Here is a 57065-nt window from a genome sequence, read left to right on the forward strand (position 1 = left end):
AGCGACCCCTCATCGAACTCATAGTCTTCGGGGTAGACGATGATGTCGACATCCTTGACATGCCCCAGCTCACGCAGCTCCAACGGGGTGAACTTCGCCTGCGCAGGACCACGCCGACCAAACACATGCACATCGGTGACCTTCGAGGACTTCAGACCCTCGTAGACATGATCAGGAATCTCCGTCGTGTGCATATCATCAGCCTGCTTCGCCAGCACGCGTGCAACATCCAAAGCAACATTGCCATTGCCGATGACCGCGACCTTTTCGGCATCCAAAGGCCAGGTCTGGGCCACGTCCGGATGCGAGTCGTACCAGTTGACGAAGTCAGCGGCGCCATAGGAACCGGGCAGATCGACTCCGGGCAGGTTCAACGAGGCATCGATGAAGCAGCCGGTGGAGAAGATCACCGCATCATAGCGATCCGTCAGCTCACCCAAGGCGATGTCGGCACCGTATTCGACGTTCGAGAACAAACGGATATCACCGCGGTCGAGGACCTTGATCAGGGCATTGATGATGCCCTTGATCCGTGGGTGGTCAGGAGCGACTCCGTAGCGGACCAGACCGAACGGAGTCGGCAGACGCTCGAAGAGGTCGATGCTGACCTCGAAGTCACGCTCGGCCTTTGTCAGCAGATCAGCAGCATAGATCCCGGCAGGACCGGCACCCACAATAGCCACACGGAAGGGACGCGTCATTCTCACACCTCTCTAGTAAGTCATCTCCGATTGTATCGGCAAAGAAGGTCCTCCTAACAAACACGTGACGAAGCTCGCATCTCGACCTTCGGCTTCATCTCAGGCATCAGTCGGAATCGCCAGCTTCCTGTGCGCTGCCTAGACTCGGCCTGTGAACGCCTCTGCACCCGAAGAATCTGCCCTCCGACGCGTCGGACTGGGATATGGAACCGCTGCCTACATCATCTGGGGTCTCATTCCCCTGCTCTTCGCCGCTGCGGCTCCGACGGGCGCGTTCGAGATCGTCGCCCATCGGATCATCTGGTCGCTGATCTTCTGCGCCATCCTCCTCTTCTTCGCCAAGGGCTTTGTCCGCACCTGGTTGGTGATGCGCTCGGGAAAGATCTTCTGGCTGCTTGCTCTGGCATCCGTGCTCATCGCTGTGAACTGGACAACCTACGTCTACGGCATCGAAACCGGCCGCCTCGTCGAAATCTCGCTTGGCTATTACCTCAACCCGCTCATCTCGATCGGCCTGGGCGTCATCCTCCTCAAGGAGAAGCTGCGCCCGCTGCAGTGGGCCGCGGTGGGTTTCGGAGCGGCAGCAGTAATCGTGGTCGGCATCGGGATCGGCCGCTTTCCCTATCTGGCGCTCACGGTGGCGCTCTCCTTCGGCCTCTACGGACTGGTGAAGAACAAGGTCGGGGGGAAGGTCGGTGCGCTCGAAAGCATGACCGTCGAGACCGCGGTACTCACCATTCCCAGCCTCGCCTTCCTCGCCTATCTCGCTGTACAGGGCAATGGAACATTCATCGGATTCGGGCCTTGGCACGTTGTCCTGCTCCTGGCCACAGGACCGCTGACGGCGATCCCGCTCATCCTCTTCGGCGCAGCCGCCCGGCGAATTCCACTCTCCTGGGTGGGAATGCTGCAGTACATTGCACCGACGATGCAGTTCGTCCTCGGCGTCGTACTCTTCGGTGAGGCGATGTCGACGACGAGGTGGATCGGGTTCCTCATCATCTGGATCGCCGTCATCCTACTGTGCACGGACATGGTCCAGCAGAACCGACGACGACCGCATTTGGGGTAGTCCCTGTCACCGGCGGTCCGACAGGCTGCTGCGACTCACTAGACTCTGTGTGTGATCGCAGATTCAGCCCCCGATGAGAACGCCTTCCGCCGTGCCGGGCTGATCAACGGACTCTCCGCCTACCTGCTGTGGGGGCTCATCCCCCTGCTCTTCGCCGCAGCAGCCCCGACCGGGGCCCTTGAGCTCGTTTCGCACCGGGTCGTCTGGTCGCTGCTCTTCTGCGCAATCCTGCTGACGTTCACCGGCGGCTTCAGACGCACCTGGGATGTGGTGCGCTCAGGTTCGACCTTCTGGCTGCTCACCCTGGCCTCGGTACTCATCGCGGTCAACTGGACGACGTTCATCTATGGCGTCGAAACGGGCCGCCTCGTCGAGGTGTCACTTGGCTACTACCTCAATCCGCTCATCTCGATCGGCCTGGGCGTGATCTTCCTCGGTGAGAAGCTGCGTCCGCTGCAGTGGACTGCTGTGGGCTTCGGCCTCATCGCCGTCGTCATCGTCGGCATCGGCCTCGGTCGGATGCCCTACCTCTCGTTCACTGTAGCCATCTCGTTCGGTCTCTACGGACTCGTGAAGAACAAGGTCGGCAATCGGGTCGGAGCCCTCGAAGGCATGACTATCGAGAGTGCAGTGCTGTCCGTGCCCAGCCTGATCTTCCTTATCGTCCTCGGTGCACAGGGTCTCTCCACGTTCACCGGGTTCGGTGCCAGCCACGTCATCATCATCCTCATCACCGGCCCGGCCACGGCGATTCCACTCATTCTCTTCAGTGCTGCGGCAAGAAGAATTCCGCTGTCGTGGGTCGGGATGCTGCAGTACATCACCCCGACGATGCAGTTCATCACCGGAGTCTTCATCCTCGGTGAGATGATGTCGACGACCCGTTGGATCGGATTCTTCGTCATCTGGATCGCCGTCGTCCTGCTCAGCGTCGACATGATCCGCCAAAGCCGCCGCAGGCTCTAGCCACTTCCCCACTCCCAGCTTCGCTCATCGCTGCAGACCGGCTTTCAATCGTCCCCGAAATCGGCGCACTCTTGACAAGTCAATCACCTACATGGTTCATTAGTTATGTAACTAACCAATACACATGGAGCTGATGTGATCGACGAAGCCAAACCACTGTTCGCACAGATCGCCGAACAGGTCGAGGATTCGATCATCAACGGCACTCTGCCGGAGATGTCTCGGGCACCGTCGACGAACGAACTCTCAAGCTTCTATTCGATCAATCCCGCGACCGCCGCCAAGGGCGTGAACCAGCTCGTTGCCAAAGGAGTTCTCGAGAAACGGCGCGGAATCGGAATGTTCGTGAAGGAAGGAGCCCGAACCTTGCTCATCAATGAATACAAGTCCACCTTCTCCGACAAATTCATCGCCCCGCTGCTCTCAGAAGCCAGCAGGCTAGGACTCAACCGCGATGAAGTCATCGCCCTCATCGCCGACCACTCAAGAGAACTCGGCACTTCACGCCGCCTGGGCCCCACTACCGCGAAGGGATGAAAATGACCTCCGTCATCGACGCACGCGACCTCACCAAGAAGTACAAGCACGCCACCGCCCTCGATAACGTCTGTCTGTCTATCGAAAAGGACTCGATCTACGGCCTCCTCGGCCGCAACGGTGCCGGCAAGACCACTCTGATGTCCATTCTCACCGCGCAGAACTTCGCCACAAGCGGCGATGTCGAGATCTTCGGTGAGCATCCCTACGAGAACGCTCGCGTCCTCAATCGGATGTGTTTCGTACGGGAGAGTCAGAAATATCCCGAGGACGCCACAGCGAAACACGCAATCGCCACCGCTCGCCTGTTCTTCCCCTGCTGGGACCAGTCCTTGGCAGAGGAGCTCATCGACGACTTCCGTCTTCCCCTGAAGACACCGATCAAGAAGCTCTCCCGGGGTCAGCAGTCGGCAGTAGGAGTGATCATCGGCTTGGCGTCTCGGGCCGAGATCACCTTCTTCGACGAGCCCTATCTCGGCTTCGACGCAGTAGCTCGACAGATGTTCTACGACCGCCTCATCGCCGATTACGCGGAGTGCCCACGAACGATTGTGCTGTCGAGTCATCTGATCGACGAGGTGGCCAACCTGATTGAGAATGTCATCGTCATCGATCGCGGCCGGATCATCATGGATGAGTCCACGGAAGAGGCACGCACACGCGCAGTCAACATCGTCGGAGATGCTGACTCGGTTCAGCGTCTGGTCGCCGGTCGAGAGGTCATCCACCGGGAAGCGCTGGGGCGTGTGTCGTCGGTGACGATCCTCGGTCAGCTCTCCGACGTCGATCGTGAGTTCATTGCCGACGCGAATCTGGATCTCACTCCGGTATCGCTTCAGCAGCTCATCGTGCGCACCACACAGGCAGACACCACTTCCTCGAACGAGGATGAGAACACCGGTCCCCTCACCGACACTGATGTCAGGAGTCTTCAGTCATGACCGCAACCACACAAGCACTCGGCAATCAGCACTCGACTCGTTCGAAGAGTCGGATACTCGGTATCGTCCGGCTCCATTTCATGAACACTCAGACCTTCGTCTGGGTACCAGTCATCGTGCTCAGCGGAGTCTGGCTGATCACGCTGCTGATCTATTGGATCATCTCCGCCTCCGGAGTCGAAGGGCCGATGTACAGTGGTGGATCCCAGGCACCTCTGTGGTACTTCGCCGTGGTCGGAGCGCAGGCGATGAATCTGACCTTCTACTTCTCGCAGGCCATGAGCCTCACACGTCGCGAGTTCTATCTCGGATCACTGACCGCAGCCGGCATCAGCGCCGCTGCGATATCCACCGTCTTCGTCCTCCTCGGTCTCATCGAACAGGCCACTGAAGGCTACGGCATCAACGGGTTCTTCGCCTACCTCCCCTGGGTGTGGGAGGGTGGGCCGTTCGCAGCGGGGCTGACCTACTTCGCCCTCACCATGCTCGTGTTCATCCTCGGCTTCTGGTTCGCCATCGTGCACAAGCGCTTCGGAGCTCTCATCCTCACCACCGCGCTGCTCGTCATCGCACTCGTCCTGTTGAGCGGCGCCGCACTCATCAGCCTCAACGGAGCCTGGCTCGAGGTATGGATGTGGGTCCTCGAGACTCAGAGCATGGGACTGACGCTCTGGGCCCTGGGATTGGGCGTGGTCTTCGCCGCGGGTTCGTACCTCACTCTGCGTCGGTTGACTGCCTGAAAACAGCTGACCGTCTCTGATCGAATCAGCTCGCGAGCATTCGAATCAGCTTGCGAACATGAGCACGACCCCGGAGAGCACCCCTCCGAGGGCGACAGCACTGCCCATAGCGGTGGTGGTGCGCCAGCCGAGGGACTTTCCGACCATCACCATCGACGGGATGCTCAGTGCCGGGAGTGCAATCAGCAGGGCTCCGGTAGTGCCCGCTCCCACCCCTGCGGCGAGCAGCGCAATGATGATGGGAATCTCTCCCCCTGTCGGGATCACCAGGAGTGTGCCCACAACAGCAGCGATGAGCACTGCGAGAGCACCGGCCTGAGGCTCGAGCCCGTACACTCCCGACAGCCATGGACTGATGAGTCCGATGACGAAGACCAGAGCAAGATGCTCGGGCACGAGGATGAGCGTGAATTTCGACAGCGATCGCAGGTAGCGCTGGGGAAGAGACGACATCCTCAGCGGCTCCGGACTCTGTTCGGGAACCGCCTCGACGCGCCCCTTGATCCACCGGCCGATGAGCGCGCTGGCACCGACTGCGATGAGGATTCCGAACACAAATCGGGTGAGAGCGTACTGCCAGGGCAGGACGAGCGTAAGGAAGATCAGAACTGCAGGGTTGAGAAGCGGATTGCCCACCCAGTAGGCCAAGGCGGCGCTTCGCATAACGCCCGAACTCCGCAGTCCTGCGGTCACCGGGGCCGCGCAGCAGGTGCACATCATCGACGGCAGCGACATCACCGCGCCGACGAGTGACTGGCTGGTGTGGGTGCGACGATTCATCACCCGCAGCAGCCAATCACGCGGCACCAGGGCATCGATGGCCGCAGCCACTACGAGCGCCACGAGCAGGGCCTTCCACACCGAGATGAAGTACACCAAGGTGAAGTCCCAGGCTCCAGCCAAGGAGAACGTGTCCCCAGCAGCTTCGAACAGTGGACTGCCATCCCAAACGGACGTCTGGCTCATCGTCCAGGCCTTGTCCCAATAGGGCATCCACTTCGACCAGCTCAGGCCGATGATGAGGAAGATCACGAGCACGCCGAGTCCGACCCAGTCGACAGTGGTCAGTCGCCGACGACCTCCTGCTTCAGCAACGGCCTGGCTCGTCAAGGATCAGATCCTCACGCTGTGCGTGAGACCACCGAATCGGCGAACGCGAACAGCGACTCCTTGACCAGTCCTTCGGGGACGGGGGCCAGCGCTGCCTTCGCGTCCTCGGCCCAGCGAGTCGCCTCGTCGCGTGCTCGGACCGTCACCGGGTGAGCGGCCAAGGCAGCACGGGCAGACTCGAGCGCTTCGTCGGTGGTCAGATCCGCGTCGAGGAGTTCGACCACCTCGGCGGCCGCCTTGTCGCCGTCGGCCGCAGCGGCCCGGACATAGAGCACCGGCAAGGTCGGAACGCCTTCGCGCAGATCAGTGCCGGGGGTCTTGCCCGACACCGAGGAAGCCGCCGTCAGGTCGATGATGTCATCGGCTAGTTGGAAGGCGATGCCGACACGTTCACCGAAGACCCGCACAGGCTCGGCCAGCGCCTGATCCGCGAGTGAGAACATGACCCCGAACTGCGCCGAGGTGGCGATGAGAGATCCTGTCTTGTCCGCGAGCACCTGGATGTAGTGATCGATCGCGTCCGTGTCCTCGGGTGGGCCCGCGAATTCGTTGAGCTGGCCCAGGACGAGTCTTTCGAAGGTCTCGGCTTGAACCGTAACGGCCTCGGGGCCGAGCTTCGCCGTCACTCCCGAAGCCTTCGAGAACAGGAGATCACCGGTGAGGATGGCAACGGAATTGCCCCACACCTCGTGAGCGGCCGGGGCACCTCGGCGAACCGGGGCATCGTCCATCACATCATCGTGATACAGGGAGGCTAAGTGGATGAGTTCCACGGCGACGGCAGCGTCGATGATCTCCTCACGATCAGCCTCACCGAGGCGTGCCGTGAGCAGCAGGAGATTGGGACGGGCACGCTTGCCACCAGCTGCGAGGAGATGTTTGGATGTGGTGTCCGGCAGCTTCCGCGTCTGCGCGGTCACTTCGTAGAGCCTGCGCTCGACGGCTTCCAACTGAGTGGAGATATCCGCCGCAAGCTGGGCATCGGCACCGATAAAAGTCGCCGGAGAGGCTAGGTGGCTCATGTCCTCGTCATTCATCGTAGTCAGTGTCGTAGTCGCTGGTGAGCTCAGGCATTGCTGGTAGCCGGCACGATTCGGGTGAGAGCTGCAATCACCCGGTCGATGAGATCGGCCTCAGAGACCTTCGGGTCGCGGTAGAGGTTCGCCAATAATTTCACGACGAATTCCATCACAACCTCAACACCCATACCGTACTTGATTCCGAACTGCATGAGTGCAGGGTGGCCGATAATGGCGGAGAAAACGCGCCCCAGGGTGAAGTAGCCGCCCAGGGAATCACCCACCAGCGCCGGGTATTCCTGCAGTTTCTCCCGCATCACGCGCTGCGGGTAGCGGGAATAGGTGGAGATCACCTCGGCGGCCAGTCGAGCGGATTCAAGGGCATAGTCGATGCCCTCCCCGTTGAAGGGGTTGACCATCCCACCCGAATCGCCGACGAGCAGGAGCCCCTTGTGGAAGTGCGGGGTGCGGTTGAAGGCCATCGGCAGCGCTGCGGATTTGATCGGGCCCAACGAGGTGGATTCGTCGATGCCCCATTCGTGTCCCATATCCGCGATCCACTGCCCCATCACCGCCCGGAAGTCCACGGAGCCGAACTGGGGTGAGGAATCCAGCAGACCGGCACCGATGTTGATCGTGCCGTCACCCAGCGGGAAGAGCCAGCCGTACCCGGGCAGAACCTCGGATTCGCCCGCCGAATTGCTCGAGCGCATCTCGACCCAGCTCTCGATGTAGTCGTCGGCATGCCTCGGCGAGGAATGATAGGCGCGCACGGCCACACCCATCGGGCGGTCGTCTCGCTTTTCCAGGCCCATGGCCACTGCCAGACGTGAGGAGACGCCGTCCGCAGCGATCACGATCGGGGCGCTGAAGTGAGCCTCAGGTCCGACCCGACGGCCGCGGTGGTCGGTTCCGGAGGCATGAATTCCTTTGATCCAGCCATCAACGCCGATGTCCGGGGACATGGCTTTGACCTGCTCGAACAGGCGGGCACCGCTGCGTTGGGCGTGGCGGGCAAAGGCCTCATCCATGCCCATCCGCGGCTTCGTCAGACCATAGTTCGGGGTGCCGTCGATCTCGGGCCAATCGATCTCCAAACGGTGCCCGCCACCGATGAGACGCAGGCCTCTGTTCTTGTGCCATCCCTCGGATTCGGGGGTCTCCATCCCGAGGAACCCGACCTCCTTGACCGCACGCGGGGTCAGAGCATCGCCGCAGATCTTGTCCCGTGGGAACTCGGACTTCTCCAGGATGATGACCTCATGGCCGGCCTGCGCCAGGTAAGTGCCGATGGCGGATCCGGCAGGGCCCGCCCCGACGACGATGACCTCGGCCTCGAAGTTGTTCATGGTCAGCGTTCGGCGCCCGGCTTGAGTGCGTGGTGAATGGCGACGATTCCGCCCGTGAGGTTGCGGTGCTTGACCTGGTCGAAGCCGGCACCGAGGATCTGCTGCGCAAATTCGTCCTGGTCAGGCCAGGCACGGATCGACTCGGCAAGGTAGACGTAGGCCTCGGGGTTCGAGGACACGGCCTTCGCCACGGCGGGCAGCGCGCGCATCAGGTATTCCTTGTAGACGAGGCTGAAGGGGTCGAACGTCGGTGTCGAGAACTCGCAGATGATGAGTCGGCCACCAGGTTTGAGCACTCGCAGCATCTCTGCCAACGCGGTGTCGACGTCGTTGACGTTGCGGATGCCGAAGGAGATGGTGACGACATCGAAGCTGGCGTCGGAGAACGGCAGATCCATCGCATCGGCGTAGATGAAGTCGATCTTCGGGTGGCGACGTCGACCCTCGGTGAGCATGCCCTGTGAGATGTCACCGGCGACCACCTCGGCGCCATGATGGGTGAATGTCATCGACGACGTTCCCGTGCCGGCCGCGAGATCGAGGACGCGTTCTCCGGGTCCGGCAGCCACCGAGTGCGCAACCGTCCGACGCCAGGTGCGCGCCAGACCGAAGGTGAGCACATCGTTGGTGAGGTCGTAACGGGAGGCGACGTCATCGAACATCGACGCGACGTCGGCGGGCTGCTTGTCCAGCTGAGCACGGTTCATGGCACTATTCTCTCAACACCTGATGCCGGGGGCGAATTCGCGGACCCGTTTCCATGCTCTTCGCGGTGTGGAACTGGCCACAGTCATCATCGTCGTGCCGAAATCCTCGACTAGAGTGGGCCTGAAATGACTACGACCTTCGATACCTCTGACATCCGCACCGCGCCCCCGCGCCTGCACGTGCGATCTCGCTTCGTCGACGACGTCGAACCTGGACCTGGATTCCCTTTCGAATCCGGACTGCCCACGACCGTCGAACAGACGCTGGAGCTCCTGCCCACCTCGGCGTTCTCCTGCTGGGTCCGCGACACATCTGGCCTCATCGGCTTCGGCCGCACGCTGCGCATCCGTGCCCGCGGCCGCGATCGTTTCACCGAGCTCTCCGAGGCGTGGAAGGCCATCACGGACGCCGCGACCATCGAGGACGAGGTCGACCTGCTCGGCTCTGGACTGATGTGCTTCGCCACCGTCGCCTACTCGGGCGAATCGGAGGTCGATTCCCTCATCCACGTCCCCGAATTCGTGCTCGGACGCCGAGGTGGTCGCGTGTGGATGACGTCGATCATCGGTGAGGGCAGCACCCCCACCCCGCCGGTACTGAAGTCCGAACCGCTGCGCCTAGTCACCTCGGCGACGGCCTCCCCCGGCGACCTCGACAGCGCTTCCTGGGCGGACCTGGTCGCGAAGGTCTCGCACATGCTCACGCCAGTCGGAGACTCCGCTGAGGTGGACGCCTTCGCCGACGATTCCACGCTGCGCAAGATCGTGCTGGCCCGTGATGAGCTTGTCACCACCGACGATGACATCGACGTCCGGTCCGTGCTTGGTGCACTCAACCGCAGCTACCCCAGCTGCTGGACCTTCGATGTCGCCGGCCTGATCGGTTCCACGCCGGAGCTGCTCATCGGCGTCGAGAACAACCGGGTGACCTCGCGCGTGCTCGCGGGCACATATCGGGTGGAGAACGACCCGACGGCCGAGATGCCCGCTGCCAGGAAGCTGTTGAGCGCTCACAAGGACAGCACCGAACATGCCTTCGCGATCGCCTCGCTCCAGCGCAGCCTCGGACTCGTCGCTGATGATGTCACCGTCGACGAGCGGCCGCACCTTCTGCCATTGGCCAACGTCATCCACTCGGCATCGGATGCTTCGGCCCACCTGCCGGAGAACTCGTGCCTCAATGCCCTCGACATCGCGGCCGCTGTGCATCCGACCGCGGCCGTCGGCGGGTATCCGCAGGCCAGCGCAGTTGCCCACGTGGACGAGTTGGAACCACTCGATCGCGGCCGGTATTCGGGCCCCGTGGGGTGGATGGACGACCAGGGCAACGGTCAGTTCGGAATCGCCCTGCGCTGCGGACAGCTCGAGGACCGCAATCGGATCCGTCTGTTCGCCGGTGCCGGCATCATGCCCGATTCGGATCCCCTCGCCGAGGTGGCCGAGACCGAAGCGAAATTCGCTCCGATGCGCCGTGCGCTGGGTTTGGAATAGGAAGCTGACCGTGTCGCAGTCTGGCCGCCTCGTAGCTTCGACACAGTTTCACCGCCTTGGCCGGACCTCACCTGCCTTGACATCGTGTCAAGGTTTTGACTTTTCGTGTCAGTGGCTGTGTCAGTGGCTCGGCATAGTCTCTTCACATGTTCACGCATCCTGCGGATGACCCGGACCACCCCGATTATCGGGGCCCTGGTTCGTGGGCCCGGCTTCCGGGCATCACCACCGATATCGATCGGTGGTGCACGACTCTGCGTGACCTCGAGCCAGCAGACGGTGCGTGGGAGGCCCAGACCCGCATCCGCGCGCTCGAGGAGCTCACGTCCGCGGCCGCCGCCGCTCAAGCCCGTGAAGCCGTCGCCTTCCGTAGGCACCGCCAGCGCGAAGATGCTGCCAACGACGTGCCCAAACGCGAACAGGGGAAGTACGCAGGCAACGAGATCGCACTGGCCAAACGGGTCTCACCCGCGACGGGGCGCAAGTTTCTCTCAACGTCCAAAGCTGTCGTCAACGACCTGCCTCGCACCTACGAGGCGCTGGCCGACGGCTCCATCTCCGAAGCCAAAGCTCGCATCATCGCCGATGAGACGGCTTGGCTCACTCCCGGCGAGCGTCTCTTCGTCGACGAAGAGCTCAAAGACCGTGCCTCCGTTGCCGGCAGTCGCCGGCTACGCACCGAAGCCCGCTCCCTGGCGGCCAACGTGTCCTCCGACAATGCGCACGAAAGGGCCGAAGCTTCGAGCGCGAATCGCCATGTGTCCTTGAGCGCACTGAACAACGGCATGGCGATGCTCAGCGCTACTCTGCCTCTGCAGCAGGCCGTTGCTGCGTTTGAAAGTCTGGACGCCGCTGCCGCCGAGCACAAGCTCAACGGCCAGGACTTCGACCGCGGCCGCAATCAGCTGATGGCCGATATCTTCGTCGAACGGCTCACGGGACAGGACTCTGCCGGTGATGTGCGCACTGAGGTCCATATCGTGATGGAGGCCGAAAGTCTGTTCTCTGACGGACAGGTTCCTGCGTGGATTCCGAGCTATAGGCCTTTGCCGGCAAAGACAGCACGGAACTTCCTGGCGGCAAATCGGGCCCGGTCCTTCATCCGCCGAATGTTCACTTCACCAGACACAGGGCAGCTGGTCGGCATGGACTCACGCCGGCGCACATTCGGCGGCCTGCTGCGACGCATGGTGGTCTTCCGCGACGACGTGTGTCGGACCCTATGGTGTGACGCCCCGATCAAGCACGCCGATCATGCGAATCCTGTAGCCGAAGGCGGAGAGACCCAGTGGTCCAACGCCTCCGGACTGTGTGCGGCCTGCAACTATGCCAAGGAGCACCCCGGGTGGAAGCACGAGGCGACTGCCGACGACCTCACCGTCTCGACCCCCACCGGTGAAGAGTACGAGTCGGCCACTCCCCCGTTCGTCACCAAGTTCAGTCACCCACCGCCGAGAAAGTACACCACTTCGGGAGACACTGACCAGCCCGCAGACCCTGATGATTCCGCAGCACCTGACTACGTCAAAGACACTGACGCGCCAGGCGGCTGCGGCGGTTCCGGCGCAGCCGGTAGTCACCCCAGCGGCAAATCCGCGCCGGAAGCGAACGAAGACGTCGTCGACTTCCCTCGACTGAGCCCGGTCGAAGAACTCTTCAAGGAGCTGATGCTGAGGGACACCGGCTGACTTACCGCCGCGGCACCAGAGCCGTCAGCGGTCGCGATTGCTGAAGCTCTTTCCACTGAACGGTCCTCGGGTCAGTCCCTCTGTCCTGTCCCTCTGTCCTGTCCTTCTGCTCACGTCCGATTGCTCTGGTGGAGTGCTCCAGTCAGATTGATCAGGTCAGATCCACTTCGATGATTCGACGGCCGTGCGTCCGCGTTTGTGGGGACCTCGTTTGTGGGCTGTCCGCTGCTTTGCCGTCCTCTACACCGCAGACTGCTTGCTCAAACTCTGCGATGAAGTCGCTGAGCAGGCTCGACTCGTCCTGAGGTCCCACCCACGAATACTCCCACCCATAGGCAGTCGCGAGATCGCTGAAGTCCCGGCCGTGAGGAACCGTGAAATATCTTTCGAGATACGGTGCCACATGCTCCTGCGAGTGTTCGAGCCCGGAGAAGATCGCACCCCCATCGTCGTTGAGGACGACGATGAGCACGTTCCCGGCCACTTCAGCGCTCGGCGTGAGCAGGCCGCCCACGTCGTGGAGCATTGCAACGTCACCGATGACCAGCACGACCTGTTCTTCGAGCGCAAGGGAGAGCCCCGTGGCGGTCGAAATCAGGCCGTCGATGCCGGCCAACCCGCGTGACGCGTGGATTCGCGCTCGCACATCAGTGGCCTCACTGAGATAGCGGATCGTATTCGAACTCGCCGCAAAGAGGTTGATGGTGCGGCCGGCCAGATGCTCGGTGATCGCCCGAGCGGTCGTCGGCTTCGACGCGGCCGCACGCTCGCGCTCATGCCGAGAAGCGGCAATGATCGCCTCGCCGGCTCTCACCCACTCGTCGCGCCACGTCGTGTCTTCGCTGACGCACGAAAATGTATCGCTTGTGCGGTCCTCGGCGCCGACGCGATCTCCGTGACGGGTGCTGTCGCTGGCTTCCTTGACTTCCGGCTCCGAGAACGACACGGTCAGCGACACCGCGTCGACATCATCGGGCAACCGCTGAACCACCACCTCGGAATCGGCAAGGAGCGCGGCGACAGGTCTGGTCAGAGTCGGCTTCCCGTGCACGATCGCGGTGCGGATCGCTGATCGCAGGTCCTCACGTTCGCTGAGCACACGGGCATGCGCCGGCACTGCAGCAGGTGAGTTCCGCAGAGCAGGGGTGAGAGGGCTCGAGGGCTCGGCCAGGACTGGGATTGCATAAGTCTCAGCCAAGGATTTCAGAGCCTGGGCAGAGTGGCCGCCGGCATCACCGGCCACGATGACCGTGCCAGGAAGAATTCGGACCGAGGTGCTCCTCAAAGTATTCGCGGCGCTGCGCGCAGCATCCCCCGCTGACTCCGCTGACTCCGCTGATTCCACTGTCCCGTCTGAGTCCGCTGCCCCGTCTGATTCCGCTGCCCCCGCTGCTGCCAGCGTCTGCACCGTGGCATTCCAATCGGCGAGCTCCGCCACAGTCGGCACCAGCGGCACATCGAATTGCACGTTGAATTGGATGGGGCCAGCTTTACCAGTGTCCGTGCCCAGCGAGATCGCAACCGCCTCGGCTAGCAGATGTTGTGCATCAGCACTTCCGGCAGGCACATCGACTCGAGCGCGCACATCGCTGAGCACCTGCGACTGGTCGTCGATCGTCTGGTTTGCACCAGTCCCCCGCATCCGAGCAGGACGATCCGCCGTGATCGCCACGAGCGGAAGGTGACCGTAGGAGGCCTCGAGCACCGCAGGATGCAGGTTGGCCACAGCCGAACCCGACGTTGTCACCAGCGCCACGGCGCCAGCGCCAGCAGCAGCGCCCCTGGTGACAGCCGCACCGCCAACAGCGCCAGCAGCACCGCCAACAGCGCCAGCAGCACCGACACCGGTCTGCTTACTGCGCAGTCCCCGTGCCAGGCCAAGCGCCAGGAACCCGGCATCACGCTCATCGATACGCACGTGCGTACGGATCACCCCCGCCTCGGCGAGAGGGGCGAGCGCATAGATCAATGGTGCGGAACGGGACCCGGGCGCGATGACGACCTCGGTGACTCCCGACGAAACCAACCCACGGGCAATCTGCTGCGCCACTGCGCTCGAATTCAACATCACCTGATATTCAACCACTAACCCACCTGCGGTTCACATTGACTCCCTACGGTTGACCCATGCGCCGATCGATTCTCTTCGCGGTTGGAGCGCGTGCAATCCGTTCGCTGACAGCCGCGCGCTCCCACAGAGGACGCTTCCCCACCCTCGACCAGAACAGTGCATTCCTCGGCCCTGAACCTCGCGGCAAGGACGCGAGGAAATGGCATATCCGAGACAAACGCAAACTCTCGAGCCGACTGCGGGAGTTCTTCATCTACTCCCCCGCGCTCGGTCGAACCCTCGGAGTACGCGTGCTGCTGCCTGGAATTCCGCAGGAGATCAGCCCGGTCATCCACCTCTATCACGGGGGTGGGGACGACTTCCGATCATGGACGGACTTCGGGTCCGCCGAGGAGCTCACACTCGACTCGCCCTTCCTGGTCGTCATGCCCGATGCGGGAGCCGGCACCTACTCTCGTGTGGCAGTCGGCAGCGAGGTCCACGACTGGCCGACCTTCCACACCAAGGAGATCCCTGACTTCCTGCGCAAGACCTTCTCCGTGGACTTCGCACCGGAGAACCAGCTCCTGGCGGGACTGTCGATGGGCGGATACGGGGCGATGAAATACGCAGCCTGGCACCCAGACCGCTACAGCTGGGCAGCAGCCTTCTCCTCCCCACTCGACCCTTTGTCTGCGGTCCCTGCCTTCGACATCATCGCCATGCGGGAGGGCGCGAAGTCGATGACGCTGTTCGGCGATCCCGTCACCGACCGCAGTGAATGGATCGCCAACTCCCCCTACGGCCTCGCGGAGAACCTGAATGGCCTGAACCTGTGGCTCAGTGCAGGGTCCGGAAGTCTCGAAGAGTCAAAAGATCGTGACCTCCTCGAATCGATGGTCAATCAGCAGGGCGAGCGCTTCTCTGCGCGATTGAACTCGCTGGGCATCCGCCATTCGTGGTTTCCCCGCACGACTGGCCTGCACAACTGGAACAGTTGGGAACGAGAGCTCGGCGCTTGGCTGAAGACCCTGCGACGTCAGCGTGACTATGCCAGCTCCGATCACCGCAGCATCGAGCGCCGAAGTGGCGGCGTCGATGACCGCCGAGGTGGCCCCCGCGTCGCAGACGGTGGCGAATTCTCCTATCTCACCGGGCATGCCCTCTTCGATATCCACGGATGGCGGGTCGAGATCTCGCGACGCCGAGCTCAGATCGTGTGCTTCGGCTCCGTCAGCACGGCTGGATTCTCCCTGACTGGGACCGGAAGCTTCCGGGTACGCACGCCGGGCCTGTACGAACCCGGTCGCCGATACGACATCTCCGTCACCGGGCCGACAGGCTCGAACGACTATCCGCAGCGCGCCGACAAGAAGGGGCGCCTGACGTTCACCGGGCGCTTGGCTGCAGCCATGCACGACCCGATCATTCCGGGCAAGCGCACTCAGCACTTCACGACGGTGGGGCAGTCCGAGGTCACGACGGTGCGCATCGCGTCGACGCCGGATGAATCGTCGGCACCGGCACGAGCCATCGAATCAGACACCTCGCCACGACCTGCCCCAGCAGACGCCTCGCTGCGAGCCGCAAGGTCAGCCGAAGACGCAGAGGAAACAACAGATGTGTCGGAATCGGCACATGTCGATGACGGATCTCAGACACCTACTGTCTATGGTTATAACGGTCACAACATCGTGACCGTCTTTCCTCCATCTGATTGAACCTTGACTTCGAGAGGTCACCCATGAAACGCGTACTCCCAGCCATCGCTCTCATCGCCGGACTGGCACTGACAGGCTGTTCGGGAGCTGACTCCCAGGACAGTCAGGCCGAAGAAGCAGGCGGCGCCGCACAGCCCGCCGCAGAAGAGACCCCCGAAGTACAGCAGCTCGACGAGAATCAGCTCAAGAAGATCATCGAATCCACAGATGTCGATGGTCAGTCGTTCAAGTCCGTCGATATCGGGGCGGCTTCCGGCAGCGAAGCGATCAAGGCCCTCGAAAGCGCCGAGTACGAACCTGCTGAGTGCAAGGACCTCGCAATGTCTGCTCTCAACGCCGCTGAGGCGAGCAACGGCACCACCCTCGCTGGAACCTCAGCGGACAACACAATGAGCGTCGCGCTCATGAGCCTGGCCGACGAGGATGCCGCCGGTTCACAGCTGAAGAACTCGACCAAGGTCGCCGAGAAGTGCAGCGACGTGACCATCAAGTCACAGGGCATCGAGATGACGATGTCCTACGAGTCCTTCGATGCCACTGTCGAAGGCGCTGACGAGAGCGTCGGCGTCCGTGCCAAGATCGGTGCCGGCGGTCAGACCGTCCTCGACACCGACACCGTCACCAGCCGCGTCGGCAACAACATCGTCACCGCCGCCAACATCGCCGATACCGGGGATGAGGAAGCGGTTCCCAAGACCGCGAAGACGTTCGTCGACGCCGTCAAGAACGCGAACTGAGCAGTCTCAAGAACGCGAATTGAGCGTCGGTCGCAGAGCGCTCCAGCACTCCTGCAGCCGCGTCGCCCACCAGTCGAATCGTCCCGGATCCACCGCCAGCCTCTCCAGGCGCTGTGGGTCCGGGACGATTCGCGTCACCGGGATCTGACCGTCGACAGGACTCAGGCTGAGATCCGCGCTCACCACATCCTCGGCGAAGAGCCTTCCAGTACCCAGGCCGCAGGCCGGGTGCTCACCGAGGATTTCGCGGCTCGCAGGTGTGCGCGGCAGCGTGGCCGCCAACTGGGCCCCGGCGGCCAATCCGACAGATGACTCCAATGCCGATGACACAACAGCCGGCAGACCGCAGGCTTCGATGATCGAACGTGCGGCAGCGATCCCACCCAGCGGCTGGACCTTGACGATGACAACCTCGGCGGCTCCCAGCTCTGCCACTCGCAGGGGGTCCTCGGCCTTGCGAATCGACTCATCAGCGGCCAGGACCACAGGCAGTCCATCGAGTTTCTCCCGCAGCCGCGCCATGTCTTCGACTGCCGCGACGGGCTGTTCGAAGTACTGCAGGTCGAATTCCGCGAACTCGGCGCAGGCCCTGAGCGCCTCGGGCAGCGTATAGCCGGCATTCGCATCGAGTCTCAGCGTCGTTGAGGGAAACAGACGTCGAAACTCTCGCAGCCGCTCCAAGTCACCGGGCAGGGAGTCGATCCCATGTTCGGCCACCTTCGCCTTGACCGTGCCGACGGGTCCGTAGCGGGCCAGGATCGACTCGACTTCGGAGGTTGCACACGCGGGCAGGGTCGCGTTGACGGCCACTGATCGGACGGCGGCGGCTGACCGACCTGAGGTGTCAGCCAAGTGACCGACGGCACTGGATCCAGCCTCGGCGACTCCCGGCAGCAGTCCTGCGAATTCGAGAGCGGCTCTCAGCCAGCGTGAGGATTCGGCTGCATCGTATTCGGTGAAAGGGGAGAACTCCGCCCACCCATCGGGGCCTTCGACGAGCATGATCTCGCGCTCGGTGATCCCTCGGAACCGGGTGATCATGGGGAGTTTGAGAACCTGGAAATTCGGCACGAGTTCAGCGATCGACTCGGGGATCTGCTCCGTATCAGCCATGGAGCAACCATATCGGTCCGGTGACAGGCGATAGGGTTGGGGCCATGACGGTTTCTGAAATCTTTGACCCCTCCCAGTGGCGTGAAGTATCCGGATTCGACTTCACCGACATCACCTATCACCGCGCGGTCAAACCCGACGGCACTGACCTGGGGTGCGTGCGCATCGCCTTCGACCGTCCCGATATCCGCAACGCCTTCCGCCCCCACACCGTCGACGAGCTCTATCGAGCCCTCGACCACGCCCGCCAGACCTCGGACGTCGGCGCGGTCCTGCTCACTGGCAATGGCCCCAGCTCACGCGACGGCGGCTGGGCCTTCTGCTCCGGCGGCGATCAGCGCATCCGCGGCCGTTCGGGCTACCAGTATGCCTCCGGGGAGACTCGCGAGTCCGTGGATCCGGCTCGTGCCGGCCGCCTCCATATCCTCGAGGTCCAACGACTCATCCGCACCATGCCCAAGGTCGTCATCGCCGTCGTCCCGGGTTGGGCTGCCGGCGGTGGCCACAGCCTCCATGTCGTCTGTGACATGACGATTGCCTCGCGCCAGCATGCGAAGTTCAAACAGACCGATGCCGATGTCGGCTCCTATGACGCCGGCTACGGCTCTGCCTACCTTGCGAAGATGGTCGGACAGAAGAAGGCACGGGAGATCTTCTTCCTCGGCCGCACCTACTCTGCCCAGGACATGGCTGACATGGGCGCCGTCAATGAGGTCGTCGACCACGAAGATCTTGAGACCGCAGCCCTGACCATGGCCAAGGAGATCCTCGGCAAGTCCCCCAATGCCCAGCGGATGCTGAAATTCGCATTCAACCTCGTTGATGACGGTCTCATGGGCCAGCAGGTCTTCGCAGGTGAGGCTACCCGTCTGGGCTACATGACCGACGAGGCGGTCGAAGGTCGTGACTCCTTCCTTGAGAAGCGTGACCCCGACTGGTCCCCCTACCCCTGGTACTACTGAGCGCCCCCCGCCACATGAACACACAGCCCGTTGCGGATCTGCCCAGTGCGATCGATCGAGCCTTGGACGGCTGCTCGATCCTCGTCCTGCCCCGAACTCGTGAAGCTGCCATCACCGAGGTGGCTCCCAGTCAGTGGACGGGTGATGGCCGGGCGCCGGCGCTGATGCTCTTCACCTCTGGTTCAACGGGCACCGCCAAGGCCGTCGCTCTGTCCGCCGAGGCGCTGACCACCTCGGCGCGGGCCACCGAACGAGCCCTGTCCGGACCCGGCGACTGGCACCTGAGTCTGCCCATCAACCACATTGCCGGGTTCCAGGTGGAGCTGCGAGCCCGGCTCGCGGGACGGGAACCGATCAGGTCTGCCTCGGCGACCTTCACCGCAGGTTCCTTCGCCGACGAGGCGCAGCAGCTGTTCGCACAGTCCGGCGAGCGACCGACCTACACCTCACTGGTGCCCACTCAACTGCACCGGATCCTTGCCGATGAGCGGGCCACTTTCGCTTCGGCGAAGTTCGACGCCATCCTCCTCGGCGGTTCCGCGATATCGCCGGCCCTGCTCGAACGCGCCGATGCACGAGGCCTGCACATCGTGCGCACGTACGGGATGAGCGAGACCGCAGGTGGGTGCGTGTACAACGGGGTTCCCTTCGATGGTGTCGAGATCACGATCACCGAGTCCTCGACGATCGACCTGCGCGGTCGCGTCGTGGCCGATTCCTACGTCGAGATCACGGCTGAGGGCCGCATCGGCCCCATCGACAACCCGGGCCTGACCACCAACGATGACGGCACACGGACCATTCACACGAGCGATCTGGGTCGGCTCGACGAAGGGGTGCTCACGGTGCTCGGCCGATCCGATGACATCATCGTCTCCGGGGGCACGAATGTCTCTCCTCATGCCCTTGAGACGGGACTGCTGCCCACCTGGCAGCACCATGGGATCGCCGAGGTGCTCGTGACCTGGGTGCCCGATGAGGAGTGGGGCAAACTGCTCGTCGCCCTCGTCCGCATCGATGCTCAGGCGCCCGACACCGTGGTTGGGTCCATAGGCTCACCGCGTGAGTTCGCGCGGAGTCTGGGCGGACTCGACCACGGTATGCACGGGCACCTGCTGCCTCGACTGGTCTTTCCCGTCACTGAGATCCCCAATCGGTCGATCGGCAAACCCGACCGACAGGCTGCGGCCCGGCTTGCCGCCGAGCTGGCTGAGACAGAGAACCACAGAGTTCCGTCGCCCGAATACCCTAACAAGTGAACTACCGGTAATATGAGACGGTTCGAATTCTTATGAGGAAGGTATCCCGCCCAATGGCAACTGCCGCGCAGTGGATCTCCGGAGCCCGACTACGAACATTGCCTTTGGCTTTTGCCCCTGTTCTCATCGGCACCGGCGCCGCAATCGGCTCCGTGGGCGGCTTCACCTCCTTCATCATCGGCGACTACACCCGCAACGGCCACGACCATTCGCTGCCGCAGATCTTTCTCCGAGCGGTGCTCGCCCTCCTCGTCTCCCTCTGCCTGCAGATCGGGTCGAATTTCGCCAACGACTATTCCGACGGCGTCCGCGGCACCGACGATGTCCGCGTCGGTCCCGTGCGTCTCACGGCGACGGGCCTCGCCGAGCCGAACGCCGTCAAGCGTGCCGCTTTCCTGTTCTTCGGCATCGCCGGGGTCGCCGGAATCGTGCTCGTCCTCATCTCACAGGCGTGGTGGTTCCTCATCGTCGGCGCCGCCGCCGTGGCTGCCGCCTGGTTCTATACTGGCGGCAAGAAGCCCTACGGATACATGGGGCTGGGCGAGGTGTTCGTCTTCGTATTCTTCGGCCTGGTGGCCACGCTGGGCACGATGTGGATGCAGGTCGGCGGACTCAGCCTCAGCGGCTGGGCCGGTGCGATTGCCATCGGTTCGCTCGCCTCGGCAGTGCTCATGGTCAACAACCTGCGCGACATCCCCACCGACATCGAAGCCGACAAGATCACCCTGGCTGTTCGCCTCGGCGACAACCGCTCACGGATCGCATTTGCGAGCCTCGTGCTCGTGCCCTTCGCACTGCTGGTCCTGGCGATCCTCGACGGTCATCCGGCCGTAGCACTTGCCATCCTCGCGCTGGTGCCCGCCCTCAACCCGTTGAAGACGGTGCTGCGTGGAACCACAGGCACCGGGCTCATCCCACCGATCAGATCGACGGGCCTCACCGCTCTGGCCTTCGCCGCCCTGATGGGCCTGGGCCTGGCGCTGTAGCCTAGGCCCGGCGCTGTAGCCTAGCCTGGCTCAGTTCCCTTCGTCGACGATACGGTCTTCCGCATCTTCGTCGACGCTCGTGCGCTTAGGAGCCGTTTCCCGCTTCGCAACGCGCTTCTCGATATCCGCGGCCACCTTGGCGCGCATGCCGCCCAAGAAAAGGTAGCTGAGGATGGCTCCGATGACGATTGCCGCCATCGCCATCACGAGGTTGAACCCGAGGAATGGCTGCAGAATCAGCCCAACGGCGACGATGATGCCCAGACGAGCCAATGTATAGATCCAGAAGTTGCGCATTGCACCTATTTTAGTCCGTCCACATCAGTGATTCATCACTGCCTGTGTGGGCGGGTGTTCAGGTTCGTGGACTATCCTGGGTGCATGGCTCGAATACTCATTGCCGCGATCGTCCTGGCGGCAGCGGTCACACTGTACGGACTCTTCGATTGCCTTCTGCGCGACCGTGGTCTGATCCGAGTCCTGCCCAAACCCGTGTGGGCGATCATCATTGTGCTGATCCCCGTGATCGGCTTCGCCCTCTGGTTCTTCTTCGGCCGTGGGACTGAGGACAAGCCCTCAGCAGCACCTCGTCAGCGGGGCCCCAGCGCCCCAGACGATGACGATGACTATCTGCGCAAAGTCGATCGCGACGTCAAGTTGGGAAAGCACGCTCCCGAGGCGCAGAAGCCCGAGGACAAGACCCCCGGCGCAGCAGATGACATCGGCGACGATGCCTCTGCCGATTCCGACACTCATTCCGCCGACACTGACGAACACGGTTCGGGCGGTTCCACCGGCGACGGACGCGGCCACTCGAACTGAGCGCTGGCCCGCACTTTCTCTCGTCTGACCGGCGCTGAGCGGGCCGCGGACTGAAGTTCAGCGGGCCAGGACTGAGGTCAGCGGGCCGCGGGTTTGAGGCTGAGCGGGCCGCGTTGCCTCACGCTGAGAGCTTTACCTCACGCTGAGCGGGCTCTGCAGAGTCTCCGAATGCTCCTGCTCTGAGGCTCACGCAGTGTGTTGGACACTTACCGACCGTGCACAGACATCGGACTGCATGAGGGGCCTCTCTGCAGCCGATTGGAACCTCTGCGGCATGCAAGAACATCGCGCAGGCAGCAGCTGGTGCGTAGTCCAAAGACTGTGCTTGGACTGCAGAGAGTCGTAATCAGGCGCATCGTCCGGAGACCAACCCTGGAACGGCGTGACTCAGGTGAGATCAGCCTCGGCGCTGGCTGCAGCTCGGCTCAGGCTGCTGTGCGGCCCTGACCGCAGATCAGCCGAGTCCAGAGTACGAGTGCAGGCCGTTGAAGTACATGTTGACGACGGTGAAGTTGAAGATCACCGTGGCGATGCCGATGAGGTTGAGCACTGCGACCTTTGTCGGTCCCCAACCGCGTGTGGCGCGGGCATGCAGGTACGCGGCGTAGATGACCCAGACGACGAACGTCCAGATCTCCTTCGAGTCCCAGCCCCAATAGCGGCTCCAAGCCACCTCGGCCCAGATGGCACCGGCGATGAGGGTGAACGTCCACGTGATGAATCCGACTGCGGCAATCGTGTAGGAGAACCGTTCCAGGTCGATGCTCGCGGGCATCCGACGCATGAACCGCAGCCACTTCGGGTCCTTGGTCTCCTGTGCGTTCTTCAGCATCTGGAACACTGCGAGGATCGCGGAGATGTAGAGCAGCGAAGTCGACAGGATTGCGATGGGTACGTGTATGGCGATCCAGTACGAGTCAAGCGCCGGGATGAGCTTCGCGGCTGGTGTGTAGAAGACCGTGATGGCCAGGCCCAAGCACAGCAGCACTCCTCCGGCCACGATCGTTCCCAGGTAGCGGATGTCCTTCTTCACATTGACGATGAGGAAGACGATGACGGTGATCACGGTGGCAGTGAGGACGTATTCCATCATGTTGCCCCACGGCACACGCATCACCGACAGCGCGCGAGTGAGCACAGCGGCCACGTGAAGAAGGGCGGCAAGGACAAGGAGCGAGGTGCCGATCCTCGCCCCGCGCCGAGGCTTCTCCTTACCTGTTCCGGCCGAGATCTCAGCCGAAACGTCGGTCTGCGGCGGGTCGAGGAGTGCCGTGGTGGCCTTCCTGTTCGTGCGTCGCACATGAGAGGGCTTGGCGGCACTCGTCGCACCGGCTTCGGACTGCTTGAGTTTGCGCCCGCCGAACAGGTCGAAGGCGTAGAAGATCATAGCGACGGCGTAGACGACCATCGCCGAGATGATGAGCTGGTTCGACCACATTGCGAGGTCAGTGTTGACGTCCATACATCCTCCGCACCAGTGGTGCTCTTCCATTGCGTCGTGGGTGTTGCTGTGATGTGGCTGTGCCAGGCCGGCCCTCGTCGGGGACGACCCGCGACAATTCTACTCCGCGTAGTACCTAAAGCGAATCATTCGTCTCCACTGGCATTCCGATCTCGGGCTTTCCGACCCCGAACGCTCCGATCCGGGGCCTTCCGTGCGACAAGTTCGTCAGTTCAGCTGGTCGGAACCATCGTCAGTTCCTCTGGTCGGAATCATCGTCAGGATCATCGTCTGAATCGTCGGCGAGGTCCTTCGCGAGGTCCTTCGCAGCCCGTTCGACCAGCTGGTCCTCGCCGCGGGCCAGAGCCGCAACTTCGGCCTGGCCGTCCTTGATGCGCACCCACATGCGTCGGCGTGGGATGAACAGGGACAGACCAAGACCCAGCAGCACGGCGATCGCGCTGACGAGCATCAGGCCCTGTGTCGGGTCTTGGGAGATGTCGACGGCGATGTAGCGTTTGACCCCGTCGAAGGTCACCGATCCGCCGTCGGGCAGCTTCTGGGTCTCTCCCTCGGCGAGTTGGATGAGCAGAGGGTTGCCAGCGGCGTCGGTCATCTCCGTCATGTTCTCGGCATCGATCGTGTACACCGACTGCGGGGTTCCGTCGTCAAGGCCGAGGTCACCGGTGTACCCGCTCATCACGAGGTAGGGATTGCGCAGTTCGGCGAAGCTCGAGACGAGCTCGCCGTTCTCGTTCTGGGTCGCCGTCGGCAGGAACACACCGACGAAGCCCATCTGAGTTCCCGCGGCGTCGGGTACCTTGATGACGCCTTCGGAGGTGTAGCCCGGGTCTCCGCCATCGGGTATGAAAACCTGCGGGCCAGATTGCACGACCTGGCCCTTGGCGTCCTTGACCGTGACCTCCGGAGCGTAGCCGTTTCCGGTCAGATATACACCCGTCCCGCCCACGCGCACAGGTTCATTGACGCGCAGCGTGTGCTTCTCGCTCTTCCCATCAGCGGTGGCCGTGACCTTCGCATCGAAGGTCCGGGGCTGGCCGAATTGGCTGCCCGGAGCCTGATCATCGAAGGTGGATTCGAAGCTGTCGAGCTTGAGCCGGAAATCCGGCAGGTGGTTGGCATCGTAATAGGAGCCCGGTTCGAACGAGTCGTAGGCGACCAGAGAGTTCGTGAAGGTCTCACCCTCGACGAGGATCCGCTGGCCCTGATAGCCGAACAGGGATCCGATCGCCATCGTCAGCGTCGCGACGAGAAGGGCGATATGGAAGACCAGGTTGCCTGTCTCGCGCAGGTAGCCGCGTTCGGCAGCCACGTGATCGTCGTGGCGCACGGTGCGGTAGCCGAGCTTCTTCAACCGGGCCTGGGCGGTGTCGAGGAAGTCCTGGTCTGCGGCTTCGCGGGATTCGGCTGATCCGGTCGCCGAGGTGAAGGACTCATATCCGGGCATCCGACCCAACCGCCTCGGCGCCTTGGGTGGGGCCGAACGCATGGCCTTCCAATGCTGGGCCGAGCGTGGGATCACGCAGCCGATCAGCGAGATCATGAGGAGGAGGTAGATCGCGGAGAACCAGATCGAGGAGTACACGTCGAACATCTGGATCGTGTCGAGGAACTGCCCCCACGCACCATTGGCTTCGAGGAACGTGGTGACCCGCCCCGGATCCTGAATACGCTGCGGCAGCAGGGAGCCCGGGATTGCGGCCAAAGCCAAGACGAGCAGGAGGATCAGTGCCACCCGCATCGTCGTCAGCTGACGCCACGCCCACCGGCACATGCCGATGAACCCAAGCTGCGGCTGGGTCACACCGGACATGTGACTGCCAACCTGCGTGCTGTTGTCAGCCTTCTTGTCGGCGGTCTTCTTCGCCACTAGATCACCACTTCGAAATCATAGATCAGACCCTGCAGAGAGGTCATCCACGCGTTCCACAGCCCGGAGGCCATGAGAACGCCCAACACGATGAGCATGATGCCGCCGGCACGGACGATCGCCGTCTGGTGTCTGCGCACCCAGGTCAGGCGGCCTGCACCCTTGTGGATCGCCACCGCCAGGAGAATGAAGGGAATGCCCAGTCCCAGGCAGTAGACGAACGCCAACAGTGCGCCGCGCCAGATCGTTCCCTCGCCGCCGAAGCTGACCGACATCGACAGAACTGCCGACAGCGTCGGGCCCACGCACGGGGCCCAGCCCAGGGCGAAGGTGGCGCCGAGCACGGGCGCGCCCCAGAGGCCTGCCTGAGGGCGAGCTCGGATCCGGTGCTCGGTCTGGAGTAGGCCGAAGCCGCCCATGAACACAAAGCCGGCGATGATGACGACGACGCCGAGGATCCGGATGAGTAGTCCCTGCCACTGTGAGAACAGTGCGCCCAGGGCCGAGAATCCTGTCCCCAGCAGGACGAAGACGATGGTGAACCCGAGGACGAACAGTGCGATACCGACAACGACCCGCCAGGTCTCCTTGTCCTTGAGGGAGGATCCGCTCAGCCCGGTGACATACCCGACATAGCCGGGGACCAGCGGCAGGACGCAGGGTGAGGCGAAGGAGACGAGTCCGGCCAGTGCGGCCGCACCGGCGGCCAGAAGCAGCGGCCCGTCGAGAACCGTCTGGGCGAAGTCCGCCCCGATTCCACTCACTCCGCCTGCACGTCCTCGATGAGTCCTTTGAGCGTCGACTCATCGACCTCTCCGACGACTCGAGCTGCGGCGCGACCCTTCGCGTCGAGGACGACGGTAGAGGGTGTGGCCTGCGGCGGGAGGACCCCCGAGAGCAGAGCCACCATGTCGCCGTTGGTGTCGAGCATGTTCGCATAGGGAATCTGGTAATTCGAGACGAAGGCGTTGGCTGCGGCCTCCTGGTCGCGGACATTGACGCCGAGGAACTGGACCTCGTCACCGAATTCCTCGGCCAGTGACTTCAGCGCCGGGGCTTCCTTCCGGCACGGTGGGCAGGCCGCGTACCAGAGGTTGATGACGACCGGGGTAGGCCGCAGATCGGCCAGCGACATCGGCTTCCCGTCGAGTGTCTCGAAGTTCAACTCCAGAGGCTCCCCGCGTTTGTCCTTGGCCACCTGGGACACGACACCGGAGCCGGACACATATCCTTGATCGGATCCGGCCTGATCGGCCAGTTCGTCATTCTCACTGCACGCGCTGAGAACCACAGCGGTGCCAGCGACCAGTCCGGTCAGGAGGGTGCGACGGTTCATCGGGTTGGTGCGGTCGAACCGATTGGGGCGGGCATTCATGCTCCCGCCACCGCTTGCCCGGGCTGCAGATCTGCACAGATGCTCTCGTAACTCACGGATACAAGTGTGGACGATTCGAATGTGAAACTGGTGATAGATGCCAGGTCACACTCCCGTTTCCGAGGGTCGTGGACGAGCGAGCGCTCCTCCCCCGCCAAGCGTGTCATCCAGATCGGAAGCTGATGGGAGACGATGACGCCCGCGGCCTCGTGTCCATGCTTGGCGAGTTTTGTGCGCAGACTGGCCATGCCTGCCTGCATCCGCAGAACGATCTGTCTGTAGGGCTCACCCCAGGACGGTGTCAGCGGGTTGTACAGCCGGAGCAGATTGCGCGGTTCGGCCAACATGCGACTATTGACCTTCTGGCCTTCGAAGGAGTTCGCCGCTTCGATCACGCGGTCATCGGTGAAGACCGGCAGCTCGAGTCGCTGGCGCAACGGGGCGATCGTCTGCTGCGCCCGCAGCAGCGGGGAGCACACGAGCTCGACCGGGGGCGCCGAAGCTGCGGCGAAGTGCTCGCCGACCCGTCGGGCCATCTCGTGGCCGCGTTCGGTCAGACCGAAGTTCGGCAGCCGTCCGTAGAGGATGCGCTCCGGATTGTCGACCTCCCCGTGCCTGACCAGGTGGATCGTCGTCATCAGTTCCCCTGCGTGTTCGGTACACTCGCTGCCGCCTTGGCTGCGGCCGGCACTGCCGAGATGATCCGATCGAGGATCTCATCGGTGTGGGCGTAGGAGAGGAACCAGGCTTCGAAGGCGCTCGGCGGCATGTGGATGCCCGCCTCCAACATGGCGTTGAAGAACGCGGAGTAGCGCCCGACGTTCTGCGTCCGCGCGTCGTCGTAGTTGATGACCTCATGGTCGGTGAAGAAGACGGAGAACATCGAATTCGCCGACTGAATGGTGTGCGCCACACCTTCAGCCTCCAGCGCAGACGCGACTGCGGGGCGCAGAATGTCCGCAGCGCGGGAGATGTGGGAATACACATCGAGTTCGGTCGTGAGCTTCAGCGTGGTCAGACCGGCGGCAGTGGCCACAGGGTTTCCGGACAGGGTTCCCGCCTGGTAGACCGGGCCTGTCGGTGCCAGATGCTCCATCACGTCGGCACGTCCGCCGAAGGCCGCGGCCGGGAAGCCGCCGCCCATGACCTTGCCGAAGGTGAACAGGTCAGCAGGTCCCTCCGGGTAGCCGAGTGATTCGGCCTCATAGCCGTACCAGCCTGCGGCCGAGACGCGGAAGCCTGTCATCACTTCGTCGCTGATCATCAGAGCACCGTGGGCCTTGGTCAGGCGACGGATGGTGTTGGTGAAGCCGTCGCGAGGAGGCACGACGCCCATGTTGCCCGGGCTCGCTTCTGTGATGACGCAGGCGATCTCATCACCGTGTTCGGCGAAGACGGTCTCCAGTCCGGCTGCGTCGTTGTAGTCGACGACGATCGTGTCCGAGGCCTGTGCACCGGTCACACCCGGGGTTTCGGGCAGGGAGAACGTCGCCAGACCGGATCCGGCCTGGGCCAGAAGCGCGTCGACGTGTCCGTGGTAGCACCCGGCGAACTTCACGATCTTCGCCCGGCCCGTGTATCCGCGGGCCAATCGGATGGCGCTCATGGTCGCCTCGGTGCCCGAGGACACGAGCCGGACCTGGTCAACGGGCTCGACTCGGGCGACGATCTCTTCGGCGAGTTCGACCTCGCCGGTTGACGGGGTGCCGAAGGAGAAGCCCTTGACGGCGGCTTCCTGCACAGCCGCGACCACCTCGGGACGGGAGTGGCCCATGATCATCGGACCCCACGAACCGATGAGGTCGATGTAGTCATTGCCGTCGGCGTCGCGCAGCCATGCTCCGGTCGCCGAGGTGATGAAGCGCGGGGTGCCTCCGACGGCTTTGAAGGCCCGCACCGGTGAGTTCACTCCACCGGGGATGACATGTTCGGCGCGCTCGAACAGCGCAGTCGACTTCGCAGTCTCGTGTTTCATGGGTTCTCCTGAAGAGGTCGCCGGATCGGTGGTCGGTTCAGATGTTAGTCGAGTCGGTGAGCTCAGTTCGCAGACGTCGAAGGTTCGGCATCGGTCGGTGGTGAATCGACGGGCCCCTGGCCGATCTCACGCATGTGGGCGGTGACTTTGCCGAACACACGCCCCAGGGTCGCCATCTCCTCTGGCTCGAGCAGATCGACGAGGTGGTCACGGACGCCTGCCACATGAGTGGGAGCCATCGTCACGAGCAGCTCCCAGCCGGCATCGGTCATCTGGCAGTTGACTCCGCGTCCATCTTCGGGAATCGAGAAGCGCTCGAGGAGGCCCTTCTTCTCCATCCGAGCCACACTGTGCGTCAGACGTGAACGCGACATCGTCGTGTCCATAGCGAGCAGAGCCATGCGCATCGTCCGGTTCTCATGTTCGCTCAGCCGCACCAGGATCTCGTATTCGGGCATGCCGATGTTGTGGTGCTCCCGCAGTTCCTTGTCCAGCTGAGTGGTCAGCAGCTGGGATCCGGTGAGATAGCTTCTCCAAGCCCTCTGATCGGCGCCGCTGAGCCATCGTGGTTCGCTCATCAAAGTGCCCCGTCCTGCGTCTGCGCGGTCAGGCGCTGCGCGACCTCTGTGGCCCAGTAGGTGAGGATCGCGTCGGCTCCGGCACGCTTGAAGGCGATGAGGGATTCCTCGATTGCGCGGTCGCGGTCGATGGCTCCGGCGGAGGCCGCGAATTCGATCATCGCGTACTCCCCCGACACCTGGTAGGCCCACACGGGCACCGGCGACTCACAGGCCACCTCGGCGAGGACGTCAAGGTAGGGCATGCCGGGCTTGACCATGACGATGTCGGCACCTTCGGCCAGGTCGAGGTCGAGTTCGCGCATGGCCTCGCGGCCGTTCGCAGGGTCCTGCTGGTAGGTCTTGCGGTCGCCTTGGAGCTCCGAATCCACGGCTTCGCGGAACGGACCGAAGAACGCCGAAGCGTATTTTGCGGAATAGGCCATCACGACCACGTCGGTGAAGCCTTCGAGGTCCAGTGCCTCCCGGCAGGCCGCGACCTGACCGTCCATCATCCCGGAGAGTCCCACCACGTGGGCTCCGGCCCGAGCCTGCGCCACAGCCATGGAGGCGTAGCGCGTCAGGGTTGCGTCGTTGTCGACGCCGCCCGCGGAATCGAGGACACCGCAGTGTCCGTGAGAGGTGAACTCGTCGAGGCACAGATCGGCCATGATGACCGTCGTATCGCCGAGGTTGTCCCGCAGCAGCGTCAACGCTCGGTTGAGGATGCCCTCGGGATCATCGGCCTGGGAACCGTCATTGTCCTTGTGCTCTGGAATTCCGAACAGCATCAGTCCGCCGACACCGGCGTCCACAGCTTCGTTGGCTGCCTCGAGCAGGGAATCCAGGGTGTGCTGGACGACGCCGGGCATGCTGGTCAGCGGTGCTGGTTCGCTCAGCGTCTCCTTGACGAACATGGGCAGGATGAGATCGGCCGGGTGCAGGCGCGACTCGGAGACGAGCCGGCGCAGGGCCGGTGTCGTCCGCAGGCGGCGGGGCCGAACAGTTCCGGGGACCAATGTCATGTCAGGCCTTCTTTCTGCGGCGTTTCTGGCTGGGTCGCGTCGGGGTGGTTCCCGCCGCCAGGTCGTCTTCGCGTGCGGACATCGCGAATTCGACCAATCCGTCGATGAGGGAGGTGAGGTTGGCTTCCTCGGCGAGGACGTCGACTCGCAGGCCGTGTTCAGCCGCGGTGTTCGCCGTGGCGGGTCCAATGCAGCAGATCACCGAGGTGGCTGCCGGCTTTCCGGCAATCCCGACGAGGTTGCGCACCGTGGAGGAGGACGTGAAGAGGAAGGCGTCGAAATCACCGGCCTTGATGGCTTCCCGGATGGGAGCCGGAGGCGGCGAGGCGCGCACGGTGCGGTAGGCCGTGACGTCGTCCGGGTCCCAGCCCTTCTCCAGGAGACCGGCCACGAGCACCTCGGTGGCGATGTCGGCGCGCGGCAGGAGCACCGTGTTCATGGGGTCGATGTCGTCGACGTAGTCCGGCCAGGCCGCAGCGAGGCCACGGGCCGAGTGTTCTCCGTCGGGGACGAGGTCGGGGGTGATGCCCCAGTCGATGAGTGAAGCGGCGGTGCGACCGCCGACGGCCGCAACCTTGACACCGGAGAGTGAGCGGGAGTCGAGACCGAAGTCCTCGAACCACATGCGCACGGCGCGGACAGCGTTGACCGAGGTGAAACCCACCCATTCGTACGATCCGTCGACGAGGCCCCGGATCGCCTTCTCCATCTGAGTCGGCGTGCGCGGCGGCTGAACGGCGATCGTGGGGACAACGGTGCCGACAGCACCCAGCTCCCCCAGCGCCTCGGCGGTGGAGGTGCCCTGCTCCTTCGTCCGCGGGATGAGGACCTGCCATCCGAAGAGTGGCTTGGTCTCGAACCAGCTGAGCGCACCCCGCGATTCCACTCCCTGTCCCATGATGACCACCATACGATCTCCGCCGGACTGCGCCATCGTCAGGGCTTGCCCCAGGGTGGTCTCCACACTCGTCTGATCGGTTGTGGAGATGCCCCAGCCCAGGAGCACCTTCGTGTTCTCATCCCAGCCGTCGTCGAGCAGAGCGCGGATCGCCTGTTCCTGATCGGCTGTCGTGCCCGTGAGCACGTGGGTGGTGTTGCGGTGCCGGGACACGTCGACGTGGGTCTGAGGACCCGCCTCGATGAAACGGACCGAACGCACTCGGTTCGTCGTCAGCGCGGTGCCGGTGTAGGCGGAGGTGGCCGCCGAAAGTCCGACTCCGGGTACGATCTCGACGTCGACGTCGGCCTTGCGGCACACCGCGGCCTCTGCTGTCGTCGTCGTGAACAGGATGCCGTCATCGGAACTCAGCCGCACTACGGTTTTGTCTGGGCGAGCCAGCTCAGCCAGCTTGCGTCCCCGTGTCGAGGCCGTCGCACCGAGTTGAGCAGCCTCGATGATCTCGGTGGCCTGCGGAACGTAGGCGGTGACGATCTCAGAATGCACGTGGGTGTCGTAGACGACGATCTCGGCGTTTGCGAGGATGTCGGCGCCGCGAATCGTCATCAGACCCGACTCACCGGGGCCGCTGCCGATGAAGACGACGCGGGGTGAGACGGGCAGAAGACGTCGGGGCTGAACCTGGCCGGTAGTCATACCTGCTCCTGGACCTTGACAGGGGTGAGGTGATCCGCGGAGTGTGCGGGATCGATGCCGAGCTGTCCCAGCAGATCTTCTGCCGCTGCGGTGCCGAGTTCGTCGGCGAGCCGAGCGAGCTCCTTGCCTGTGATCGACAGCTGGTTCGCGCTGCTCGAGTCCAGATCCACGTCCGGAGTCATGGGCAGCGGAGCGCTCTGGCGAGTGCGGGCGAGGTTTCCGTCGTCATCGGCCATGACCGCGTCGACGACGAAGTCCGAGCCCTGGATTGTGGCCAGCGCACCGATGGGGGCAGAACATCCGGCCTCTGCCCGGGACAGGATCGCCCGCTCGCAGGTCACGGCCAGGTCGGTGGCCTCATCGTGGAGGCGCTTGAGCTGATCGCGGACCTCGGCATCGGCTGCCATGACTTCGTTGTCGAGGGCGAAGGGGCTGTCTGCTCCCCGCGTCTCAACGGCCAGGGCTCCCTGCCCGGGGGCGGGAAGCATCGTGTCGAAGTCGAGGGAATCGGTGGCCTCGGCCAAGCGGCCGATGCGGCGGACACCGGCCGCGGCCAGCACGACTGCGTCGAGCCGTCCGTCACGGACGTGGGCGATGCGTGTGTCGACGTTTCCGCGGACCCCGCGGACCTCGATATCGGGTCTCGCGGCGCGCAGCTGCACAGCACGGCGCGGGGAGCCGGTGCCGACGACGCTGCCTGCAGGCAGATCCGCAAAGCTCAGACCGTCCCGGCCGATGAGGACATCGGCGGGATCGACCCGGGGCGGGATCGCAGCCATCTGGATGCCGGCCTCGGGGGTGGTGGGCAGATCCTTGAGCGAATGCACTGCGATGTCGATCTTTCCCTGATGCAGTGCCTGCCGGACGGCGGAGACGAAGACGCCGGTACCGCCGAATCCGGTCAGGGGCGACATATTGACGTCGCCCTCGGTCACGACCTCGACGATCTCGACGCGCCAGCCGGTCAGTGCCGCCAACTGGTGGGCGATCGCCGTGGATTGGGAGCGTGCGAGCTTCGAGCGACGAGTGCCCAGACGGATCGTGCGACCGGAGAAGTGCTCGGGTTCGACGATGTCGAGGGTGTGGTCGGCAACGGGACGCACACCGTCGGCCTCAACGTGATTCGCGCTCGAGGCCGTGGCGATCTTGGTCTCTGGTTTCGCAATCGAGTGGGCGACCTTGTTCGTCGGCAGGTCGAACAGCTGCATCAGCGCCTGCGCGTAGTCGACGTCGGAGTCCGTGACGGCCAGTTCCTTGACCTTGACCGTCGGTGTGTGGATCAGCTTCTCTGCCACACGGTGCAGGGACTTGCGGATCTCGGCGAAGGCCTTGTCATCGACATCGGCGCCGATCTTCTTCTCCAGACGCTTCGTCTCAGCGGCGAGCACATCCTTGGCGTGGCTGCGCAGCGCCGTGACTGTGGGGGCGACCGATCGTTCCTTGGCACCGGACTCGAGCTTGGCCAGCTCTTCCTGAATGATCGCACGCACCGACTCGACGGTCTCGACGACCGCAGCGTCACGCTGGTTCGCGGAGCTGGTGAGCATGGTTCGGATCTCGGCAAGGCCGAAGAGTGCGACGTGTTCGAACTCGCGCACCGTGGGGTCGATGTCGTGGGGCAGGGCGAGGTCGACGAAGGCCTTGTTGGCTGCGCCCTTTGGGTTCTGGGACAGACCGGCCTGTATGTCCTCACGGGTGACCACGACTTCCCGGGCGCCGGTGCAGGAGATGATGAGGTCGGCGTCGGCGATCTCCTCGGCGAGGATCCGGGAGGTCAGTTCGCGGGCACGTCCGCCCACCTCGGCGACGAGGCGCTCTGCTTTGTCCACGGTCCGGTTGAGCACCGTGGTCTGCGCCACGCCCTCCTTGTGCAGGCTCGAGACGACAAGGCCGGACATCGCTCCGGCACCGATGACCAGAGCATTCGCGGCCCGCAGGGATCCGATGTGGGCCTGGGCGGCTTCGAGAGCGGCGCTGAAGAGAGAGCGGGCGACCTCGTCGAGTCCGGTCTCCGAATGCGCTCTTTTGCCCACCCGCAGGCTCTGCTGCAATGCATGCGAGAGGTCGGAGGTCAATGCTCCGGCCGACAGCGACTCGGTGAACGTCGAACGCAGCTGTCCCAAGATCTGGGCTTCGCCGATCGCCATGGAATCAAGACCGCAGGAGACCTTGAGCAGGTGCTCCAGGGCTTGAGCATCGTAGTGGGCGTAGAAATGCCCGGCGATGTCCTGCCATTCCTTGTCGATGGAGGAGACAAGGGCATTGCCGAGATCGGCGAGGCCTCCGTGGAAGGCGGTGACATCGGCGATGAGCTCCAAGCGGTTGCACGTCGAGAGAACCGCGAGTCCCTCCACATTGTCGCCGGCCAACGCGTCGGTGCGCAGTGCGCCGACCTCACCTGTGCCGAATGCGAGGGCGTCCAACATGTCGATCGGGGCCGACTGATGGGAAATGCCGAGAACCAAGAGAGTCAATTCCTGTGCTCCTCAAAACCTGGGTTGAGCGGTGCCGAATCTAGCGCCGAATAGTATGCGAGTACTTGCAGCTCACTGGCCAGATCGACTTGATGCACACGGATCGAATCCGGGGCGTCGAGCACGGTGGGTGCGAAGTTCAGGATCCCGCGCACGCCTGCCTCGGCGGCGATGTGCGCCGCCGCCGGTGCCGCGGATGCGGGTACTGCCATGACGACGAGGTCGATGTCCTCGGGCCAGGTGGCAAGTTCGGTGAGGTCTGAGACCGGCAGAGTGCCGATCACGGTTCCGATCTTGGCCTCATCGGTGTCGAAGATTGCGGTGAGTGAAAGTCCGCGGCGTTTGAATCCTGCGTAGTCTGCCAGGGCTGAGCCCAGGCGGCCGGCGCCGATGATGGCAACGGTGCGCGACCGGTCGAGACCGAGGAATGTGCGCAGAGTCGAGGCGAGATCCTCACAGGAGTAGCCGACTCCGCGCCGACCCGAGCGTCCCAGCTGGGACAGGTCCTTGCGCAGAATCGACGACGACACACCGCTGCGGGCCGCCAACGCCTCCGAGGAGATCGTTGACTGACCCGTTGCAGCGATCGTCTCAACCGTCTGCAGGTAGATCGGGAGTCGGGAGATGACGCGTTCGGGCACGTCCTTGCGGACGACCCCCTCAAAGCTGTTGGCGGACAGAATCTCGCCCACGAAAACGCGTCACTCCTTCAAACGATCTCATGCGCCCAGAGCCTCAAGGGCTCTCGACAGCCGGCCCGAATCGACCCGATGGAAGCTGTGCTGCCGGCCGTTGAGCAGGACCACTGGGACATCCCAGCCGTACTGCCCGGCAAGATCATCATCGGTATCGATGTCGATCTCACTCACACTGACGTCTTTGCCGGCCACAGCCTCGGCGATGGCATCCCTTGCGGTCTCGCACAGGTGGCAGTCGGCGCGCGTCAGGAAGGTCAATGTGACCACTGCACACTCCTCATCGGGCGACAACAAACCCCGCCGAATTCAGATTCGAGCGGGGGCGTAGGACCGTGTCCGGTCTTACTTCTTGTTGCGACGCTGGTGACGTGTCTTGCGAAGCTGCTTACGGTGCTTCTTCTTCGACATACGCTTGCGGCGCTTCTTGATGACTGAGCCCACGCGGGTACCCCTTGTGATCGTCGGTGGAGGTGAACATCTGGTGCCCACCCTTTGAACTAACCGTGCAATTCTATCGCCTGGGCCTCTGCTTTCCCAAAACTGTGTCCAGATCCACAGCGCCGCCGGCACGATCCGCGGATTGGCGGTCTCGCGATCCCCGGGCACGCGAGCCTCAGTCGAAGCAGGCGGCTGATTTCAGTCGAAGTAGGCGTCGAGGCCGAAGAACGGGAACAGGTTCTTGCGGGTGCCCATCACGGCGCGGTCGAGTTCGGATTCGGGGTCGAACCCGTTCGACCAGCGGGTGAATGTGCCGTCGAAGCCATCGGTCATCGACAGGGGTGCCTCCCGCCCGGTCTTCGTCTGCGCGTAGTTGGCCCAGCGGCCAGGAATGCGGGCACCTGGATCGATGTCGAGCCCTGCGGAGATGGCGAGCACGTTGGTCCACGCTCGGGGCACCACGTCGATGATCGCGTACCCCCCTCCCCCAGTCGCCAGCCATTTTCCGTCGGTGTATTCGGCGGCCAGGTCGCGGACCCATCCGGTGGCCACCCGCATCGCATCGACGCTCAGTCGCATGTGTGTCAGCGGGTCGCTGCGGTGTCCGTCGCAGCCGTGCTGGGAGATGATGATCTGCGGTTCGAATCCGCCGATGATCGCGGGGATCGTGGCGTCGAAGGCCCGCAGCCATTCCGCGTCGAGTGTGCGCGGCGGCAGTGCGATGTTCGCCGCCGAGGCGGCCGCGCGCAGTCCGCCGATGTCGGCAGGGAAGCCGGAGCCGGGGAACAGGAACTTCCCCGATTCGTGCATCGAGACTGTGAGCACCCGAGGATCATCCCAGAAGAACTTCTCAACGCCGTCCCCGTGGTGGGCGTCGAGGTCGATGTAGGCGATGCGCTCGTATCCCGCTTTGAGGAATTCGGTGATGGCGCCGGCGATGTCGTTGTACACGCAGAACCCACTGGCGTGGTCTGGCATCGCATGGTGCATTCCGCCGGTGAAGTTCACGGCGTGGCGGTAGTCCCCGGAGATGATGGCCCGCGCCGAGTCCACCGAACCCTGGAACAGCATCGCCGAGGCGGCATGCATGTTGTCGAACCCGGGAACATCCTCGGTGCCGATGCCGTACTTCTCCCCTTCCTCGTCGCTGAGTTCGGCACCGGTGCCGACCTTCTTCACCGCGGCGATGAAGTCGGCATCGTGGAGATTCGCCAGCGTGTCCTCTTCGACCTCACCGATGCCGTGAATATGAACGTTGTCGGCGTCGAAGAGGCCGAAGTCCATGGCCAATTTCGCAGTCAGATCAAGTCTGAGGGGGTGCATGGGATGGCTGGGACCGAAGTTGTACCCGGTCACCGCGTCGTCCCAGACGACATATACATCGCTATCGGCCATGAGCACCATGCTATATGGCACAGCTCACCTACAGAGATTCGCACGCTTCGGGATCTACCATAGAGTCTGTGTCCAAGAATTCCCCACAGCGCTTCGACCGGATCCTGCGCCCTGGCCGGTGGGTCCGCGACTTCGTCGACGACCTCGCCGTTGCCTCGCCCGCTCGCCTGGCGATCGGATCCTTCGTCGCGGTGGTGGCGTTCTTCGCGATCCTCCTGATGCTGCCCGCGAGCATGCGCGATCCCGGTTCGGTTCCCCAGGTCGAGCACATTGCAAACGCAGTGTTCGTGGCCGTCTCGGCCGTCTGCGTCACTGGACTGACTCCGGTGGTGACTGAGAACTACTGGTCAGACTTCGGGATCTCGGTCATCACCGCCGGAATCCAGGTCGGCGGCCTGGGCATCCTGACACTCGCCTCGGTGCTGGGTATGGCGGTCTCTCGGAGGCTGGGAGTCAGGCAGCGCCTCATCGCCCAGCAGGCCACCTCGGCGCTCAATCTGGGCCAGGTCGGCACCCTGCTGAAGACCGTTGTGATCACCATCTTCACCGCCGAGGCGATCCTTGCCGTGCTGTTCTTCCCACGGTTCCTCATGCGTGGGGAGGAGATCGGCGACGCCGTCTGGTATTCGGTGTTCTACTCGATCTCGGCATTCAACAACGCCGGCTTCACGATCCACCCTGGCGGAGGTGCCTATTTCGCCTCCGACCCGTGGATCCTCTCGCTGATCATGCTCGGCGTTTTCGTCGGCGCCTTGGGTTTCCCCGTTGTGCTCATGATCGCCATTCAGTGGAATCATCCGAGGAAGTGGGACCTGCACACGAAGCTGACGCTGACGACGACGACCGCAGTCCTGGCCATCGGGCTCCTGTTCCTCCTCATCTTCGAATCGGCCAACCCGGACACTCTCGGTGACAAGAATGCCGGGCACACCTTCGTCGAGATTCTGTTCATGGCAGTGATGCCGCGTTCAGGCGGATTCTCGACCATGGAGATTGCGGATATGAACCAGTCCTCGCACCTGCTCATGGACCTGATGATGTTCATCGGCGGCGGATCGTCGTCCACGGCAGGCGGCATCAAGGTCACGACCGTGGCTGTGCTGGTGCTGGCCGCCTATGCCGAGGCCCGCGGTCTGCAGGATGTGCATGTCTTCGGCCGGCGTCTGACATCGTCGACGATCAAGCTCTCGATCTCGGTTCTGCTCACAGGATCCATCATCGTCTTCATCGGCACCCTGGCGATGCTCCAGATCAGCGCCGAGCCGCTGGACAAGGTGCTGTTCGAGGTGATCTCCGCATTCGGCACCGTGGGATTGAGCTCCGGGGTCTCTGCCACGGTCAATGAGGCAGGCCTGTACTGTTTGTCCGTGATCATGCTTATCGGCCGACTCGGTACGATTACACTGGCGGCAGCCCTGTCCATGCAGGATTCGGCTCGCCTATACCGCTATCCCGAAGAAAGGCCAGTCGTTGGCTAACGAACACAACTCAATCCTGGTCATCGGACTCGGCCGCTTCGGGTCGTCGACCGCAGCCACGCTGGCGAAGTTGGGCCGTGAGGTCATGGCGATCGAGCACAGCGCCGAACTGGTCAAGGATTGGAGCGGAAAGCTCACCCATGTCGTCGAGGCCGATGCCACGAACATCGATGCACTGCGGCAAGTCGGCGCCGGTGATTTCTCCACGGCTGTGGTCGGCATCGGCACTTCGATCGAGGACAGTGTGCTGACGACGGCCAACCTCGTCGATCTGGGCGTGGGTCAGGTGTGGGCGAAGGCTATCTCCCCCTCACACGGCAAGATCCTCCACCGCATCGGTGCACACCATGTCCTCTACCCCGAATCAGATGCCGGCCGGAGGGTGGCGCACCTGGTGAGTTCGCGGATGATGGAGTACATCGAATTCGACGAAGGTCACTTCGCCGTCGTGAAGATGCGTCCCCCGCGTGAGATCCAGGGCTTCACTCTCAGCGAGTCCGGCGTGCGCGACAAGTACGGGGTCACGATCGTGGGCATCAAGAGCCCCGGTCGCGACTTCACATACGCTGAGCCCACGACCCGCGTCGGCAAGCAGGACCTGCTCATCGTCGCCGGCCACGTGGAGCTGCTGGGGCGCTTCGCCGGACGCCCGTAGGACAACTGGGCAGAGTGCAACTTCAGCCGCAGGCGAGGCGCGACCCGACGGGGAGCACTGTGAGCCGGCGCGAAACCGCGCGAGTTAGCGGAGAGCAGCGCGAGTTAGCGGGGAACCGCGCGAGCCGACGGGGAGCAGCGCGAGTTAGCGGGGAACCGTGCAGGCCGGCACCCTATGGGCAGGCGAACAGCACCAGCTTGCTGAAAGTGCATAGGTAGAGCACTTGTGCACTACTTATGCACTTATGCCAAGTGATTGCTTCGTAGCGGCGTCATAATGCTTGGATTCACACGCACTCAGCCGCACGTAGCCACGGTGCCTGGCCGTACAGTTTGGTCGCTAGGGATTCCACGTCGACTGCCTCGGCGAAACTGAGGCGGACGATCCGGTAGCCCGTTGCGATGAGGCGATTGTATTGTGCAGACTCCTTGCGCATCAGGGAGAACCCGCTGTCGACATACTTCGACACGCCGTCCACAAAGATGATCGTCTTCGATGCCCTGTGCATGAAATCAACCCGCGCGATATGTCGGTGGCCATCGAATACATCGACCTGCTGCTCGACGCCCGAGATCGTGAGAATTGAGAGATTGTAGGAGCATCGACTTTCGGCATAGCTCTCCGACAGTGGGCTGATGGAGGCAAGCAGCCGTTCTGCCCGCCGGTGCCCTTTCGAAAGCCGTCCAACGACCGGAGCAAAGTCCTCTTCGATACACGTTCGCGCAAGCTGACCGGTGTTCTTCGGATATCCGAAACGTGCCGCATCGTCTGCACGGAGATCAGTGCCGAACATCGCTCTCCGCAGAACCTTCTCCAGCGCAGCGAACGCCTCTGATTCCCCCAAGTGCCCAATGAGGTCAAGGGCCGTTCTCACAGGTGAGGTGAGCATCATCTTGCCGATGCGAACCGTATCCTCTTGCGGTATCGATCTGGTCGTGCGGGACAGGTCGCTGCTCTTCCATCGTCGGGACGGATTCGCCACATGGATGAGTCCGCGTGGCGGTCGGTACAGCGGCAGATCATGAATGTAGGCCGCCGAGACTCCGCACACCACATCGTCGGACCGGTACAGCGGATAAGACGCAACTCTGAGTTTCTCGATGGTATCCAGCAGGGCGAAGGTCTTCCGTCCCGTGGCATCCGTCTGCTCGCCAACCGTCTTGATCCACGCTTCGTCAGTGATGAGGTCCATGATTCTGCCGTGACGAGGGTTTTGGCACCTAGCGACAATCGAATACATGCCAAACGTAAGTTTGAGCAGGCAGCAGTCGACCGCACTGCCGATTCGGCGGCTGTGGATCCCGTTGGCGTTCAATTCTCGAGTTCGCACAATGTTGTACATGGGCCAATGCTCGGGTGCAGGTGCGACGCGATTCAATGGACGTGCTCAACCTTGTGGAAGCAGGTTTCCCCTCCACAGGGTTCACGCACTTGAGTCACGGCGTCATCCACAACGAAACGAGCCTGAGTCGCCAATGGATGCGGCGGCGACCGACGTGACTTCTGCTCTGGCTGACATGGGACGACGAGGAAAATGGGCTTCACTTATGCGCGCTCTTCCGCTGACATTCACCCGCCAGCAAACTACAAAGGGCGCAGATCCCTGGTGGTCGCGTACACAACCGCTGGGAACAAGTGCGCAGGTAGAGCACAAGTGACGTACCTATGCACTTTGGGCAAGCGAGCATCGGGTTCACGCTGACTAAGGCGCAGGAAGCGTAGGAACGGCAGGAACGGCAGGGGAACTCGACCCCACCTATATGTGCACGAGAGCGGGCGACGGGAATCGAACCCGCGTCATCGGCTTGGGAAGCCGAGGCTCTACCATTAAGCTACGCCCGCGATCTACCGGCAGAACACGTTCTCATCAGGAAATATACCCTAAAGTGGCGAAAGCGTTTCCACTGCGACTCCCTCAGTGTATGTTTCCACTGCGACTCCCTCAGTGTATATCGACTCACCCCGTGTGAATATTCGGGATGGAGTCCCTGCAGGGAGGGAATGCTGCAACAACGCCTGAGGGGGCGGCCGCAGCCACCCCCTCACCATCATGTCGTACGAACACCATGTCTCACGCTCAGTGGTCGATGGCCTCTTCGGCGCCGAATCCGGTGTGGGCGCGAACGTCCATCTCCGCTGCCAGTTCGGGGCTCTCGACTGTCTTGTCGGTGATCGACGCGATCCAGCCGAGGAGGAATCCGAGCGGAATCGAGATGATTCCTGGATTCGACAGTGGGAAGAGCACGAAGTCTGCCCCCGCAATCATCGCAGTCTCGGAACCGGAGACGACGGGCGAGAACGCGATCAGCAGGATCGCCGATCCCAGACCGCCGTAGATCGACCACACCGCACCGCGAGTGGTGAAGCGCTTCCAGAACAGCGAGTAGACGATCGTCGGCAGGTTCGCACTGGCGGCAACGGCGAAGGCGAGCGCCACGAGGAATGCGATGTTCTGACCCTGCACTCCGATGCCGCCGATGATCGCCACGGCACCGATGACGATGACCGTGCGACGTGCGATCTTGACTTCGGCGTCGGGGTCTTCGACCTTGCCCTTCTTGATCACGCTCGCATAGATATCGTGGGCGAAGGACGCTGCCGCGGTGATCGCGAGGCCGGCGACCACCGCGAGGATCGTCGCGAAGGCCACTGCCGAGATGAAGCCCATGAGGATGGGCCCGCCGAGGTGGAGCGCCAGCAGCGGTGCCGCCGAATTCACTCCGCCCGGTGCGTTCTCAATCGCATCTGCACCCACGAGTGCTGCCGCACCGTAGCCGAGGATGAGGGTGAACAGGTAGAACGCGCCGATGAGCCAGATCGCCCAGACGACCGAACGGCGGGCTTCCTTCGCAGAGGGGACCGTGTAGAAGCGCATCAGAACGTGCGGCAGACCAGCGGTGCCGAGCACCAGGGCCAGAGCCAAGGAGATGAAGTCCAGCGGGTTCTCACCGTACTGCTGACCCGGTTCGAGGATTGCCTCACCGACGCCCGAATTGTTGACTGCCGAGGCCAGCAGGGTCGAGAGGTTGAACCCGTTGAGGGCGAGGACCCAGACGGTCATTGCGAAGGCACCGAGGATCAACAGGACCGCTTTGACGATCTGGACCCAGGTAGTTCCCTTCATACCGCCGACCAGCACGTAGATGATCATGAGAGCACCCACCACGGCAACGACCAGCGATTGGCCGACCTTGCCGTCGATTCCCATGAGCAGTGATACGAGCCCACCCGCGCCGGCCATCTGCGCCAGCAGGTAGAAGAAGCAGACAGCCAGGGTCGACAGTGCCGCAGCCATCCGTACCGGACGCTGCTTGAGGCGGAAGGACAGCACGTCGGCCATCGTGAATTTGCCTGTATTGCGCATCAGCTCTGCCACGATGAGCAGGGCGACGAGCCAGGCGACGAGGAATCCGATCGAGTACAGGAAGCCGTCGTACCCGTTGACCGCGATGGCTCCGCAGATACCGAGGAACGAGGCTGCTGAAAGATAGTCGCCCGCGATTGCGAACCCGTTCTGGGGGCCGGTGAAGGACCTGCCGCCCGCATAGTAGTCGGAAGCGGATTTGTTGTTCTTGCTCGCCCGCAGGACGATGAACATCGTGACCGCTACGAAGGCGGCGAAGATCGTGATGTTGAGAACCGGGTTATTCTCGACCTCGGTCACGCCCTGGGACACTTTGTCGAGGCCGGATGCGAAAATGTCTCCTATGGCAATGGCGCTCATGGGGTTGTTCCTTCCGACTGCTGCTGTAGACGTTCACGGATAGCCGAGGCCGGCGGATCGAGCTTCTTGTTCGCGAACGAGACGTAGAACATCGTGATCGCGAAGGTCGTCACGAACTGCAGGAGTCCGAGGATCAGCCCGAGGTTGATCTCACCGACGACCTTCGTGGACATGAAATCATGCGCGTAGGTACTCAGGATGACGTAGAGGAAGTACCACGCCATGAATCCGATCGACAGTGGTATCACCACCGAGAACCTTTTGCGTTTAAGTGCTTTGAATTCGGGATTCTCCTCTTCGACGAGGAAATCGACCCGATTGCTGACGGGATCGGTCATTGCTTCTCCATTCGAAACGTGCGTCGAGCATCAGTGGTCTGAATCACACAACTTTAAACTAACGGTCAGTCAGCGCTGGGGAATACCACCGAAAGTTGGTAGCTTGTTCACATGAATGCCAAAACCAGAGAATCTCGGGCGCTGAAGGCCGAGACTCGCCGACTCTTCGTCGAAGCCATCGACTCTCTGCACCGCAGCGGGACCGGTGATGTGGTCTTCGGCGGAACGGTCGACGAGGGCGAAGTCACCGTCGAGGCGGTAGCCGGAGGCGGCAAGGACCGCCTGTCCTCGCTCATCGTCAGCACCGGACGCGGGCTCGGTGGACGTGCGCTCACCGAAGGCACTCCACAGCTGACGAAGGACTACGGACTCGACCCCTTCATCACCCATCACTACGACGAAGAGATCCTCGGCGAGGGGATCAAGGTGCTCATCGCCGTCCCGACGCTGCGCGGCGGTGACGTCACGGGCATGATCTACTGCGGTCATCGCGCAAACTACAACTCTGCGGCGCCGCAGACGAGCGACCTGGTCAAGCGGGTCAGGCAGCTGTCGGTGGATCTGGGTCGGCTCGGTCAGCCCCCACAACCCGAGGAACCAGTCGAGCCCGAGCGCCTGTACTCCGATCTCGAGTCCTCGAGCCGGGAAGCTCTGCGGCGCACCTATGCGGAGCTGCGCTCGATCCGTTCAGGCGTCGATGAGAACGAGATGCGCCAGCGACTGAACGTCGTGGAGAACCGCCTGGCCGATATCCTCTCCGGCCACAATTCGGATCTGTTCCCGAACCCGACGCCCACTGTCAGCCTCTCCCCCAGGGAAACCGACATTCTCTCGCATGTGGCATTGGGATGGTCGAATGCCCGGATCGCCGAGGGGCTGGGACTGCGGGAGTCGACCGTGAAGTCCTACCTGAATACGGCCATGGTCAAACTTTCGGCCGGCACCCGGCACGAGGCAGTGTCCATCGCAAGGTCGGCCGGGGCCCTACCCTGATGCGGGGTCTCAGCCGTTGATGACTTCGGAGTTCTCCTTCTCCATTTCAAGGGACCGGTCGCCTGCAGCCTGAGCAGCCGCCTCGGCGATATCGAAGAGCCCAGCGTCGATGAAGGTCTGCAGTCCGGCGAGTGTGGTGCCGCCCTTGCTGCTCACCGCCTGACGCTGTGCGCTCGGATCCGGCTTCTCGCTCAGGAGCCGGCCTGCCCCATCGGCAGTGGCCACGACCATCTGCTTGGCCGTCTCCTCGCTCAGTCCCATCTTCACACCGGCGGCGATCATCGTCTCGGCCAGGAGGAAGAAGTAGGCCACTCCGGAGCCGGAGATTCCTGTCATGGCAGGGATCTCCGCTTCCTCCAGGGCCACAACGAGTCCGGCTCCGGACAGCAGAGTCCGCAGTGTGTCCACTCTGGGCTCGGCCACCTCGGAGGAGGGGGCGAGGGCGATGACGCCGTGTCCGATGGCGCTGGGGGTGTTGGGCATGATTCGCACGATCGGGTTCTTCGGCGCCAGCGTGGCCAGGTCGTCCATGGCGACACCGGCAGCCATCGAGACGAGGACCGTGTTCGCGTCCAGGCTCGGGGCGAGCTCGCGCAGCGTGTCGGCCATCATCCACGGTTTGACGCCGAGGAAGACGAAGTCCGCACCTGCAGCGGCTTTCTGGTTCGCCTCGGCATCGTCTTCCAACGAGATGATGGTCGCGCTCGGGAGCTCCGCAGCGAGTCGCTTCGCCGAGGCGGCCGAATTGGTCGTCGCTCGAACGTCGAGCTTCTCGTCGGCGCTCAGGATTCCCTTGATCAGTGCCGAGCCCATGTTTCCCGTGCCGATGGAGGCGATGGAGGTCAAATCAGACCTGCCTTTCTGGGGTGGTTCAATCGGTGTGCGTGCTGTGTTCAGGTGTTCGACTGTCTCTCGCTCGTGCGCAGCTCACTGGTGCGCACGTGGCTCGAGGCATTGCGGTGGCGGTCCTCGGTCTCAAGGCCGAGGTGGGTGCGGGCGAAGGCAAGGGAGTCGGCGAGCATCTGTTCCCGAGTGGACTTCTTCGTCACGAAACGTGTGTTGACTTCGACGACGACGTCGCCGGACCAGTTGCGTTTGGCCAGAAGCTGCAGGGTTTCGGCCACGGGCATGGTGCCGGCACCGGGGATCAGATGTTCGTCCTTGAGGGATCCGGAGCCGTCTGTGAGATGGACGTGACGGAGTTTGTCGAAGATCTCCGACACGGTCTCGACGGCGTTCATTCCGGCCGTCGAGGCATGGGAGAAATCGAAGGTGAGGGCATCGTAGTCCTCGTCGAGGGGGTTCCAGTCGGGATAGTAGACGAGGACCTCACGCACGCCTGCGCGCCAGGGGTACATGTTCTCCACGGCGAGGACGACTCCGGTCTCCTCTGAAACTTGCCGCACACCGTCGACGAAGCCCAGCGCATACTCCCCCTGCCACCTGAAAGGCGGATGCAGGACCACAGTTTTGGCGCCGACCTCCTTGGCGAGGTTCGCAGTGATGCGCAGCTTCTCCCAGTGGTCCTTGTGCAGGACGCGAGGCAGGAAGAGCAGCGTCGGTGCGTGCAGGGACATGACTTCGAGTCCGGTCTCCGCAGCCAGTCCGTTGATGAGCTCGACGTCGCGGGTCTCGGCATTGTGGGTGACCATGATCTCGACACCGTCGTAGCCGTGTTGGGCTGCTTGGGAGAAGGTCTCGGCAACGGTCATCGGTGACACCGAAGAGCTGGAGAGTCCGATCCGGATCAGGTGGTCCGAACTGTGCTGGGTCTCGTGGTCGTAGACCTGATGGTTGTCGAAGTACTCACGGTGCCGTCGCGAATTGGACCGCGCGGAATTCTTTGCGGTGTAGACCTTACGTGCTGACTTCGACCGTTTCGCCCTGCTCATCTCACCCAGTTTAGTCCTCGAAGATTCCGTATTCCCTCAGAAAGCATATGCCCTGAAGTCGCTAAGCGGCAGCGTTGGCTGATCTTCGAATTCGCCGCGTCCGCGTCGACGATGCGCTCTGGCACCGCACGGAGAACACCCACGTCTTCGGCGCAGTGTCCCCGGCGGTGCCAGAGCGCATGGTCACGATCGATCTCGACTGAACCGCCATCTCGGCGGGCCTCGGCCTCGACCGGAGGTCAGCCTTGGAGGGCTTCAACGTCCTCGTCGACCCAGTTCTTCGACTTCTCGACTGCCTTGTTCCACAGTCGGTAGGCGCGAGCGACGGTGTCCTCGTCCATCGACGGCAGCCAGCGCTTGTCCTCACGCCAGTTGTTCTTCACATCTTCTTCACCGTTCCAGAACTTCACGGCAATGCCAGCTGCGTAGGCCGCACCCAAAGCCGTGGTCTCGACGACCTCGGGACGGATGACGGGCACGCCGAGGAGATCGGCCTGGAACTGCATCAGCGTCTCGTTGGCGACCATGCCGCCGTCGACCTTGAGCTCGGTGAGTTTGACTCCCGAATCGAGGTCCATCGCATCGAGGACCTCGCGGGACTGGAATGCCACCGACTCGAGAGCTGCACGAGCGATGTGGTTCTTATTGACGAAGCGTGTCAGTCCCACCATGACTCCGCGTGCGTCGGACTCCCAGTGGGGTGCGAAGAGGCCTGAGAAGGCAGGCACGATGTAGCAGCCACCGTTGTCGTCGACATTCTTCGCAAGCGTCTCAACCTCGGGGGCCTCGGAGATGATGCCGAAATTGTCGCGGAGCCATTGCACGAGGGAACCGGTCACGGCCACGGAGCCTTCGAGTGCGTACACGGCCGCGTCGTCGCCGATCTTGTAGGCGACGGTCGTCAGCAGTCCGTTCTTGCTGGCCACGGGCTCGGTTCCGGTATTGATGAGCATGAAGTTGCCGGTGCCGTAGGTGTTCTTGGCCTGGCCCTTCTCGAAGCATGCCTGACCGAAGGTCGCCGCCTGCTGGTCGCCGAGGATACCGCAGATCGGGGTGTCGATGATGAGGCCGTTCTTGGCGCCGTATCCGTAGACCTCCGAACAGGACTTGATCTCTGGGAGCATCGCGACGGGAATGCCCATCTCGCCGGCGATCTCCTCGTTCCAGTCGAGGCTCTTGACGTTCATGAGCATCGTGCGCGAGGCATTCGTGACGTCGGTGACGTGGACTCCGCCGTTGACGCCGCCGGTGAGGTTCCAGAGAACCCAGGTGTCCATGGTGCCGAAGAGCAGTTCGCCGGCTTCAGCGGACTCTTTGACTCCGTCGACGTTGTCGAAGACCCACTTGGCCTTCGGTCCGGCGAAGTAGGTCGCCAGGGGCAGGCCGACACGATCCTTGTACTTGTCGGGCCCTTCGTCTCCGGCGAGTTCGTCGCAGATCTTCTGGGTCCGTGTGTCCTGCCAGACGATCGCGTTGTAGACGGGCTTGCCGGTGTTCTTGTTCCAGATGACCGTGGTCTCACGCTGATTCGTGATGCCCACGCCCTCGAGCTGGTGGCGGTTGATGCCGGCGCGGGTCAGAGCCTGACCGATCGCCTCGTTCGTGTTCCTGATGATCTCCAACGGGTCGTGTTCGACCCAGCCGGCCCGCGGGAAGATCTGCTCGTGCTCAAGTTGGCCCGAGGACACGATCTGTCCGTCGTGGTTGAAGACGATGGCCCGCGACGAGGTGGTGCCCTGGTCGATGGCGAGGATGAATTTTTCCTGACTCATGCTGACTCCTATGGCGAGGTGATGCTGTGGATTGCTGGTGACTCAGACGAAGGTTCGATGGGGTCAGACGAAGGCCTGAGACAGTAGACCGGCAGCGACGCCGCCGACGATGGGGCCGGCGATCGGCACCCATGAGTACGCCCAGTCTGATTTGCCCTTGTTCGGGATCGGCAGCAGGGCGTGGACGATGCGGGGTCCGAGGTCACGGGCCGGGTTGATCGCGTAGCCGGTCGGACCGCCCAAGGAGGCGCCGATGACGACGACGAGGAGACCGACAGCCAGTGGTCCCAGCCCGTGCGGAGTTCCTCCGAAGAGCAGGATGACGAACACGAGAACGAAGGTGGCGATGACCTCGGTGACGAAGTTCCAGCCGTAGCTGCGGATCTCAGGACCCGTCGAGAAGGTGCCGAGGATGTTGCCGGCGTCCTTCTCCTCGTCGTAGTGCTTCTTGTACACGGCCCAGGCGAGGAACGCACCGATCATGGCACCGATCATCTCGGCCGCAAGGTAGGCGATGGTGTTGCCGAAGGTTACGGCGATGCCAGGGGCGTATTCTTCGGCGCCGCTGGCGAGGATGCCGAAGGTCACTGCCGGGTTGAGGTGCGCTCCGGTCTTGAAGGCGACAAAGACACCGGCGAAGACCGCCAGGCCCCAACCGAACGAGATGAGGAGCCAGCCTCCCCCGTTGCCCTTGGTCTTGCCCAGAACCACATTGGCGACGACTCCGACGCCGAGCAGCATGAGCATGGCGGTGCCGCCGATCTCATAAAGGAAGATAGTACCCATATTTCACAAACTCCTATGTTTGTCCTGCTTCTCGGATTTACGGTTTCAGTGTCTCCTCGACGAGTGCCGCAGCGGACGCATCGTCGTGGGTGGATTCGGCGGCGATCTGTGCGTCGGCGTGAGCGTTGAAGTCGGCGATCTCCTTCGCCTCCCGCTCATCGTCCCAACCCAGGATCGGGGCGACGATGGCGGCGACCGCCTCGGCGGCGGCCTTGCCTCGGTCCCTGACCTCATAGTTGAGGCGCATTCGGCGCTCGAGGATATCGCCGAGGTGGACGGCACCTTCCGAGTTTGCCGCGTAGTGGGCCTCTGCGCGCAGGTAGCGCTGCGCACCGGAGAGTGGGCGCCCGAGTTCGGGATCCTCGTCGACGAGGTCGAGGATGTCCTCGAGCAGGGTGCCGTAGCGGCGGATGAGTCTCTTCACGCGGTCCTCGTCCCAGCCGTACTTCTCGGCGATGCCTGCCTGACCGCGTCTCACGGCTCCGACACCTTGTGCGCCGAGCAGCGGAACCGATTCGGTCAGTGAGCGCCGATCCTTCGCATCGTCGCCGAGAACGAAGTCGACGGCGTCCTCGGCCATCACCCGGTAGGTCGTGAACTTTCCGCCGGCGATCGCGGCGAGTGCGGGTTCGACCTCCATCACCGTGTGCTCGCGAGAGACCTTCGTCGAGGCCTGGCCTTCCTTGACCACGGGCTGAAGCAGAGGTCGGAGTCCGGAGTAGACTCCGATGACGTCGTTGCGGGTGAGCTTCTCGGTCAGGATCGCGTTCGCGTGCTTGAGCAGATAGTCGATGTCGTCGGAGTTGGCCACCGGAGAGTCGACATCCTGGTCCCACGGCGTGTCCGTGGTGCCGATGACCCAATAGCCCTCCCACGGGATCACGAAGAGCACGGACTTCTCCGTCTTCGAGATGATGCCGGTGTCCGGGTCGGCCTTGATCTTGTCTTGGTCGACGGTGATGTGCACGCCCTTGGACGCGAGCACCTGCAGGCCTGCGTCGGCTTGGGCCAGGTCCTGCTGCTCCTCGGTCCAGACTCCCCCGGCGAGGATTGTGCGGCGGGCGTGGATGTCGAACTCGCGTCCGGTCATCTCATCGCGGGCGCGGACGCCGGAGACTCGTTCTCCGTCGTGGAGGTAGCCGATGACGGAGACATGGTTGGCCGCGGCGGCGCCGTAGCCCACAGCGGAGCGGATGAGCGTCATGACGAAGCGGGCGTCGTCGACCTTCGCATCGTAGTATTCGAGAGCACCGACAGCGGCATCATCGGCCAGGCCGGGGAAATGCGAGTTCAGGGCCTTCTTGCCCAGATGCCGATGCAGGGGCAGAGCGCGTTTGCGACCGGGGCGGGTGGCCATGGTGTCGTAGAGCAGAACGCCGGAGCCGATGAATGCCCGGTCGATGAGGCGATGTTCGAAGGGGAAGACGAAGGCGACGGGCTCAACCAGGTGGGGCGCCGTGTGCTGGAGGAGGAGGTCGCGTTCCTTCAGCGCTTCGGCCACGAGCTTGAAGTCGAGCATCTCGAGGTAGCGCAGTCCGCCGTGCATGAGCTTCGATGACCGCGAGGAAGTACCCGAGGCCCAGTCCTTGGCATCGACGACCCCGACCTTCAGTCCGCGGGTGGCTGCATCGAATGCGGAGCCGGCTCCAGTGACACCCCCACCGACGACGAATACGTCAAGGGGGTTGTCGGCTGTGGTGTTCTCGAGGGTGTGCAGGGCTTCATCGCGGAACGATGGGGACAGCTCGCCATTTCGCATTGACTGTTCTTTTCCTTCTTCGAGCGTGTGTGTACCCACCATTATCACGCCCCGATATCAGCATGTGGTCCGTGTACGGCAGTTAGGGAAAATCTAACAGGCAATGCGCAGAAGTGAAACACAACGGACAGAAGCGAAAGGGCTCAGACCAGTTCCACCCTCATCGCCGAGGAGGTCTCCGCGGAATCGAGCAGGTCGAGTTTGCGCATGATGATCCCTTCCCGCAGTGCCCATGGGGAGATGCTCATGACGTTGACGTCGAAGATGGCGAAGGCCGCGTCGGCGACGATGGCGCCCGCGAGGATCTGTCCGGCCCGAGCTTGGGAGACCCCGGGCAGCGTCGCACGCTCCTCGGGGGTCCGGGAAGACAGAGTCTCGATGATTCCGGCGAGGTCACGGCGGAAGAGTTTGCGTGGGGCGTAGATGCCGTCGCCGCTGGGTGCCGCGCCGGCGATCCGAGCCAGCGAACGGAACGTCTTCGATGACCCCACCACCTGATCGGCGGTGCCGACTCTGTTGATCTTGCCGGCGATGCGACCGATCTGGGACCGCGCATACTTCTGCAGGCTGTGGATGTCATCGGCACTGGGCAGAGGATCGGGGAGGAAATCGGAATAGGTGCGACCAGCACCCAAGGGCACGGACACGGCCGCCTCCGGGTATTCGTCCTGACCGGCCGCGATCTCAAGGGAGCCGCCGCCGATGTCGAGCAGCAGGATCTTCCCCGCCGACCAGCCGAACCAGCGCCTGACTGCGAGAAAAGTCACCCGCGCTTCGTCCTTGCCGGACATCACGTTGAGAGTCACGCCGAGTTGAGCATTGATGGCATCGATGAGCTCGCCACCGTTCGGGGCGTCCCTGACCGCCGAGGTGGCGAACGCCAGGATCTGTTCCGATCCTTGGTCTTCAGCGATCTCCACCGCCTCGGCGATGAAGTTGTGCAGTCGTTCCTGACCTGCGGCATCGATCATCCCGTCGTCGCCGAGGTACTCGGCGAGGCGCAGGATCTCTTTGTGGGAGGTGGCAGGCAAGGGAGGGGCTCCGACGTGAGCGTCGACCACGAGGAGGTGGACGCTGTTGGACCCGATATCGAGGACTGCTAGGCGCATTCGATCAGTTTAACCACTGTTCACGGCTTTTTCGGTGCCGACCCCTCAGCCCAGTCCGTGCCCCGGAAGCCGAATTCGGGTGGGCGCTTTGCGAAGAACGCCTCCTGTCCGCGGGCGATCTCCGCCTGGTAGGCCTCGTCGAGCCACGGCGGTGGATTGAAGGCGGAGTCGTCAGTGGCGCCTTCCCTCAGCTCTCCGGACAGGACTGCTTTGGAGCCCAGCTGGGACAGCCGTGAGAGCCCGACGATCTTTTCGCCCATCACCTGTGCCGAGTCCAGCGGAGCCTCGGAGACCTCGTGGAAGAATCCGAGTTCGCGCATCGTCTCGAACGTGACGATCGAGGCTGTGACCAGCAGATACCTGGCCCAGGAGTCACCGAGCACGGTGGCCAGGCGGCGGGTTGGCCCCGGTGGGTAGACGAGGCCGAGTTTGGCAGCCGTGACGCCGAAGATCGAACCGGGGGCCGCGATGCGGATGTCGCAGGCGGCCGCGATCTCGGTGCCCCCGCCCACGCAGTTGCCGGTGATGGCCGCGATCGTCGTGGTGCGGGCATTGGCCACAGCCGCCTCGGCGGTGGAGTTGAGCTCCCAGAAGTCGGCGAGGGCGACGTTGAGGTCCGCGATGTCGGACCCGGCGGAGAAGTGCCCAGCCGCACCCGTGATCACCAGCGCCCCAATCGAGTCATCGGCGTCGATGCCGGCGATGATCTCAGGCAGGGCCCGCCACATCGGACGGGAGATGGCGTTGCGTTTTTCGGGCCGATCAATGACGAGGGTTCCGACTCCACCTGTGACGGTGAAATCGAAACCCTCGAGATCGACCGGACGGTATGTACCGTCAACGGTCATGTGCGTAGCCTTTCAGCTGTCCCGGTTTTCGGGGACCTCGCGCTGCTCGTGACCGTCGTAGGCGCTCAGCGGACGGATCAGAGCGTTGTTGGCCTGCTGTTCCATGATGTGAGCCGTCCAACCGGTGATGCGGGCCATGACGAAGATCGGCGTGAATTGATCGGTGTCGAAGCCCATGAGGTGGTACGCCGGGCCTGAGGGGTAGTCGAGATTCGGGTAGATGCCCTTGCGTGAGACGAAGTCTTCTTCAAAGGCATTGTAGAGATCGAGGAGATCGGTTGCGCCCTTCGCCGCGACCATGTTCTCGAAGGCCTTGCGCATGGTCGGAACGCGCGAGTCGCCGTTCTTGTAGACACGGTGACCGAAGCCCATGATCTTGGCCTTCTTCGCCAGTGCATCGTCGATCCACGCAGATGCCTTGTCGGCGGTGCCGACCACTTCGAGCATCGCCATGACGGCCTCATTGGCACCGCCGTGCAGGGGGCCCTTGAGGGCGCCGATGCCACCGGCGACTGCCGAGTACAGGTCAGATGTCGTCGAGGTGATGACACGGGTGGTGAACGTCGACGCGTTGAACGAGTGCTCCGCGTAGAGGATCATCGAGATGTCGAAGCAGCGCACGACTGCCTCGTCGGGAACCTCGTCGAAGACCATCTTGAAGAAGTTCGCGGCGTAGTCGAGGTCCTCGGTCGGAGTGACCGGGTCGAGGCCATGGCGGCGACGGTGGTCGATGGCCACGATCGTCGGCAGCTGTGCGTAGAGCCGTTCAGCCTTGGCCAGGTTGGCCTCTTCGCCTTCGACGTCTGCGTCAGGATCGACGGCGCCGAGGTAGGACACTGCAGTCTGCACCACGTGCATCGGGTGGCAGTCCTTGGGCAGCTCGAGGATGAGCTGGACGAGCTTGTCGTCGACTGTGCGCTGTGAGCGCTCGCGGGCCTTGAACTCGTCGAGCTCAGCCTTCGTCGGCAGTTCACCGTTCCAGATCAGGTACGCGACGTCTTCGAAGTTGCGCTCGGCAGCGAGCTCCTGCACGGGATACCCGCGGTAGGTGAGCGAGTTCGTTTCCTGGACTACCTTCGAAACTGCCGTGGTGTCGACGACGACGCCGGCGAGGCCCTTCTTGATTTCTTCGGTCACTGGTGACCCTCCTGTGAAAAGTTGAATACGGCTGCGTCAAAATCGTTGTACGCAGCGTAGTCGATCGTGTCGTAGAGGTCCGCACGGGTCTGCATTCCCTCGAGCAGGTCCACCTGGGTGCCCTGATCTCGAATGGTCTGCAGGCCCGATTTGATCGCACCCATGGCGAGACGCAGAGTTGTGACCGGGTAGATCACGACTTTGACTCCGACGTTCGCCAACTGCTCGGTCGTGAACAGTTCGCTCTTTCCGAATTCTGTCATGTTCGCCAGAATCGGAACATCCACGCTGCTGGCGAATTTCTCGAACTCGCTCAGGTCGCGCATGGCTTCGGGGAAGATCAGGTCCGCTCCGGCGTCGACGTATGCCTTCGCGCGATCGATCGCCGCGTCAAGGCCTTCGCCTGCGCGGGAGTCGGTGCGGGCGCTGATGACGAAGTTCTCATCCCGGCGGCCCTTGACGGCGGCGGCGATGCGCTTGCTCATCTCAGCAGCGGTGACAACCTCTTTGCCGTCGAGGTGGCCGCAGCGCTTCGGATTCACCTGATCTTCGAGGTGCATCCCCGAGATTCCGGCGTCTTCGAATTCCTGGATGGTGCGCGCCACGTTCATGGCTTCGCCCCAGCCGGTGTCGGCGTCGATGAAGGTCGGCAGGTTCGTCACACGGGCGATGTTGCGTCCGTGATCGGCCACCTCGGTGAGGGAGGTGAGTCCGATATCGGGCAGACCCATGGCAGCGGAGAAGGCACCACCGGAGATGTAGACGCCCTCGAATCCGGTCTGCTCGATGATCTGAGCGTTGATCGGATTGATGGCGCCGGGGAACTGCACGATCTGGTCACCGGCGAGGAGCTCACGGAACTTCGCGCGGCGCTCGGCCGGCGTTGCAGTTGCCCCCAACATCAGAAGATGCCCTTCGAGCCGGTGTGCTCGAGTCCCTCGACGGTGAAGCTGAGTTCGGCAACACCCTTGGCGTCGAGGTTCTCGAGGTTTTCGGCCAGGTCGATGAAGCGAGTCTGCTCGGCACCGGTGAGGATGCCCTCGGACAGAGTCTTGAACTTCTCGATGTAGTTCGCGCGGGCGAAGGGACGGGCACCGAATGGGTGAGCATCGGCCACAGCGATCTCGTCGACCAGGGTCGATCCGTCCTCGAATTCGATCTCAACGCGGCCACCGAAGGCCTTCTCATTGGGATCGGTCGAGTGATAGCGGCGAGTCCATTCCTTGTCTTCGGTGGTCTCGATCTTGTGCCACAGCTTGACGGTCTCTGGCCGTCCGGCACGCTCGGGAGCGTAGGAGTGCTCGTGGTGCCAGCCCTGATCCTCCATTGCCACGGCGAAGATGTACATGATCGAGTGGTCGAGGGTCTCGCGGCTGGCCTTGGGATCCATCTTCTGCGGGTCGTTCGCGCCCGTGCCGATGACGTTGTGTGTGTGGTGCGAGGTGTGGATGACGATGCGCTTGATCTTCGTCAGATCCTCGATCTCGCCACCGAGCTTGCGGGCGAGGTCGATGAGCGCCTGGGCCTGATACTCGGCCGAGTGCTCCTTGGTGTATGTGTCGAGGATCGCGCGCTTGGCCTCACCTGCATCCGGCAGAGGAATGGTATAGCGGGCCTCGGGGCCTGAGAGGATCCAGGCGATGAAGCCGTCTTCACCTTCATAGATCGGGTTGGGCGCACCCTCGCCGCGCATGGCACGGTCGACGGACTCGACGGCCATCTTGCCGGCGAATGCAGGAGCGTGTGCCTTCCAGGAGGAGATCTCGCCCTTGCGGGACTGACGGGTCGCGGTGGTCACGTGCAGGGCCTGCTGAATCGCCTGGAAGGTGATTTCGGTGTCGAGGCCGAGCATGGCGCCGATGCCGGCCGCTGCGGATGGGCCGAGGTGGGCGACGTGGTCGATCTTGTGCTCGTGCAGGCACATTCCCTTGACCAGGTCGACCTGGATCTCGTAGCCGGTGGCGATGCCGTTGATCAGGTCCTTGCCGCTGATCCCCTTGTGCTGGGCGACTGCAAGGACTGGTGGGATGTTGTCGCCGGGGTGTGAGTATTCGGCTGCGAGGAAGGTGTCATGGAAGTCGAGTTCACGAACGGCGACTCCGTTGGCCCAGGCTGCCCATTCTGGGGAGAAGTGCTCGCCCAGGGGCAGACCGAAGACGGTGGCTCCAGGTGAGTACGGGTGGGTCTGTGCCTGTTCACGGGCGTGCAGCGGGGCCGAGCGGCGCACCGAGGCTGCGGCCACCGAGGCGTTGTCGATGACACGGTTGATCACCATTTCGGTGACCTCTGAGTCCACCGGAGTCGGGTCTGAGGCGACCTCGGCGATCTTCCAGGCGAGTTGGTCTTCGCGAGCCAGGTTCTCTGAGCTCTTGTGCGTGCGGACTTCATGATCGATCATGGTTAACCCCTTCAAACGTCCTTGACCGTTCAGGTCTTCCAGTGGCAGACACAACTGTAGGCTACGTCACGTCACTGTCACGGTCTGGTCAGAATTTTATCTCGACATCAAGATACTTTACCCGACCGCACCGAGTTCCCACCACCTGGTCTCACAATGTCGATCCGGCGCCGTTCGCTCGCGCAGTCGCGGTATTCCTCGACCGCGCAGTCGCGGTGGAGGAGAACTGCGCAGCTGCGGTACGGGAGAGCCGCGCAGAAGTGAGGGCCCAGCCCGGAGAAGCGAGACTCAGCCTCGCAGGGGTGAGCCTGCGATATCGAAGCGGTAGCCGCCGAATTCACCGGAGAGCAAGGGGCGGGCTTCTGTGATCGAGGCCTGGACTTCGGGCAGCTGCAGGGACTCTCGGTGTGCATCCTCGCCCTCCCAGAGTTCGATGACGAAGACGGTGTCGGGATGATCATCACTGACTCCGACTTCATAGCTCAGGCAGCCGATCCGCTTGAGGTAGTCGTTGCGACGAGTGAGGAGAGCAACCAGGACATCGCGCTGTCCGGGCAGTGTCCCGAGGGTGCCGACGTTCGCGAAGACCATGGCCTCAAGGATACCAGCGGACGTGAACTGCATCACGTGCCGATGTGCCACAATTGAGCCATGACGCGCACCGCTCTGGACTTCGACGATAACTGGTTCGACGATGCCGAGTTCGCTCAGCTGCGACGGCGACTGCCCATCCCCTATGTCAATGCGATTCCTGTGCGGGTGGGCGAATCGGGAGACGTCGAGCGGATCGGCCTCCTGCTGCGCAGCCTAGACGATGGAACTCTGGGGCGAGAGGTCGTCGGCGGGCGGATCCGCTTCCACGAGAGTATCCGCTCAGCGCTGATGCGCCATGCAGAGAATGACCTCGGAACGATGGCACTGCCGGTCATTCCGCCTGCGATCGCACCGTTCCACATCGCCGAGTACTTTCCCACCGAAGGCTCATCCCTGCTCCACGACCCCCGCCAGCATGCGATCTCAATGTGCTTCATCCTCGAAGTCCGAGGCGAATGCACTCCTCGTGCGGATGCACTGAGCCTCGATTGGCTGACACCGGAGGAAACGCTGCGCTCGGACATCGTCGGCGAGATGTGCCACGGTCAAGAACACATCCTCCGCTACGCACTGGCCCATATGGGCTTCGCAATCTGACAATTTTTCTACATTACGTAGAAATCCCTTGGTAGACTGAGTCCACGAGGACGGTTCTGATGACGGGGCCATCGTCTTCGTCCGGGTACAGTCGGCCCCCACGGGAGGTCTGCCATGACTGCCAAGAACCGCACCGCTGACCAGACATCGA

General features: G+C 63.0%; 55 protein-coding genes and 1 tRNA gene (1 of these 56 running past the window's edge). 19 read left to right on the plus strand and 37 right to left on the minus strand.

What is annotated here, in order from left to right; translation table 11 throughout:
* Positions 1–701, minus strand: a 701-nt coding sequence (locus ACE03M_RS17670; protein ID WP_485935356.1) for an FAD-dependent oxidoreductase, incomplete at its 3' end; no start/stop codon positions are given.
* A 151-nt stretch (positions 702–852) separates the two neighbouring features.
* Here ACE03M_RS17670 and rarD (ACE03M_RS17675) point away from each other — a divergent pair.
* The 5 genes from rarD (ACE03M_RS17675) to ACE03M_RS17695 all read left to right on the plus strand — a co-directional run bounded on the left by rarD (ACE03M_RS17675) (position 853) and on the right by ACE03M_RS17695 (position 4957).
* Positions 853–1773 carry an EamA family transporter RarD gene (gene rarD, locus ACE03M_RS17675; RefSeq protein ID WP_485935357.1) on the plus strand — a complete coding sequence of 307 codons (921 nt, stop codon included), beginning with the start codon at positions 853–855 and terminating at the stop codon, positions 1771–1773.
* A gap of 51 nt (positions 1774–1824) precedes the next feature.
* On the plus strand, positions 1825–2739 hold the full coding sequence (gene rarD, locus ACE03M_RS17680; RefSeq protein WP_485935358.1) for an EamA family transporter RarD: 915 nt from the start codon (positions 1825–1827) through the stop codon (positions 2737–2739).
* A gap of 135 nt (positions 2740–2874) precedes the next feature.
* Positions 2875–3276, plus strand: coding sequence for a GntR family transcriptional regulator (locus ACE03M_RS17685; protein WP_186293021.1), 402 nt, complete (start codon positions 2875–2877; stop codon positions 3274–3276).
* A gap of 2 nt (positions 3277–3278) precedes the next feature.
* Positions 3279–4217: an ABC transporter ATP-binding protein gene (locus ACE03M_RS17690; protein WP_143921992.1), complete on the plus strand. Its 939-nt coding sequence runs from the start codon at positions 3279–3281 to the stop codon at positions 4215–4217.
* Positions 4214–4957, plus strand: a complete 744-nt coding sequence (locus tag ACE03M_RS17695; RefSeq protein ID WP_485935359.1) for a hypothetical protein — start codon at positions 4214–4216, stop codon at positions 4955–4957. Before ACE03M_RS17690 ends, ACE03M_RS17695 begins: the two co-directional genes overlap by 4 nt.
* Positions 4958–5002: 45 nt before the next feature.
* Here the strand turns inward: ACE03M_RS17695 and ACE03M_RS17700 are convergent, their stop codons facing one another.
* From ACE03M_RS17700 to ACE03M_RS17715, 4 genes are read right to left on the minus strand one after another with little or no spacing between them, the layout of a single operon-like run.
* Positions 5003–6067, minus strand: coding sequence for a permease (locus ACE03M_RS17700; RefSeq protein WP_485935360.1), 1065 nt, complete (start codon positions 6065–6067; stop codon positions 5003–5005).
* Positions 6068–6078: 11 nt separating this feature from the next.
* Positions 6079–7089, minus strand: a complete 1011-nt coding sequence (locus ACE03M_RS17705; protein ID WP_485935361.1) for a polyprenyl synthetase family protein — start codon at positions 7087–7089, stop codon at positions 6079–6081.
* Positions 7090–7133: 44 nt separating this feature from the next.
* Positions 7134–8435: a geranylgeranyl reductase family protein gene (locus tag ACE03M_RS17710; RefSeq protein WP_485935362.1), complete on the minus strand. Its 1302-nt coding sequence runs from the start codon at positions 8433–8435 to the stop codon at positions 7134–7136.
* A 2-nt stretch (positions 8436–8437) separates the two neighbouring features.
* Positions 8438–9142 carry a demethylmenaquinone methyltransferase gene (locus ACE03M_RS17715; protein ID WP_143921997.1) on the minus strand — a complete coding sequence of 235 codons (705 nt, stop codon included), beginning with the start codon at positions 9140–9142 and terminating at the stop codon, positions 8438–8440.
* A 126-nt stretch (positions 9143–9268) separates the two neighbouring features.
* Between ACE03M_RS17715 and ACE03M_RS17720 the strand changes: the two genes are divergently transcribed.
* Together ACE03M_RS17720 and ACE03M_RS17725 are read left to right on the plus strand one after the other, a co-directional pair.
* Positions 9269–10633 (plus strand): isochorismate synthase, encoded by a 1365-nt coding sequence (locus ACE03M_RS17720; RefSeq protein WP_485935363.1) that lies wholly within the window; start codon positions 9269–9271, stop codon positions 10631–10633.
* Between the two features lie 146 nt (positions 10634–10779).
* Positions 10780–12321, plus strand: a complete 1542-nt coding sequence (locus ACE03M_RS17725) for an HNH endonuclease (protein WP_485935364.1) — start codon at positions 10780–10782, stop codon at positions 12319–12321.
* A gap of 151 nt (positions 12322–12472) precedes the next feature.
* On the opposite strand, the gene ACE03M_RS17730 is transcribed toward ACE03M_RS17725, so the two are convergent.
* The gene (locus ACE03M_RS17730) at positions 12473–14389 is read right to left on the minus strand and encodes a thiamine pyrophosphate-binding protein (protein WP_485935365.1); all 1917 of its coding nucleotides are present in this window, start codon (positions 14387–14389) and stop codon (positions 12473–12475) included.
* Positions 14390–14448: 59 nt separating this feature from the next.
* On the opposite strand from ACE03M_RS17730, the gene ACE03M_RS17735 reads away from it, so the two are divergent.
* Entirely contained in the window at positions 14449–16092 is a 1644-nt protein-coding gene (locus tag ACE03M_RS17735) for an alpha/beta hydrolase (protein WP_485935366.1), read from the plus strand.
* 23 nt (positions 16093–16115) lie between these two features.
* Positions 16116–16829, plus strand: a complete 714-nt coding sequence (locus ACE03M_RS17740) for a hypothetical protein (RefSeq protein ID WP_485935367.1) — start codon at positions 16116–16118, stop codon at positions 16827–16829.
* 6 nt (positions 16830–16835) lie between these two features.
* On the opposite strand, the gene ACE03M_RS17745 is transcribed toward ACE03M_RS17740, so the two are convergent.
* Positions 16836–17942 carry an o-succinylbenzoate synthase gene (locus tag ACE03M_RS17745; protein ID WP_485935368.1) on the minus strand — a complete coding sequence of 369 codons (1107 nt, stop codon included), beginning with the start codon at positions 17940–17942 and terminating at the stop codon, positions 16836–16838.
* Positions 17943–17986: 44 nt separating this feature from the next.
* Here ACE03M_RS17745 and ACE03M_RS17750 point away from each other — a divergent pair, with 44 nt between their 5' ends.
* From ACE03M_RS17750 to ACE03M_RS17760, 3 genes are read left to right on the plus strand one after another with little or no spacing between them, the layout of a single operon-like run.
* The gene (locus tag ACE03M_RS17750; protein WP_143922003.1) at positions 17987–18904 is read left to right on the plus strand and encodes a 1,4-dihydroxy-2-naphthoyl-CoA synthase; all 918 of its coding nucleotides are present in this window, start codon (positions 17987–17989) and stop codon (positions 18902–18904) included.
* A gap of 14 nt (positions 18905–18918) precedes the next feature.
* Entirely contained in the window at positions 18919–20163 is a 1245-nt protein-coding gene (locus ACE03M_RS17755) for an AMP-binding protein (protein WP_485935369.1), read from the plus strand.
* 53 nt (positions 20164–20216) lie between these two features.
* Positions 20217–21149, plus strand: a complete 933-nt coding sequence (locus ACE03M_RS17760) for a 1,4-dihydroxy-2-naphthoate polyprenyltransferase (protein WP_485935370.1) — start codon at positions 20217–20219, stop codon at positions 21147–21149.
* Between the two features lie 30 nt (positions 21150–21179).
* On the opposite strand, the gene ACE03M_RS17765 is transcribed toward ACE03M_RS17760, so the two are convergent.
* Positions 21180–21446 carry a DUF4229 domain-containing protein gene (locus ACE03M_RS17765; RefSeq protein WP_143922006.1) on the minus strand — a complete coding sequence of 89 codons (267 nt, stop codon included), beginning with the start codon at positions 21444–21446 and terminating at the stop codon, positions 21180–21182.
* A gap of 84 nt (positions 21447–21530) precedes the next feature.
* On the opposite strand from ACE03M_RS17765, the gene ACE03M_RS17770 reads away from it, so the two are divergent.
* Positions 21531–21971, plus strand: a complete 441-nt coding sequence (locus ACE03M_RS17770; protein WP_143922007.1) for a PLD nuclease N-terminal domain-containing protein — start codon at positions 21531–21533, stop codon at positions 21969–21971.
* Between the two features lie 454 nt (positions 21972–22425).
* On the opposite strand, the gene ccsB is transcribed toward ACE03M_RS17770, so the two are convergent.
* From ccsB to ACE03M_RS17840, 14 genes are all read right to left on the minus strand, one after another.
* Positions 22426–23433, minus strand: a complete 1008-nt coding sequence (ccsB, locus tag ACE03M_RS17775; protein WP_485935371.1) for a c-type cytochrome biogenesis protein CcsB — start codon at positions 23431–23433, stop codon at positions 22426–22428.
* Positions 23434–23665: 232 nt separating this feature from the next.
* Positions 23666–25303, minus strand: a complete 1638-nt coding sequence (gene resB, locus ACE03M_RS17780; RefSeq protein WP_485935372.1) for a cytochrome c biogenesis protein ResB — start codon at positions 25301–25303, stop codon at positions 23666–23668.
* A complete protein-coding gene (locus ACE03M_RS17785; RefSeq protein ID WP_143922332.1) occupies positions 25303–26058 on the minus strand; it encodes a cytochrome c biogenesis CcdA family protein in 756 nt (251 codons plus the stop codon). Before ACE03M_RS17785 ends, resB begins: the two co-directional genes overlap by 1 nt.
* A 5-nt stretch (positions 26059–26063) precedes the next feature.
* Positions 26064–26678 carry a TlpA family protein disulfide reductase gene (locus ACE03M_RS17790; protein WP_485935373.1) on the minus strand — a complete coding sequence of 205 codons (615 nt, stop codon included), beginning with the start codon at positions 26676–26678 and terminating at the stop codon, positions 26064–26066.
* Positions 26675–27316, minus strand: coding sequence for a histidine phosphatase family protein (locus ACE03M_RS17795; RefSeq protein WP_485935374.1), 642 nt, complete (start codon positions 27314–27316; stop codon positions 26675–26677). Before ACE03M_RS17795 ends, ACE03M_RS17790 begins: the two co-directional genes overlap by 4 nt.
* Positions 27316–28653, minus strand: coding sequence for a glutamate-1-semialdehyde 2,1-aminomutase (gene hemL / locus ACE03M_RS17800; protein WP_485935375.1), 1338 nt, complete (start codon positions 28651–28653; stop codon positions 27316–27318). The genes ACE03M_RS17795 and hemL overlap by 1 nt, the downstream gene beginning before the upstream one ends.
* A 62-nt stretch (positions 28654–28715) precedes the next feature.
* Complete coding sequence (locus ACE03M_RS17805) at positions 28716–29231, minus strand: MarR family winged helix-turn-helix transcriptional regulator (protein ID WP_485935376.1); 516 nt, start codon at positions 29229–29231, stop codon at positions 28716–28718.
* On the minus strand, positions 29231–30235 hold the full coding sequence (gene hemB, locus ACE03M_RS17810) for a porphobilinogen synthase (RefSeq protein WP_485935377.1): 1005 nt from the start codon (positions 30233–30235) through the stop codon (positions 29231–29233). The genes ACE03M_RS17805 and hemB overlap by 1 nt, the downstream gene beginning before the upstream one ends.
* A gap of 1 nt (position 30236) precedes the next feature.
* Entirely contained in the window at positions 30237–31829 is a 1593-nt protein-coding gene (locus tag ACE03M_RS17815) for a bifunctional uroporphyrinogen-III C-methyltransferase/uroporphyrinogen-III synthase (protein ID WP_143922014.1), read from the minus strand.
* Positions 31826–34303: a glutamyl-tRNA reductase gene (hemA, locus tag ACE03M_RS17820; RefSeq protein WP_485935378.1), complete on the minus strand. Its 2478-nt coding sequence runs from the start codon at positions 34301–34303 to the stop codon at positions 31826–31828. Before hemA ends, ACE03M_RS17815 begins: the two co-directional genes overlap by 4 nt.
* Entirely contained in the window at positions 34300–34995 is a 696-nt protein-coding gene (locus tag ACE03M_RS17825; protein WP_485935379.1) for a redox-sensing transcriptional repressor Rex, read from the minus strand. The genes hemA and ACE03M_RS17825 overlap by 4 nt, the downstream gene beginning before the upstream one ends.
* 27 nt (positions 34996–35022) lie before the next feature.
* Positions 35023–35268, minus strand: a complete 246-nt coding sequence (locus ACE03M_RS17830; RefSeq protein ID WP_485935380.1) for a glutaredoxin family protein — start codon at positions 35266–35268, stop codon at positions 35023–35025.
* 75 nt (positions 35269–35343) lie between these two features.
* Complete coding sequence (locus tag ACE03M_RS17835) at positions 35344–35442, minus strand: 30S ribosomal protein bS22 (RefSeq protein ID WP_009882927.1); 99 nt, start codon at positions 35440–35442, stop codon at positions 35344–35346.
* Between the two features lie 195 nt (positions 35443–35637).
* On the minus strand, positions 35638–36843 hold the full coding sequence (locus ACE03M_RS17840) for an acetoin utilization protein AcuC (protein ID WP_485935754.1): 1206 nt from the start codon (positions 36841–36843) through the stop codon (positions 35638–35640).
* A 59-nt stretch (positions 36844–36902) separates the two neighbouring features.
* On the opposite strand from ACE03M_RS17840, the gene ACE03M_RS17845 reads away from it, so the two are divergent.
* Both ACE03M_RS17845 and ACE03M_RS17850 read left to right on the plus strand, forming a co-directional pair.
* Positions 36903–38312: a TrkH family potassium uptake protein gene (locus ACE03M_RS17845; protein WP_485935381.1), complete on the plus strand. Its 1410-nt coding sequence runs from the start codon at positions 36903–36905 to the stop codon at positions 38310–38312.
* Entirely contained in the window at positions 38305–38967 is a 663-nt protein-coding gene (locus ACE03M_RS17850) for a potassium channel family protein (RefSeq protein ID WP_485935382.1), read from the plus strand. Before ACE03M_RS17845 ends, ACE03M_RS17850 begins: the two co-directional genes overlap by 8 nt.
* A gap of 286 nt (positions 38968–39253) precedes the next feature.
* Here ACE03M_RS17850 and ACE03M_RS17855 read toward each other — a convergent pair whose 3' ends face one another.
* The 4 genes from ACE03M_RS17855 to ACE03M_RS17870 form a co-directional block, all read right to left on the minus strand.
* Positions 39254–40159 carry a hypothetical protein gene (locus ACE03M_RS17855; protein ID WP_485935383.1) on the minus strand — a complete coding sequence of 302 codons (906 nt, stop codon included), beginning with the start codon at positions 40157–40159 and terminating at the stop codon, positions 39254–39256.
* Between the two features lie 579 nt (positions 40160–40738).
* Positions 40739–40809, minus strand: a tRNA-Gly gene (locus ACE03M_RS17860).
* Between the two features lie 235 nt (positions 40810–41044).
* The gene (locus ACE03M_RS17865) at positions 41045–42691 is read right to left on the minus strand and encodes a solute symporter family protein (RefSeq protein ID WP_260848052.1); all 1647 of its coding nucleotides are present in this window, start codon (positions 42689–42691) and stop codon (positions 41045–41047) included.
* The gene (locus ACE03M_RS17870) at positions 42688–43029 is read right to left on the minus strand and encodes a DUF485 domain-containing protein (protein WP_143922021.1); all 342 of its coding nucleotides are present in this window, start codon (positions 43027–43029) and stop codon (positions 42688–42690) included. The genes ACE03M_RS17865 and ACE03M_RS17870 overlap by 4 nt, the downstream gene beginning before the upstream one ends.
* A gap of 111 nt (positions 43030–43140) precedes the next feature.
* Here ACE03M_RS17870 and ACE03M_RS17875 point away from each other — a divergent pair, with 111 nt between their 5' ends.
* Positions 43141–44022 carry a LuxR C-terminal-related transcriptional regulator gene (locus ACE03M_RS17875; RefSeq protein WP_143922022.1) on the plus strand — a complete coding sequence of 294 codons (882 nt, stop codon included), beginning with the start codon at positions 43141–43143 and terminating at the stop codon, positions 44020–44022.
* A 9-nt stretch (positions 44023–44031) separates the two neighbouring features.
* Here the strand turns inward: ACE03M_RS17875 and proC are convergent, their stop codons facing one another.
* Complete coding sequence (gene proC / locus ACE03M_RS17880) at positions 44032–44868, minus strand: pyrroline-5-carboxylate reductase (RefSeq protein WP_485935384.1); 837 nt, start codon at positions 44866–44868, stop codon at positions 44032–44034.
* Between the two features lie 47 nt (positions 44869–44915).
* The gene (locus tag ACE03M_RS17885; protein ID WP_485935385.1) at positions 44916–45914 is read right to left on the minus strand and encodes a sugar phosphate isomerase/epimerase family protein; all 999 of its coding nucleotides are present in this window, start codon (positions 45912–45914) and stop codon (positions 44916–44918) included.
* A gap of 74 nt (positions 45915–45988) precedes the next feature.
* Between ACE03M_RS17885 and ACE03M_RS17890 the strand changes: the two genes are divergently transcribed.
* The gene (locus tag ACE03M_RS17890; protein WP_485935386.1) at positions 45989–46117 is read left to right on the plus strand and encodes a hypothetical protein; all 129 of its coding nucleotides are present in this window, start codon (positions 45989–45991) and stop codon (positions 46115–46117) included.
* Between the two features lie 36 nt (positions 46118–46153).
* Here ACE03M_RS17890 and glpK read toward each other — a convergent pair whose 3' ends face one another.
* From glpK to ACE03M_RS17935, 9 genes are all read right to left on the minus strand, one after another.
* On the minus strand, positions 46154–47686 hold the full coding sequence (gene glpK, locus ACE03M_RS17895; RefSeq protein WP_485935387.1) for a glycerol kinase GlpK: 1533 nt from the start codon (positions 47684–47686) through the stop codon (positions 46154–46156).
* A gap of 63 nt (positions 47687–47749) precedes the next feature.
* Positions 47750–48472 carry an MIP/aquaporin family protein gene (locus tag ACE03M_RS17900; RefSeq protein WP_485935388.1) on the minus strand — a complete coding sequence of 241 codons (723 nt, stop codon included), beginning with the start codon at positions 48470–48472 and terminating at the stop codon, positions 47750–47752.
* Positions 48473–48509: 37 nt separating this feature from the next.
* Entirely contained in the window at positions 48510–50231 is a 1722-nt protein-coding gene (locus tag ACE03M_RS17905; RefSeq protein ID WP_485935389.1) for a glycerol-3-phosphate dehydrogenase/oxidase, read from the minus strand.
* Positions 50232–50374: 143 nt separating this feature from the next.
* Positions 50375–51340, minus strand: coding sequence for a Ppx/GppA phosphatase family protein (locus ACE03M_RS17910; RefSeq protein WP_143922028.1), 966 nt, complete (start codon positions 51338–51340; stop codon positions 50375–50377).
* 20 nt (positions 51341–51360) lie between these two features.
* Positions 51361–52188 carry an enoyl-CoA hydratase/isomerase family protein gene (locus tag ACE03M_RS17915; RefSeq protein WP_485935390.1) on the minus strand — a complete coding sequence of 276 codons (828 nt, stop codon included), beginning with the start codon at positions 52186–52188 and terminating at the stop codon, positions 51361–51363.
* Positions 52189–52200: 12 nt separating this feature from the next.
* The gene (locus ACE03M_RS17920) at positions 52201–53325 is read right to left on the minus strand and encodes a bifunctional 2-methylcitrate synthase/citrate synthase (RefSeq protein ID WP_485935391.1); all 1125 of its coding nucleotides are present in this window, start codon (positions 53323–53325) and stop codon (positions 52201–52203) included.
* On the minus strand, positions 53322–54227 hold the full coding sequence (gene prpB / locus ACE03M_RS17925; RefSeq protein WP_143922031.1) for a methylisocitrate lyase: 906 nt from the start codon (positions 54225–54227) through the stop codon (positions 53322–53324). The genes ACE03M_RS17920 and prpB overlap by 4 nt, the downstream gene beginning before the upstream one ends.
* A complete protein-coding gene (locus ACE03M_RS17930; RefSeq protein ID WP_485935392.1) occupies positions 54227–55723 on the minus strand; it encodes an MmgE/PrpD family protein in 1497 nt (498 codons plus the stop codon). The genes prpB and ACE03M_RS17930 overlap by 1 nt, the downstream gene beginning before the upstream one ends.
* Before the next feature lie 288 nt (positions 55724–56011).
* Positions 56012–56314, minus strand: coding sequence for a putative quinol monooxygenase (locus tag ACE03M_RS17935; RefSeq protein WP_485935393.1), 303 nt, complete (start codon positions 56312–56314; stop codon positions 56012–56014).
* A gap of 60 nt (positions 56315–56374) precedes the next feature.
* Here ACE03M_RS17935 and ACE03M_RS17940 point away from each other — a divergent pair, with 60 nt between their 5' ends.
* Both ACE03M_RS17940 and ACE03M_RS17945 read left to right on the plus strand, forming a co-directional pair.
* Complete coding sequence (locus tag ACE03M_RS17940) at positions 56375–56914, plus strand: DUF4916 domain-containing protein (protein WP_143922033.1); 540 nt, start codon at positions 56375–56377, stop codon at positions 56912–56914.
* A gap of 114 nt (positions 56915–57028) precedes the next feature.
* Positions 57029–57065: the 5' end (the start) of a universal stress protein gene (locus ACE03M_RS17945; protein WP_485935394.1), read on the plus strand. The gene runs 872 nt beyond the window's last position; 37 of the gene's 909 nt are visible here — the first part of the coding sequence; it begins with the start codon at positions 57029–57031; the stop codon falls past the right edge of the window.

It is taken from the genome of Brevibacterium sp. AGC70 (assembly GCF_057334195.1).

Bases quoted from the DNA above. Each gene is read 5' to 3' on its own strand.
- ACE03M_RS17740 (WP_485935367.1), top strand. From the start codon at position 16,116: ATGAAACGCGTACTCCCAGCCATCGCTCTCATCGCCGGACTGGCACTG.
- ACE03M_RS17765 (WP_143922006.1), bottom strand. From the start codon at position 21,446: ATGCGCAACTTCTGGATCTATACATTGGCTCGTCTGGGCATCATCGTC.
- ACE03M_RS17875 (WP_143922022.1), top strand. From the start codon at position 43,141: ATGAATGCCAAAACCAGAGAATCTCGGGCGCTGAAGGCCGAGACTCGC.
- ACE03M_RS17745 (WP_485935368.1), bottom strand. From the start codon at position 17,942: ATGGCTGATACGGAGCAGATCCCCGAGTCGATCGCTGAACTCGTGCCG.
- ACE03M_RS17710 (WP_485935362.1), bottom strand. From the start codon at position 8,435: ATGAACAACTTCGAGGCCGAGGTCATCGTCGTCGGGGCGGGCCCTGCC.
- ACE03M_RS17805 (WP_485935376.1), bottom strand. From the start codon at position 29,231: ATGAGCGAACCACGATGGCTCAGCGGCGCCGATCAGAGGGCTTGGAGA.
- ACE03M_RS17840 (WP_485935754.1), bottom strand. From the start codon at position 36,843: ATGGTGCTCATGGCCGATAGCGATGTATATGTCGTCTGGGACGACGCG.
- ACE03M_RS17770 (WP_143922007.1), top strand. From the start codon at position 21,531: ATGGCTCGAATACTCATTGCCGCGATCGTCCTGGCGGCAGCGGTCACA.
- ACE03M_RS17730 (WP_485935365.1), bottom strand. From the start codon at position 14,389: ATGTTGAATTCGAGCGCAGTGGCGCAGCAGATTGCCCGTGGGTTGGTT.
- ACE03M_RS17735 (WP_485935366.1), top strand. From the start codon at position 14,449: ATGCGCCGATCGATTCTCTTCGCGGTTGGAGCGCGTGCAATCCGTTCG.
- ACE03M_RS17695 (WP_485935359.1), top strand. From the start codon at position 4,214: ATGACCGCAACCACACAAGCACTCGGCAATCAGCACTCGACTCGTTCG.
- prpB (WP_143922031.1), bottom strand. From the start codon at position 54,227: ATGTTGGGGGCAACTGCAACGCCGGCCGAGCGCCGCGCGAAGTTCCGT.
- ACE03M_RS17905 (WP_485935389.1), bottom strand. From the start codon at position 50,231: ATGCGAAATGGCGAGCTGTCCCCATCGTTCCGCGATGAAGCCCTGCAC.
- ACE03M_RS17900 (WP_485935388.1), bottom strand. From the start codon at position 48,472: ATGGGTACTATCTTCCTTTATGAGATCGGCGGCACCGCCATGCTCATG.
- ACE03M_RS17885 (WP_485935385.1), bottom strand. From the start codon at position 45,914: ATGAGCAGGGCGAAACGGTCGAAGTCAGCACGTAAGGTCTACACCGCA.
- ACE03M_RS17915 (WP_485935390.1), bottom strand. From the start codon at position 52,188: ATGACCGTTGACGGTACATACCGTCCGGTCGATCTCGAGGGTTTCGAT.
- ACE03M_RS17725 (WP_485935364.1), top strand. From the start codon at position 10,780: ATGTTCACGCATCCTGCGGATGACCCGGACCACCCCGATTATCGGGGC.
- ACE03M_RS17795 (WP_485935374.1), bottom strand. From the start codon at position 27,316: ATGACGACGATCCACCTGGTCAGGCACGGGGAGGTCGACAATCCGGAG.
- ACE03M_RS17760 (WP_485935370.1), top strand. From the start codon at position 20,217: ATGGCAACTGCCGCGCAGTGGATCTCCGGAGCCCGACTACGAACATTG.
- ACE03M_RS17750 (WP_143922003.1), top strand. From the start codon at position 17,987: ATGACGGTTTCTGAAATCTTTGACCCCTCCCAGTGGCGTGAAGTATCC.
- ACE03M_RS17940 (WP_143922033.1), top strand. From the start codon at position 56,375: ATGACGCGCACCGCTCTGGACTTCGACGATAACTGGTTCGACGATGCC.
- ACE03M_RS17855 (WP_485935383.1), bottom strand. From the start codon at position 40,159: ATGGACCTCATCACTGACGAAGCGTGGATCAAGACGGTTGGCGAGCAG.
- ACE03M_RS17935 (WP_485935393.1), bottom strand. From the start codon at position 56,314: ATGGTCTTCGCGAACGTCGGCACCCTCGGGACACTGCCCGGACAGCGC.
- ACE03M_RS17930 (WP_485935392.1), bottom strand. From the start codon at position 55,723: ATGATCGATCATGAAGTCCGCACGCACAAGAGCTCAGAGAACCTGGCT.
- ACE03M_RS17715 (WP_143921997.1), bottom strand. From the start codon at position 9,142: ATGAACCGTGCTCAGCTGGACAAGCAGCCCGCCGACGTCGCGTCGATG.
- ACE03M_RS17705 (WP_485935361.1), bottom strand. From the start codon at position 7,089: ATGAGCCACCTAGCCTCTCCGGCGACTTTTATCGGTGCCGATGCCCAG.
- ACE03M_RS17910 (WP_143922028.1), bottom strand. From the start codon at position 51,340: ATGCGCCTAGCAGTCCTCGATATCGGGTCCAACAGCGTCCACCTCCTC.
- glpK (WP_485935387.1), bottom strand. From the start codon at position 47,686: ATGAGTCAGGAAAAATTCATCCTCGCCATCGACCAGGGCACCACCTCG.
- ACE03M_RS17870 (WP_143922021.1), bottom strand. From the start codon at position 43,029: ATGACCGATCCCGTCAGCAATCGGGTCGATTTCCTCGTCGAAGAGGAG.
- ACE03M_RS17790 (WP_485935373.1), bottom strand. From the start codon at position 26,678: ATGAATGCCCGCCCCAATCGGTTCGACCGCACCAACCCGATGAACCGT.
- hemB (WP_485935377.1), bottom strand. From the start codon at position 30,235: ATGACATTGGTCCCCGGAACTGTTCGGCCCCGCCGCCTGCGGACGACA.
- ACE03M_RS17865 (WP_260848052.1), bottom strand. From the start codon at position 42,691: ATGAGCGCCATTGCCATAGGAGACATTTTCGCATCCGGCCTCGACAAA.
- ccsB (WP_485935371.1), bottom strand. From the start codon at position 23,433: ATGGACGTCAACACTGACCTCGCAATGTGGTCGAACCAGCTCATCATC.
- ACE03M_RS17720 (WP_485935363.1), top strand. From the start codon at position 9,269: ATGACTACGACCTTCGATACCTCTGACATCCGCACCGCGCCCCCGCGC.
- ACE03M_RS17755 (WP_485935369.1), top strand. From the start codon at position 18,919: ATGAACACACAGCCCGTTGCGGATCTGCCCAGTGCGATCGATCGAGCC.
- ACE03M_RS17690 (WP_143921992.1), top strand. From the start codon at position 3,279: ATGACCTCCGTCATCGACGCACGCGACCTCACCAAGAAGTACAAGCAC.
- hemL (WP_485935375.1), bottom strand. From the start codon at position 28,653: ATGAAACACGAGACTGCGAAGTCGACTGCGCTGTTCGAGCGCGCCGAA.
- ACE03M_RS17815 (WP_143922014.1), bottom strand. From the start codon at position 31,829: ATGACTACCGGCCAGGTTCAGCCCCGACGTCTTCTGCCCGTCTCACCC.